The organism is Gillisella vitis, from assembly GCF_001541345.2.
Lineage (GTDB): Bacteria > Pseudomonadota > Alphaproteobacteria > Rhizobiales > Rhizobiaceae > Allorhizobium > Allorhizobium vitis.
Map to the genome: position 1 here is coordinate 57,672 of NZ_LMVL02000007.1, position 55,751 is coordinate 113,422.

The following is a 55,751-nucleotide window of genomic DNA, read 5'->3' on the forward strand; positions in this document are numbered from 1 at the left end:
AGTAACCTACATAGAATTGAAGATCTCGCTGGTCGAACGGTGACTTCGCCGGTGGCCACAAACAATATCGGTTATCTCAATAGCATCAACCGCAGCCGAAATCTCCACATCGCGGTTGTGCCAAGTAGCGACCAGCCGACCGCTTTTGCGATGGTGACCGAGGGGAGGGCATCGGCCTATGTCATGGATAGCATTCTGCTGGCAGTAACCATAGCAAACTCCGGAGCTCCGGAGAAATATAACCTTTCAGACGACTCTCTCATGGCTCCGGAACCCTACGGCCTGATGTTCAGGAAGGGCGACAATACTTTCAGGGAAGATGTCAACGCGGCATTGCGTCAGATTTTCCAAGGAGATGAAATCAAGGACACGTACGATCGCTGGTTCATGTCACCAATTCCACCCAACGGAATCAATCTCAATTTCCCGATGTCGTCGGCCCTGCGAACGATCCTGCATAACCCCGCCGATCAACAGTAATACCGGATTTCGCTGATCGCCACCTGGGGTCAGGACGTATTAATCTTTGAGTTGACTTCAAGGAGATGATTCAAGGTTGCAGGAGGATACTGCCTTGTCTCACTTGCTGATGATGACTTCGGAACAGATGCGCCGGATTGAGCCTTATTTCCCGTTGTCGCACGGGGTGCCGCGAGTAGCGATCGACGGGTTTTGAGCGGCACCCTGTTCGTGATCCGCAATGGCCTTCGATGGGGGGATGCCCCTGCAGACTATGGCCCGCACAAAACCATCTACAATCGCTTCATCCGGTGGATCCGGCCTGGTGTGTTCAATCGCATCCTTGCATAACTGGCAGCTCAAGGCGGGGAACCAGACAATCTGATGATCGATGCAACCCATCTTAAAGCGAATCGCACCGCTGCCAGTCTGCTTAAAAGGGGCTCTACCCCGATGTATCGGACGCAGCCGTGGCGGACTGATCACCAAGCTGCAAGTAGTCTGCGGCGGCCATGGCCGCCACGTCTGTTACATCTAAGCGAACGGCAGGCAAACAATCACAAAACCGCTGCAGCCGTAGTCCATGACTTTCCAAAAAACCCACACCTTGCTCGCCGATAGGGGGCCCAAAGTCATAAGGGATTTTAAGAGCGTCTTCTGGCCATGGAGTGTTATCTTCCAGCTGCTCAGACTTATCGCTCCGGGGTTTATGGCAGGTGATCGCGCGTGGCGGTCTTTTCCAGTTGACACCCACAATGGCATGCTCTTCACAGGAACGATCATTTCTAATCGCTTGCTGATCCCTTCCCGCCCACCCTGAAAACGAGAATCACCTATGAAGAAAAGCGCTGCGCCCGATCCGTCACGCCGAAACCTCGGTCTCGATCCCGGCGTTGCCCTTGGCCTTTTAGGCGCGATAATCTTCTTCCTAATCAGCGGGTTTGTTGCCAATTTCAACCTGCAGGCTTTGCGCGATGGCAATGAGAAGGTTGTCCAGACGCATGTCGCCATCGTCGCGCTGGACGAGCTGCTTTCTCATCTGCAGGATGCTGAAACCGGACAGCGGGGTTTCCTGCTGACCAATAACGAAAGTTATCTGGCACCCTACAATGCGGCGCTACGAGCAATCCCGACGCAACTCGATAAAATCGCGCAGTTAAGTGGGTCCAATATCGGACAGAGCCCGCGACTGACTGCGCTCCGGCAACATGTCGATGGCAAACTTTCCGAACTTAACGAGACGATCGAACTTCGCCGCACGGCAGGGCTGGAGGCGGCACTTGCCGTCGTCAACTCCGACCGCGGGAAGCTCGAGATGGATGCTATCCGCGCTCAAATCTCCGCCTTGGCGCAGGGACAAACAGAGGTTCGGGTGCAGCGGCTCGCCGAAATGAACGCTGCACAGCAGAGAGCACTTCTCAGTACGCTTCTAGCGGGGCTGCTCGGCATCGGACTAACAGTGGCGATTGGCTTGTTGATGCGCAGGGCCACTATGGCTCGGAGACGAGAAGAATGGCTTCAGTCCGGAGAAGTCGGCTTGTCCGGCGCTTTGTTGGGCGATCAACCGATGGAACAGCTCGGCAATAGCATCCTCGACTTCCTGACGCGCTATGTCGGCGCTGTCGCGGGAGCCGTATTCACCGGCGCCGGCGATCACTATCAGCGCGCTGCCGTCTACGGCATTCCGGATGACGCTAGCGTCCCGATGCGGTTCAAAGCCAGAGAAGGTCTTTTGGGGCAAGCTGCTGCTGAAGGTAGAGCAATGATGGTGGGCGAGGTGCCAGATGGCTATCTCGCCTTCGGCTCCGCTCTTGGACGGGATAAGCCGAAGCATCTGGTCATCCTGCCGGGACGCGTCGACGGCACTGTCAATTCCGTCATCGAGCTGGGCTTTCTGCGTCCGATCGACGAACGCATCGTCACGCTCCTGGAACGCGCTTCGGAAGCCGTCGCCATCGCCGTGCGGTCCGGAATTTATCGCAGTGAGCTTCAGAATCTGCTCGAAGAAACGCAACGTCAGTCGGAGGAGCTGCAGACCCAGAGCGAGGAGCTGCGCGTATCGAATGAAGAGCTGGAGGAGCAGGGCCGGGCGCTGAAGGAGTCGCAGGCGCGCCTTGAACAGCAACAGGTTGAACTTGAGCAGACAAATTCACAGCTCGAAGAGCAAGCCCAAGCGCTGGAGGTTCATAAGGATGATCTTGAACGGTCAAACGCTTCTGTTCAGCTCAAGGCGCGGGAGCTTGAGCAAGCAAGCCGATACAAGTCTGACTTCCTCGCCAACATGTCGCACGAACTGCGCACGCCGCTCAATTCCTCGCTGATCCTTGCGAAGCTGCTCGCCGACAACCCGAACGAAAATCTCACCGCCGAGCAGGTCAAGTTCGCACAGACGATCCAGTCTTCAGGCAACGATCTTCTGAACCTGATCAACGATATTCTCGATCTGTCCAAGATCGAAGCTGGCCATGTCGACATACGGCCCGAAGTGGTAACGGTCGAGCAACTGGCCGGCAACCTGCGGCAAGTCTTTCAACCCTTGGCAGCCGACAAGAAGCTTGATTTTTCGGTCGAGATTGGCCCCGATTGCCCCGCGACCATCGAGACCGATCAGCAGCGCCTCGAACAGGTGCTGAAGAACCTCCTTTCCAACGCCATCAAATTCACGGAAGCCGGCCGGGTAAGACTGTCGATCCGATCGGTTTCCGACGGTCAGGTTGCCTTCTCCGTGTCAGACACTGGCATTGGCATCGCCAAGGAGCAGCAGCGAAGCGTTTTCGAGGCGTTCCACCAGGCTGACGGCACGATCAGTCGAAAGTATGGGGGCACCGGTCTGGGACTGTCGATTTCCCGTGAGCTCGTGCGCCTCCTGGGCGGCTCTCTCGGACTGGAAAGCCAGCCGGGCGAGGGCAGTACCTTCACGCTCGCCATTCCGCCAGCCTACGATCCAGCCAAAGTCGCACCGCGCGACGCGCCCCCAAGCGCTGCCGTTGAGTCGGAGCGGCCGTCGTCGGAACTGGCCCGACCGGTAACCCCAAGACCAGCGTCGAAGGTCGAGGATGATCGTGATACATTGACCGACGCGAAACGCGTGCTTTTGGTCATCGAAGACGACGCATCATTTGCTGGCATCGTCCGTGATCTGTCTCGTGAGATGGGATTCCGCTCTCTGGTCGCTGGAACGGCCGAGGAAGCCTTGAACCTCGCCAAGGAATATATGCCGAGCGCGATCATCCTCGATGTCGGTCTACCGGATCAGTCCGGGCTTGCCGTCCTCGACCGGCTCAAGCACGATGTGCAGACGCGCCATATCCCAATTCACATTGTCTCGGGCAGCGATCATGCGGAGACCGCTCTGTCGCTTGGCGCAGTCGGATACGCCGTCAAGCCCGTCATGCGCGAGCAACTGGTCGAAGTGCTGGAGAAGCTCGAGTTCAAGCTGTCCCAGGGCGTACATCGGATCCTCATCGTCGAGGACGACCCGGTGCAGCGCGATGCCGTTGCAAGGTTGCTGAGTTCTGGCGATGTCGAGACTGTCACCGCCAGCACCGCCGCCGAATGCCTGGAACTGCTCAAGCAGCAGACCTTCGACTGCATGGTGCTGGATCTATCCTTGCCGGACGCCTCCGGCTATTCCCTGCTTGAAACGCTGAGCCGCGAGAGCGCCTACGCGTTTCCACCCGTTATCGTCTACACTGGACGCGACCTTTCGGCCGACGACGAACAACGTCTTCGCCGCTATTCAAAATCGATCATCATCAAGGGAGCAAAGTCGCCCGAGCGCCTGCTCGACGAGGTGAGCCTGTTCCTTCACAAGGTGATTTCCGAACTGCCGGACGAACAGCAGAAAATGATCCGCAAGGCCCAGAACAGGGATTCGCTTCTTGAAGGCCGCCGCGTTCTCGTCGTGGAAGATGACGTCCGCAATGTCTATGCCCTCACCAACATCCTTGAGCCCCGCGGTGTTGTCATTCAGATTGCGCGTAACGGCCAAGAGGCACTTGATGCTCTCCAGACCGCATCGTCGGCGGCAAGCGCGGCGATCGATCTTGTGCTCATGGACGTCATGATGCCCGTCATGGACGGCCTCACCGCCACGCGAGAGATTCGTAAAAATCCGGCATGGAAGAAGCTGCCAATCATCACGCTGACTGCCAAGGCCATGCCCGATGATCAACAGCGTTGCATCGATGCCGGCGCCAACGACTATATGGCAAAACCATTGGATGTCGAAAAACTATTGTCGCTCGTCCGTGTGTGGATGCCGAAATGAGCGAGACGCCCGCGCCGGAAAAGATCGAAGACATCGAGATCCGCCTCCTGCTGGAGGCCTTGTTCCTCAAATACCACTACGACTTCCGCAACTACGCGATGGCCTCGATAAAGCGACGCCTCAAGCAGGCTCGCCAACAGCTTGGGTTCGAGACCTTTTCGGCAATGCAGGAAAGTCTGCTCCACGATCCCGGTATGTTGCCGAAGCTCCTACGGTATCTTACCGTCCAGGTCAGCGAGATGTTTCGCGATCCGAGCTATTTCAAGGCGATCCGGGAGAAGGTGGTGCCGCATCTGCGAACCTATCCTTCGCTCAAGGTTTGGGTTGCCGGATGCAGCGAAGGTGAGGAGTTGTACTCGCTGGTTATCCTGTTTCGCGAGGAGGGCCTGGAAGACCGCACGCTGTTTTACGCAACCGATATCAATCAGGAGGCACTGCAGTCGGCCGAGGCAGGTATCTATGCTTTGGAGCGGGTTCAACTTTTTACCGAGAACCACCGAAAGTCCGGGGGGAAATCCTCTCTGTCCGATTACTACCAAGCCGCCTATGGCAGCGTGGTCTTCGACAGCACCCTGCGCCGCAACGTCCTGTTTTCGGATCACAGCCTCGTCACCGATGCTGTGTTTGCCGAGATGCAGCTGATCTCCTGCCGGAATGTCATGATCTACTTCGATCGTCCCTTGCAGGACCGAGCGCTTGGACTGTTCAAGGATTCTCTCGCTCGCAAGGGTTTCCTCGGCCTTGGCTCCAAGGAGAGTCTCCGCTTTTCGAACCAAGGTGGTTCTTTCTCGGACTTTGTGCGAGAGGAGAAAATCTATCAGAGGCGGGGTGAATGATGTCGGTAAATCCCGAAGCGATCGTAATCGGTGCGTCAGCCGGCGCTCTTGAGGCACTATCGGCGATTTTGCCGGTTCTGCCGCGAGACTTCCGATTACCGATCATTGTTGTCGTGCACGTTCCGCCGGACAAACGTAGCGTCATGGCCGAGCTTTTCCAGGCGAAGTGCCAACTTTCGGCGCGTGAGGCCGAGGACAAGGAGCCGCTCGCCGGCGGGACGATCTATTTCGCGCCGCCGGACTATCATCTACTGCTTGAAGCCGATAGGAGCCTTGCACTGTCTAGCGACGAGCCCGTCCTCTTCTCCCGCCCCTCGATCGACGTTCTATTTGAGAGCGCCGCGGACGCTTACGGGCCGGCCTTGATCGCAATCGTGCTCACGGGCGCCAACAGCGATGGCGCCAAGGGGTTGCAGGCTGTAGTAGACGCAGGGGGAGCGGCGCTTGTCCAGGATCCAGCGGATGCGTTCGCGTCCGCAATGCCCGAAGCTGCCATTCAATTGTGTCCGAGTGCCCGTGTCTTGTCGCTCGACGCGATCGCAGAATATTTAAGAGAGGTTTAAGACGAATATGGAGCCTGTGCCGTTTCTACTGGTCGATGACCTTGAGGAAAACCTCCTGTCACTGGAAGCGCTGCTTCGTCGCAATGATCTTCTTATTCTCAAGGCAAAATCGGGCGATCAGGCTTTGGAAATTCTGCTGCACAACGACGTCGCTCTGGCGCTCGTCGACGTGCAGATGCCGGGTCTCAATGGGTTCGAGCTTGCGGAGTTGATGCGCGGCAATGAGCGAACCCGACGCATCCCGATCATCTTCGTCACCGCAGGCACCACCGACGCGCATCGCCGCTTTCGCGGTTACGAGGCAGGTGCCGTCGATTTCATTCAGAAACCGATCGAACCGGATATTCTGCGCAGCAAGGTTGACGTTTTTTTTGAGCTCTATCGCCAGCGGCAACAGCTTGCAGCGCAACGCGACGAACTCGTAAAACATGCCCAAGCGCTGAAAGATGCCGCCGGCCACAAGGATATCCTGCTCCGCGAGATCAACCACCGCATCAAAAATCTCTTCAGCCTGGCTGCCGGGCTGATATCGCTGAGTGCCCGGCCTGCCACCAGTGTTGCCGAGCTTGAAACCGATCTTCGGTCTCGTATGCATGCGCTGGCACGAGCCCATGAACTGACATTACCCGACTTTGAGACAGGCAACGATGGTGGCCAGATCGCGACCACGGTCACCGCACTGCTGAAAGCGATCGTGGCGCCGCATGATCACGCAGAGGGTTCTCGCATAACGATCACCGGTTCGGACGCGCCATTGACAGGCACCGCCCTCACATCGCTTGCACTACTTTTGCACGAACTGACCACCAATGCCGCCAAGTACGGTGCACTATCGACATCCGAGGGACGCCTGACCATCGATGTTACTGCGGCCGAAGAACTTCTGCATTTGAGGTGGGACGAGAGAGGCTCTCCGCCACCGCCCGAAGTATCGACAAGGGCAGGCTTCGGAACGACCTTGGAAAAAGCTGCCTTGCAAGGATTGAACGGCGCGATCTCCAGGGATTGGACGAGTGAAGGCCTATCGCTGACGCTCGAAATTCCGTTGGAAAGTTTGGTCAAGACCTGACGTCGTGGGAGCCGTGTGCCCTTGGAATGTCAAATTGGAACGCGAACTCATCTGCCTTATCTCTTGAACGGGAGCCGACCGCGGTGCCTCCCATGGTCGCCGAGTTTAGATTCTGGGTGGACATCTCTGCAGCCAGCCTGCCGCCAGTATGAACCATCTGTACTGCCCCTCCATTCGATCTCTCATGCTTCGCTATCTCAGTGGGCCGACAGACAGCGCCATCGCCCCCCTGTATTCAATTAGCGTGATGTCGGAGTGATTTCCTGCTGTGGCGGCAGGCTAGATCTGCAGCCTTCGACATCGGTAAGCAGCAGTCGTGCCTGCGTGCCCCAGCCGCCGATAAGAATATCTTGCTTGCCGTCGCCGTCAAGGTCACCGTGCCAGCGCTCCAGCTTCGCCAGACGGTAATCCCCGGAACCACGTCGGCCGACACGTCGATAAACTTGCCCGTTCCATCATTCTGCCACGCCCGAGGCTGCAGAGGAACAAATTTAGGGACCTGGATCGCGCCAACGAGAAGATCCGGTGCGCCATCATCGTTCCGATCGAGAATAGTTCCTGCCCAGCTTGAAAGTGTGTTCTTCGGCAATCGGGCATTGGTCTCGTCCTGAAGCGCCCGTTGCCATCGTTAATGAAAAGACGTGTCTACGGATCCTAGTCCCAACCCATGTTATTGCTGGTGATGTTGGAAAAACAGGATGTCCGGGTGACCGCCTTGTTCACGTCCGCGACTTTCACACCGCGTGTTTCCATGCGGAGATATATCGACCACTGATTGTCTCGAAAAAAGCGTCGTCACTTCCGATCGAGAAGGGCAGCATCAAGCGATGACGCCGCTGGCATTGACGTTTGAGCGCCATGCTTCAGGCAAGCGAGGGAGCCGGCCGCCGCTGCACGTCGTAGTGCTTGCGGGAATGATTTTCCCTGATCTAGACTGGCTGCCAGGTAGCCGCAGAAGGTATCGCCGGCGCCGACCGTATCGACGGGCTCTATCGTCAGGCCTTCGGCGGATAGGATCTCGTTCCGGCGAATAGCAACGACCCCAGCCGCTCCAAGCGTGACGACAATCGTCTGTCCGGAATGCCCATAGAGTGCTTTGAGTGCGGACATGGATGCGGCCCGATCCTCAATCGTTTGTCCGGTCAGCAATCCGAACTCGCTCTCATTGGCGACGACGATATCGGCCAGCATTGCGAGCCGTGCCGTCTCGGCCGTGAAGGGGGCGATGTTCAGCATGGTGACGATGCCCTTTTCCCGGCTTGCCATGAGCGCTGTTTCAGCGCTGTCCGCCGATATTTCCATCTGGAGAAGGAGAATGTCCCCAGACTTCATCGAAGCGACCAATGAGCGCGCCATGTCCGGCGTTACCAGCGCGTTGGCGCCCGGCACTACCGTGATCATGTTCTGCCCCGACGCGTCGACGAGGATGATCGCCGTGCCGGTCGCAGCCGGCTGGGTCTGGACCCCGGAAAGGTCGACCGATGCAGCATTCAATTCGGCAAGTGCTGCGGCCGCGAATACATCGTCGCCGACCGCTCCGACCATCTTGACCGCACTGCCGGCAAGTCGGGCTGCAAGCGCCTGATTGGCGCCTTTGCCCCCTGACGTTGTCGCGAATGACTGTCCCGCCACGGTTTCGCCGGGGCCGGGTATGCGCTCTGTCCTGGCAACCAAATCCATGTTGATGGACCCCAATACGCATATCATCGTCTTCTCTCCTTCCTTCCTCGGTTGCCGCTACGACGCCGACCTTCCGAGCTTGATTTCGGAGCCACGCCAAGACACCGCTTGACGGAGGCGTTGCTGTGGCTATATGAGTGGTCATACCACGGTATGGACAATTAAATGACCGACAGCAAGACTATTCGTCGTGAACCGCAAGAGGCAGGGGCCCACAATCGAGTGGCAGCGTTTCTGCGAGACCAGTTGTTGTCGGGTGAACTGAAGGCGGGGGACTGTCTTTTGCCCGAGCGAGAGCTGGCAGCTCACCTGAATGTCAGTCGCCCCGTTCTTCGCGAGGCGTTGCGAGCCTTGTCAATGATTGGTGCCGTCGAGATCAGGCACGGGGTCGGCACGATCGTCCGGCGTCCCGATGCCACCGCGCTAGGTGATGTCTTCAGCTTCATGCTCGCCCACGGCTCGAACGTGACTGGCGACATCATGGAGGCGAGAAAGGCGATCGAGCATCACGCCGTGCGGCTTGCCTGCCAGCGAGCCACCGAGCAGGATTTCGCCAATGTCACAAATGCACTTCGACATATCGTCGCTACGATCGATAATCCGGAAGCTGGCGGCATCGCCGACTTCCAGTTTCACGAGGCGATCGTCAGCGCGTCCCATTCACCGACGCTCGTCACGATCTATGCGTCGATTTCCCAGCTGATGATGCGCTCCCACCTGGAGCGCCGCGAGAAGATCATCCGGGTCGAAGGAATAGAAGAGTTCCTGATCGATCACCATCGCCTGATCCTGGAGGCGCTTGCGGCCCGCGATCGCGTCCGGGCCGATGATCTGCTCCACCAGCATTTCGAAATCGGCGCCGATTTCCGGCGCCGTGCCAACCTGCACGACATTTCCATAGGAACCGGCGTTTCGGCCTAGTTTCCATTCAATCAAACGGGAGGATAATCATGAATATTGTCATCGGCAGCGATCACGCGGGTTTTCCGCTGAAGGCGGATGTCATCGCGGTGCTCGAAGAACTCGGCCATGTCGTAGAAGACATCGGCAGCTTCACGCAGGAGCCCGTCGATTTCCCGGATATTGCAGGCCTTCTCTGCAAGAAGGTCCGCGACGGAGCAGCCGAACGTGGCATCCTGGTTTGCGGCACCGGCGTTGGCGCCGCGATTGCGGCCAACAAGGTCAACGGCATTCGCGCGGCCGTCTGCCACGACGTGCATTCGGCCCATCAGAGCGTCGAGCATGACGATGTCAACGTCATGTGCATTGGCGCCAAGATCGTCGGCCCCTGGCTCGCTCGTGATCTCGTCGTCGCCTATCTCGAGGCGGAATTCGACCGCAACGAGGATTTTGTCCGTCGCGTCGAAAAGCTCACTGCCATGGAGCAGGCCAACTGACCGACACTGGCTCGTGACGCAGGGAGAGAGCGACATGACGAATCAAGATCTACCCAAACTGGCATTTATCGGACTGGGCGTGATGGGCCGCGAAATGGCGCTTCATCTTGCCGGCGCTGGTTATCCGCTGAGCGTGTTCGATATATCGTCCGCTGCGGCCGATGCTGTCGTGGCAAAGGGCGCGACACGCTGCGAGAGCGTGGCTGTGGCCGTCAAGGATGCCGAGATCGCCATCTCGATGTTGCCCAACACACCGCAGGTCGATGATGTCGTCAACCGCGACGGCGTGCTGGCCAACATGAAGAGCGGCAGCATCTTCATTGACATGAGCACGATCTCGCCGGAAGCCACCCGGGCGATGGGGGCGGCCCTTGCTGGACAGGGCATCACAATGCTTGATGCACCGGTGTCCGGCGGCCCGATTGGTGCCAAGAATGCGGCGCTTTCGATCATGGTGGGCGGCGACCGCGCGGCATTCGACCGTGCCGAGCCCGTGCTGCGGGTGATGGGAACGACGATCAGCCATGTCGGTGCGCCGGGTGCAGGTCAAACGGTCAAGCTGTGCAACCAGCTTGTCTGCGCGATCAACATTCAGGCCGTCTGCGAGGCGCTTGCCCTCGGCCGGGCAAGCGGCGTCGACCTGTCGCAGATGCGGGACGTGCTGCTCGGCGGCTCGGCCTCGTCGTGGATGCTCGAAAAGCTCGGCCCCGCGATGATCGCAGGCGATGCCGGCGCCGGCTTCCGCATCGACCTGATGCTCAAGGACCTTCGCCTCGTGCTCGAAATGGCCGGACAGAACGATGTCGCGCTGCCTGGCACTTCACTCGTCACCGCACAATATGTGGAGGCCCGTGCTCACGGTGAGGGCTCGAATGGCAACCAGGCGCTGTTCCGGGTCTATGACCGGATGACGGGGCAGGACGCATCGCGCCTTCCGGTCATGGAAAATCAGTCATGACCCTCGATTTTTCTGTCGTCCTTCTCCGGTGGCAGATGCTGATCGACGGGATGGCGCTGACGGCTCAGCTCGCTCTGATCACGACGATCACCGGGTTCCTGATCGGCACGGCCTGCGCTATCGCGCGCCGGTCGGGCGGACCCGTGCTCCAGTGGGTCGCGGCAACCTATGTCGAGAGCTTCCGAAACACGCCGTTTCTGGTTCAGATCTTCGTGATCTACTTTGGCCTTTCGAGCCTGGGCTTCTCGTTCAGCGCGCTTGTGGTCGCGGTGATCGCGCTGACCGTCAATGTCGGCGCCTATACGGCCGAGATCATGCGGGCGGGTTTCGATTCGATCCAGAAGGGACAGTGGGAAGCCGGCGAATGCCTCGGGCTTTCGCCGGTGCAACTCTACTGGCATGTGGGACTGCGTCCCGCCATGGAGCGGGTCTATCCGGCTCTCACCAGCCAGTTCATCCTGCTGATGCTTGCCTCGTCGGTCACCTCGCAGATCTCAGCCGAGGAACTGACGGCGGCGGCGAATTTCATCCAGTCAGAAACGTACCGGCCTTTCGAAGCCTATATCGTTGTGGCGGTTCTCTATCTTTTTCTGTCGCTGGTCATGCGGGCCGTCTTCTGGGCGCTTGGCATGCTCATGTTCCCGCGCCGTCGCCGGCTCGGCACGCCGCTGTGAGGAGGGAACGATGACCACGGCATTCAATATCAACCATCTGCAGTTTCTGGTGACCGGAGCCTTCTGGACGCTTGTGCTGAGCGTCATGGCCTTCGTCGGTGGCGGACTGTTCGGCTTTCTTGTGGCTTTGGGCAGAATTACGCCGTCACGCACGGTTCGCATCTTCACTGGCGCCTATGTCCAACTGATCCAGGGCACGCCACTACTCGTGATCATGTTCATCATCTACTTCGGCCTGCCGACGCTCGGTTTCTCCATCACGCCGCTATTTGCCGCTGGCCTGTCTCTGACGATCTATGTCAGCGCCTATCTGGGCGAGATCTGGCGAGGTTGTCTGGAATCCGTGCCCAAGGCGCAGTGGGAAGCGGCGGAATGCCTGGCGCTGTCGAAGATGCAACGCATGTTCAAGGTCATCCTGCCACAGGCGGTAAGGATCGCGACCCCACCGACGGTCGGTTTCAGCGTCCAGATCGTCAAGAATACATCGCTCGCGTCAGTCGTCGGTTTTGTCGAGCTGACGCGCGCCGGGCAGCTCATCAACAATTCCATCTTCGAGCCCTTCCTCATCTATCTCGTCGTTGCAGCCCTCTACTTTTGCCTCTGCTTTCCGCTGTCGGCATTCAGTCAGAAGCTCGAGCGGCGGGGTCCGAGAATGCGGACGACGGTTAAGCCAGCGACACAAAGCTGAAGAGTTTGAGGGAGGCAGAGCATGCCAATGATTGCACTGAATGACGTGAGGAAGAGCTTTGGCGCGATCACCGTGCTCAAGGGTGTAACATTTTCCGTGGACAAGGGGCAGGTTGCAGCACTCATCGGTGCCAGCGGCTCAGGTAAGAGCACGGCTCTGCGCTGCATCGATCGGCTGGAGGTGATCGACAGCGGTGAGATCACGGTGGCGGACCACAGGGTTCACGATCCGAACCTCAATCTGAGAAAGCTCAGGCTCGACGTCGGCATCGTGTTCCAGAGCTACAATCTGTTTCCGCACCTCACGATCGAGGAGAACATCTTGCTCGCGCCGTGCTCGGTCAAGAAATTGCCGAAGACACAGGCCCATGAGCTGGCTCTTGCTGCACTTGAGAGGGTGGGCCTATCCGACAAGGCCGACAATTATCCCGAACAGCTGTCCGGTGGACAGCAGCAGCGAGCCGCTATCGCCAGATCGCTGGCGATGGAACCGAAGGTCATGCTGTTCGACGAGGTGACGTCGGCGCTCGATCCCAAGCTGACCGGCGAGGTGTTGCGCGTCATCGAGAAGCTCGCCGAAAGCGGCATGACCATGATCATGGTCACCCATGAAATGAACTTCGCACGCAAGGTGGCGGACCGCGTCATCTTCATGCATCGCGGCCTTGTCCACGAGGAAGGCGATGCCGGGATGCTAAGTGCTCCGCAAACATCGGAGCTGCAGGAGTTCCTGAGCCACGATCTGTAATTTTCATCAAACCGGAGGAATAAAGATGAAATTTCTGAAAACGCTTGCACTGGTTGGTACAGTAGGTGCTGTTCTAGCAAGCCAGTCGCTGCCGGCATCCGCCGACACCTTTGCCGACATCCTGGCCGCAAAGAAGATCCGCATCGCAACCGATCTTGCCATCCCGCCGTCTGGCATGCTGGACGCGAACCTCAAGCCCGTCGGTTCCGACGTGGAGACGGCCCAGCAGCTGGCCAAGGATTGGGGTGTCGAGGTCGAGTTCGTCCAGACGACGGGCGCGACCCGTATTCCGAACCTGCAGACCAACAAGGCGGATATCGTCATCTCCACCCTGTCTGTCACCCCGGAACGCGCCCAGGTGATCGATTTCTCGAAGCCCTATGCTGGCCTCCAGTCCGTCATCGCCGCGCCGGCGGCCTCGCCGATCAAGGATTGGGCCGATCTCAAGGGGCAGGCCATCACTGTGACCCGCGGCACGACCCAGGATACCGAGCTGACCAAGATGGCGGCCGAGCATGGCTTCACGGTGACGCGTTACGACGACGATGCGACGATGGTGACAGCCGCCGTATCCGGCCAGGCCAAGTTGATCGCGACCTCCGCCACGCTGGTCAAGCAGGTTCATGACAAGAACCCGACGCTGGCCTTTGAGCCGAAGATCACCATTCGCGTGCTGAACCTCGCGATTGGCGTTCGCAAGAACGAACCAGAACTGTTGGCGAAATTGAACGAATGGGTAGCTTCAAACCTTCAGAACGGGAAGCTCAACGAGATCTATCAGAAGTATCACGGCACGCCAATCCCGGCGGAGATCGTCAACCCAAAGTGACAGCGACCAAGTCGCTAGCGACTGCGGTGGTTGGGTCTGGAGGAGTGATTTTGCCACCGTGAATTCCGAATGGACCCGGAAGCCTTGCCATTGCGCAAGGCTTCCGAGGTTAAATTCCTAAAGCCGTCAACAAGAGAAAAAGTGGAGGAGAACGCATGGCAATCCGAAAGACTTTGGCCATAATTGGCATTTTAGGAGCAATGGCTGTGACAGTCGCGGCCAAAGCGGCAGCAGACAGTTTCAGCGACATCAAAACGGCTGGCAAGATCCGCGTGGCGATTGATCTTGCCAGCCCACCGAACGGGATGCTCGATGCAGGTCTCAAACCTGTCGGCTCGGATGTCGAAACTGCCGAACTGCTTGCGAGAGACTGGGGTGTTCAGCTGGAACTTATCCAGACGACCGGCGCGACACGCATCCCGAACCTGCAGACCAACAAGGCAGATGTCGTCATCTCGACCCTGGCAGTGACTCCGGAGCGTAAGCAGGTCATCGCGTTTTCGAAGCCCTATTCCGGCCAGTTGTCTATGGTCGCTGCACCCGCTTCGCTGCAGATCAGGGATTGGACGGATCTGAGAGGCAAGGTCGTTACCGTGTGCCGTGGAACGACGCAGGATACGGACATGACGAAGCGGGCAACGGAGTTCGGTTACACGATCGCCCGCTATGATGATGAAGGCGCGATGGTGACAGCAGCTGTGTCGGGGCAGGCGACGATTGTCGCCTCCTCAGAAGCGCTGATCAAACAGATTGCGGTAAAGAGCAAAGGAAATCCGTTCGAGCCGAAATTTACGATCCGCGTCTTCGACCTTGCCATCGGTGTCCGGAAAAACGAGCCTGAGTTGCTCGCAGCACTCGATCAATGGGTTGCCGACAATCTGAAGAACGGTAAACTCAACGATATATACCAGCGCCACCATGGCCATGCTCTGCCGAAGGAAGTCGTGGAGCGAAAGTAAGATCTCTTGATGCGCCAACCGCCAATACGGTGGAGACAGAAATAGCCGGTCGACTAATTTTCAAAGCCGCCGCCGATATTGCGGCGGTAGTCAGATCATCGCACTTTCCTTACCTTGAACTCGGTTCTTATCCATGAAAGTCGAGCCACTCTGGCATACTTATGGCCGAAGTGAACTCAATCCATCGGTATGGCTGACTGCCCACCTTGCCGTCGCCTATGTGCGATTTTGCACGAGCGCGGCGTGGTTGCGACACCCAAACATTGTTGGCAATGAAGGGGAAATAGAGCGGACCTCACTCATTTCAGAGATCCTCTAGGTTGCTGTGCGCGACAATGCCGACTGGTTAACTTCTGTCGTCGCCGGCGCAATAAATTGGAAGTCATTCGTGTATCAGATCTTTGCGATGCCTTTCCGGCGGGTCATTCAACCTTCCCCCTACAGCTCTAGTAGCTAGAAGTCGTTCAACGGCGTCCATTGTCCCAAGGGATCCATCATTAAAAATTTTGAGAGCGGAGAAAGGCGCTTTAATCTCGCTCCCCCACAACGGTAAACCGGCTTCCATGCTTTGGCGCTAGAGCGCGTCCGTTGAACGGAATCGTGTTGAGGATTCCCCTGACCCCCGAATTCTGGTTCAATCGCTCCGAATGGTGATTTGGTCGGAGGCAATATGCCCGAGCTTTCAGCGATGATCTGAGTAGTCGCGTTCTGGCTGCGTCACGGGATGGCATGTCGGCGCGCTCAGCAGCGACCGATTTGAGATTGGCATTTCGACAGCGATCGCTTGGATTGCGAGTGCGCGCGCTGGTCGGTTGAAGCCTGCGAAACAGGGCCGACGCGGCGGTTCGCGCCTCGATGCCCACGAGGACCTCATCGTCGGCATGATCAAAGAGGCGAAAGACATTACCCTCAACGAGATGGTCCTGCCATTGCGTGAGGGGAGAGCCGTCTCCATTGGCCGCAGCGCACTCGATGTCTGGCTGCGAAGGCGCGGCTGGACATTCAAAAAAGACCGCACATGCAGTGGAGCAGGAGTGTCCCGACCTCCTGAAGCGTCTCCGCGACTGGTTCGACGGCCAGTTCGATCTCGATCCGGCGCGGCTTGTCTTCATTGATGAAACCGGCCTGAGCACGAAGATGTCTCGGCTTCGCGGATGGGCCCGTTGCGACGATCGATGCCGCTCCCCGATCCCACACGGGCACTGGAAGACGACGACATTCACCGGGGCGCTCAGGCTCTCGGGCATTACAGCGCCTATGGTCCTCGACGGTGCGATGAACGGAGGCGCGTTCCAGGCCTTTGTCGAATAGGTTCTCGTTCGCATCTTGGCACCAGGCGACATCGTCATCATGGACAATCTGCCTGCACACAAGGCGGAAGGAGTGCGTCACGCAATCGAAGGTGCGGGATGCCGGTTACTCTACCTTCCTCCCTACAGTCCATACTTCAATCGAGAAGGCCTTCGCCAAGTTGAAGGCTGTCTTGCGCGCCAAAGCCGAGCGAACGGTCAAGGGCTTATGGAATACGGTCGGCCAGATCGTCACATTGTTCGAACCGCAAGAATGCGCCAACTTCTTCAAATCATGCGGATATGACCCCGAGTAAAACGGACACGCTCTAGATCCGCAGCACCGGTAATATCCCCTTCCAACATCACTAAGTCCAAACATCATCCGCCATTATAAAGTGCGAGCATGCCTGTCTTGGGCGCGTTGATGCCATCAGCTCAAACGAACCTTTGACGCTGAGACGTCATGCGGGCCTCAATACTGGCGTCACCTCATTGCTGTGCAGTGGGCCGTTCGAGCTCGATAACCTGAGCGCAAATCATCAGGTTCTGCGCAATTTCCCGGCACTGATCCGGCGTCATCGAAAACTGGACGGCCTGGGCGCATTTCCCCGGCTCACCGATCACCAGTTTTACGATGCAGGACATGCCTTGCTCGATGTAGCGACTGAACTCTTGTAGCGGCGGTCCAATAAGACGTCCGGCTTGATCGAGATCTGGAGGAGGCATGGTTGTGTTTCCAGGAGGCGTGACGATTCTGTTCCGTATTTGACCAGACGAACGTTAAATTTATAATTAAATGTCGATTAATGGAGATTGTGCGTATCGTGAAGTTTGCGATCGACGTGAATGGTCGCGTCGAAAACGTCGGTCAACTCGCCGGTGCCTGAAATAGTCTCGCCGATGGGGACCTGTCTCAGAAGATCGACAAGCCGTTTATTCCCTCGCACGAACAGCTGCGCACCGACTTTTATGCTGCATCTGACAAGCTGAAACGCGCCATGGCGAGGGTTGGCGACAATGCTCGGGGCTTCGGCCAGGTCGACAGAGACCCGCACCGCGGCGGATGATCTTGCAAAGCGGACCGAGCAGCAGGCAGCCTCGGTTGAGCAGACGGCCTCTGCGCTTGAGGAGATCACGACGACGGTAAAGGATTCCAGCCGCCGTGCCGAAGAAGGGGGCCAGTTAGTGACCCGAACCCGTGATCACGCCGAACATTCCGGCCAGGTGGTGGGCGTTTGACATCGGCGCCATGGACCAGATCGAAAAGTCATCGGGCGAGATTTTCAACCCATCGGCGTCATCGATGAGATCGCTTTCCAGACAACTGCTGGCGCTGAATGCAGGTCTAGAGGCTGCCCGTGCCGTCGATGCCGGCAAGGGCTTCGCGGTCGTCGCCCAGAAAGTGCGCGATGCGCGCGAATATTTCTCGTATCGCCATGTGCGGCAATGAGAGCCGGTTGTAGAGAATACTACCACGGAATATTCTCTACACCGCGCATCGTAACCTGCATATTTCACTGAACTGAATGGAGAGAGCCTTGGGATTTCCGAAAATACCACATGAAACCGACTTCGACGTTGGACAAAAAATCAAAGCCCGCAGACGTGCGATCGGGATGAGCCAGGAAACCTTGGGCAAAGCCCTCGGCATCACGTTTCAGCAAATCCAGAAGTATGAAAAGGGCACCAACAGGGTTGGCGCAAGCCGCTTGTCGAACATTGCCGATTTCCTCGCGGTGCCTATCTCATATTTCTTTCGCGACAATGATGAAAATTCTGAACGGTCATCCGAAAGCATGTCGCTCCCGGATGACGAAATCACGCGGTTTTTAGCCACCAGCGAAGGACAGGCGCTGAACAAGGCATTTGCCAAGATAAAAGTGAAAATTGTTAAACGCAGTGTCGTTGCTTTGACCAAGACGCTGGCGAAGGTCAACGATGAGCCGACAGAAGTGACTTAGCCCCGTTCCCGCATGATCGCGTTAGATCTGCTGGAAAGCTTTTGTTATTGCTACTGAATGAAATCTCGCTCTCACAAACAAAGTTCGTGCCAACCATTGGCAATTTAACTCGGACTTAAAACGCGGGGCACAAGAATAAAAACAGCGCGTACTTTCTTCAACCGATCCACGAGGGTCCTTTAGACGATTGTTTTCAGATGACGGGAACGGAACAGACCAGACTGCAGTATCTAAACAAAAGCGGTACCATGTATACGCCGCCGGCAGAGGGATTCGACGCCGTCGTTGGCCTTGTCTCGTCCATTCTCAGCATGCCCATCGCGCTGATTTGCCTTTTGGATGCGGAACAGGTCTGGTTCAAAGCCAAGCATGGGCTCGATTTCGACCGCGCGGCTCGCAAGCATTCGTTCTGCGACTATGTCGTCACCTATCAAGAGCCACTCATTTTGTCCGACACCCTCCAGGACCGGCGGTTCAGAAACAATGCCATCATGAAGGGGGCTCTCGGAATTCGCTTTTATGCCGGCGTTCCCTTGATCGAAAACGGCATTTGTCTCGGCAGTCTTTGCGTCATGGACCGGGAAGTGCGCGGATTTGAGGATGAGGATTTGAGGCGACTTGAGGGCTTTGCCACCATCGTTCTCGGGCTCCTGCGGGAACACCGTCAGGCATCGATCCTAAGGGAACAACAGCGCGAACTGCGTATCCGTCAAGCCCGGTTCGAGCAGACGGAACGATCGGCCAAAGTCGGAGGCTTCGAAATGGATTTGCTGACAGGCAAGTTCATCTGGTCCGATCAGATCTATCGAACCGTTGGGCTTCCCATTGGCATGCCTTTGACACGGAAAAAGGTGCTTGGCTGTTATGCGCCGGAAGAACGCGAGCACGTCGAGCGCCGGATCAAGGCTGCGATGGACGGAAACGGCGATGGCACCGATCGGGACTACCGAATCCTGACACCTGAGGGAGAGGAGCGTTGGGTTCATATCGTTAGCGACGTCGAGATGATCGATGGCGCGCCACGCCGCCTCTTTGGCATTTTGCAGGATGTCACCGAAAGATATCGGCAGGAACGCGGTCTCGTCCAAGCGGCGAACAGCGATGCCTTGACCGGCCTTGCCAATCGCGCCTGCTTTAAGGCGGCAATCGATCGTCAGATTAGTCAGGATCGTGCTGAGTTCGGGCTGTTACTGATTGATGTCGATCATCTCAAGGTCACCAACGACACGCTTGGCCATGGGGCAGGAGACGTTCTTCTCAAGGAGATCGCCAACCGTCTGGTTTCGCAAATGGGCAAAAAGGGAACTGTGTTTCGGGTTGGAGGAGATGAATTCGCGGCGGTGATCGAAAAGCCTGTCAGCAACCGCGGCATGACCATGATCGCGCGCGGATTGATTCGGGCCGTCTCCGAACCGATGACCTTCAACGGTGTGACCATCAATCCCAAAATCACTTTGGGAGGAGCGATCTGCGACGGTTGTACCGATGCGGAGGTTCTCTGCCAGAATGCCGATTTCGCGCTCTATCACGCAAAGCAGACAGCCAAAGGCACATATGTTCATTTCGAACTCGGTCTGAGAACGAAGATTTCCCGCCGACTCGCTGTCACCAATGAAGTTGAGGAAGCACTGGCAGAAAATCGCCTGTTTCCTTACTACCAGCCCATCGTCCGAATTCAGACCGGCGAGATCGTCGGTGTCGAAGCGCTGGTGCGCATGCGTCTTGCCGACGGTAGTGTGAGGGCTGCGGGCGATTTCCACGAAGCCCTGAAAGACGCCAGCATTTCGCATCGAGTCACCAGCCTGATGCTGGAAAAAGTCGCAAATGATCTGCGCAATTGGTATGATAGCGGCCTCAAACCTCTCCGCGTCGGCATCAATATCAGCTCATCCGACTTCTCACGGGGCGATCTCGAAAGCCGTATCGCATCGGCATTCGCGCGCTATGCTTTGTCGCTCGACAGCTTGCGGCTCGAGGTGACCGAAAGCGTGTTCATGGAAGGAACAGAAGAGGCTGTCGCCGCTACGCTTCAGCGCCTGCGCAAGAAGGGGGCTTCGGTCGCACTTGATGATTTCGGCACGGGCTACGCCTCGCTGACGCATCTACAGCGCCTGCCAGTCGATGTTATCAAGATCGACAAGAGCTTTATAGACACCATGCTGACAGATGCGTCTAGCGATGCAATCGTCGAACTCATGCTTGAACTGTCGAGGAAAATGGACTTGCGGGTTACGGCCGAAGGCGTCGAAACGATCGAACAGGCTATCCGGCTCGATGAACTGGGCTGTGCTTCCGGACAGGGATATCTTTATGCCCGACCAATGGATGCGTCTGCCATATACACTCTGGTTGCGACGACCGCCGGCAAGGAACATCAAGAGAGGCCGGCACTGCAAAAAGTTCGATGCTCGGTCTTTTAAAACAATAATTGGGTATTTCCGGACAAAGGGGTCGCCTCAACCTTTTGAAGGAGCCTTCAGATGGGTGAAAGCTGGAAAGGTGTGGCCATTCCGAAACGACTGCAGATGCTGAGGTTTGTGTCGCAGAGTGAAACGAGTGCAGGCGATCTCACCAAGAATGTGCCGCTGGATCAATCAGCGTCATCGCAGCATCTCGAAGCTGCACGCGGCCAACCTCATCGAAACGCGACGTGAGGCCCAGCAAATGTTCTACATATCCGCTAGGACAAGGTAAGGCGGCGACTGGCTACGATCAGCAATTTGCGTGACCCCTTCATACCCGAGACCAACGGAGTCTGCAGAGCCGCCATCTGCCTGTCACTTGCTGACGGCGCGCCATTTCACAGCCTCGTTTCCTATGTTTCCAACGGAAAGATGACTGAGCAAAGCGACATCTGATCGAGCAGCCGTTATTTTCGGCTGTGTAAGGCCATCGGATTGCTCGGCTTCCGATAACTGATCCAGTAATTCAGGGAATGAAACGTGTAAGGCGTTGTAGACTCTCGTATTGGATGACAGCGAATCTCATGCGCAATGCACTCCGCGTGCTCCTATCGGCGGCTAAAATTCCTCCCAGCTGGCTTCGACGGCGAGTGCGCCGCCTCCGCGGCTTGACACCCGCACGACCGACGGCCGCGTCGCAGGTTTGATGACAGCTGGAGCGCTTTTTTTCTTAGGTGGCGAGTCAACGCCGTCGAAACGGAACTGCTCAAGCAGGTCGAACAGCGCTTGCGCCTCTCCAGCCAACCCATGACTTGCCGCCGTCTGTTGCTCGACCATCGCAGCATTCTGCTGCGTCCCTTGATCCACGGTATTGACGGCCTGGTTGATTTCACCAAGGGCAATCGCCTGTTCTTTTGAGGCATCGACGATGGCGGAGATATCGGTATTGATATCGGCCACGTGCGATGCAATCTCCTGTAAGGCGGATCCTGCTTTAGTAACAAGCGAAACACCATTTGCGACATGTGCGCTGGATGCGGTGATCAGGACTTTGATCTCCTTGGCCGCCTTAGCCGAGCGTTGTGCAAGCTCCCGCACTTCCTGCGCAACAACGGCAAAGCCTTTGCCGGCGTCGCCGGCACGAGCGGCCTCGACGCCAGCATTCAGCGCCAGAAGATTGGTCTGAAAGGCAATTTCATCGATAACGCCGATGATGTTTGAAATTGCACGAGACGATTCCTCGATCTGGTCCATCGCCTGGATGGCTTCGGTTACCACCTGTCCGGAACGCTGGGCGTGAGTTTTTGTCCGATCGACCAGACGGCCAGCTTCTTCGGCGCGGCGACTGGAATCCTTCACCGTTGTTGTGATTTCTTCGAGGGCTGCGGCGGTCTCTTCAACCGAGGCAGCCTGCTGCTCGGTACGCTTGGCAAGGTCGTCCGCAGAGGTCTTGATCTCATTCGATCCGGCCGTTATGGCACGAGCGTTGTCGGCCACACTCGCCATTGCCATACGCAGTTTGCGCGAGGCACTGTTGAAGTCTAGCCGCAACCGATCCAGAGCCGGGATGAACGGTGAGGGCAGTTCGCGGGAAAGATCGCCCTCCGACAGCGCATTGAGATTGGCAGCTAAATCCTCGACATTGTTCACGCGGCCTGTGACGTCAGTCGCAAACTTGACCACCTTGAAGATTTTACCATCGGGATCGAAGATAGGATTGTAGGATGCCTGAATGAAGACACTTTGACCAGACTTGCCGATGCGCCTGAATTCGTCAGTGACAAATTCTCCGGTAGACAGCCTTTTCCAAAAGTCGACGTAGTCGGCCGAGGCGGCGTAGCTCTTTTCGACGAATATCCTGTGGTGCCGGCCGACAATCTCCGAAAGCGCATATCCGAGCGTCTGCAAAAAAATTCTCGTTCGCGGTAAGGATGGTTCCGTCAGGTGCGAATTCAATGGTGGCCTGGGCACGGGAGATGGCATCGAGTTTTGCGGCACTTTCAATCGCATTCAGTTTGCTCTGTGTAATATCACTGGCGACCTTGACGATGCGCACCACTTTACCGCTTCGGTCTTTGATCGGATTATAGTTTCCGCGGATGTAGATCTCTTTGCCGGATTTGCTGATCCGTTTGAAATCGCTGATCTGGAAGTCGCCACCGCGCAACGTTTCCCAGAATGCGACGTAAGCTGAGGATTTGGCATATCCCGCATCGACAAAGATCTGATGATGTTTGCCGATGAGCTCCGCTTCCGAATACCCCATCAAATCGCAGAAGTTTTTGTTGGCTTTGAGGACACTTCCAGTGGGGTCGAATTCAATAATCGCCATCGAACTATCAAGCGCGCGTACGAGCTGGCCAGCTTTGCCTGAGAGAAACGACAGCATAACGACACTCCCCAATCCAGCACAAACCGCGCCTTAATCCGAATCTAGGGGAGAAAGATTAATTTTATCGAAACTCTTAGAGAATGAACAATATCACGCAATCCAACGGTGGGGCGAAACGGTTCTCGCGCGAGATCGACGGGCACGGGTGGGCAAGGCACATAAACCTACCGAATCGTTTTGAGAAGACATATCTAAGAGAACGCGCCGATTCCGGCAGCTATAATTGGATCAGTCGTCTCATGCGTTCTAGTCGAAGTAATAACCGGGACAATGCCGATGACATCATCGACTTGCGCTCGCTGCCGCAGTTTCGGCCAATCCGCGACAACGCGTTCGTGGATCGACTGCGCAATGCAGTGCCCTTTGACCATGTCAGCGTCAGCGGGCTCGATCTCGACGGGTACCGTCTGGGAGAAACCACCTTTCACCTCGAGTCGGACGTGCCGCCCGCACTGGCTGAGACGTATCTTTCCGACAAGCTCTACGAAGCTGATCCGCTTTTGCGCTATGTTATAGAAACTCAATGCGTCGCGTTAGAGAGCCTCGTTTACCCAAAGCGGAAAGTGCCCGTGCGATTCAGACAATTGGCCGAAAACTTTTCGATCCGAAACCGGACAGTGTTTCCAGTCAAACGAAACGGTTTGGTGTGCGCGTCAGTTGGGTTCATGCGCCGCGAGCCTTTCACAGAAGACGAAATCGAGTTTCTTCGGCAGATTGCGCGTCCTCTGTACACGTCGGTCGTTGGCCCCCTGGTGGAACGGTTCGCAGCCGAGAGTTCAAAGTTAACGGAAGGGGAGATCATCTGCTTGCGCTTGGCCGCCGAAGGAATGACGACAGCAGAAATTGCTGAGGGCAGTAAATTCCAGGCGGCGACTGTCGATAGCTACCTGAAGTTAGCTACAAAAAAACTTGGTTGCAAAAATCGGGCTCATGCTCTTGTAGAAGCTGTCCGGCGCGAACTCATAGATTGAGCATGGGAAAGTCGTTCGATAAGAGCGAATTTTGCTGAGGTGCATGCTCCATGGCGGCTCTTCGATGGTTCGGCGTTCTGAAATCGCTTTCGTCACCGCTGAAGTCCTTCCGACCCCGCCGACACTGGTTCGCTCCTGTTAAGTTGGATCGCTTCGGTGAAGCTCGAAAGCTGACGCTGAAAAAAGCCTCGCTCCGGACGCACTTACGTTGCCGACGCCTTGACCGCGATAGTAAGGAGCCTTGCTCCAGAAATGGTGCAAAAGTGGATGCCGATGTTGCCGGTCACCCAGCGCAGGACGAGCGGCAGATTGTAGTACGAGGCGCCGTGCACGGGGGCTTTTAAGTGCGGACCATTTGTCCCTGCTTTTAACCGCTGCGGACAGATCGAGCTCGACAGAGGGTTGGCCCACCTCTTGCTTTCGCATGACAGCCATGCCTCTTTCCAATAAGACTTTCTGCAAATATTTTAGGGCAACTGGGCCGCTGCTGACGAGGAAAACGCAATTGAATGAGGGTTCAGACTATCCCGACGACTTGAAGTTTCTTGGAGTGGATAGCCTCCGGTTTCTCGACCGGCTTGGGACAGAGACATCGTCGCTGTCCGATGCCGACGCGATCCTGGCCACCACGACGCGTCTGGTCGGGAAATATCTCAGCCTTTCGGTGTGCGCGTATGCCGACATGGACGAGGACGCGGATGGTTTCACGATCCGCGGGGACTGGGCCGCTCCGGGATCGACTAGCATAGTAGGCTTCACGACACGAAAGTGGCGAATCTGTCCGACTTTTAAGAACGTATCCGGAACTCAGGTTGGTTTGACCGTGGATGTCGTTGCTTTTTCGGCCTTGAGAGCTTCGTAGAGGGCGGTTTTCCCGATTTTCACGCGGGCCGCGGCTTCCCGGACGTTCAAACCGACCGCCAGATGCTGGCGGGCTTTGGCAAGTTTGTCCGGGGTTACGACGACTTGTCGGCCACCGCGTCGGCCGCGTTCCTCTGCGGCTTGCAGACCGGCACGTGTTCGTTCCCGGATCAGATCGCGCTCGAACTGTGCCAGCGCGCCGAACAGGTGGAAGACCAGGCGACCGCCGGATGTCGTGGTGTCGATGTTTTCGGTGATGGATCGGAAGCCGACGCCTTTGGCCTCCAGTTCGGTGATGATCTCGATGAGGTGCTTCATCAACCGGCCGAGGCGGTCGAGCTTCCAGACTGTGAGCGTGTCGCCGTCGCGAACGTAGCGGATCGCCTCCGCCAATCCGAGTCGGTCAGTCTTCGTGCCGGATGCCTTATCCTCGAACAGCCTTTCACAACCTGCTTTGCGCAAAGCGTCGAGTTGCAGGGCGGTGTCCTGGTCGCCGGTGGAGACCCTTGCATAGCCGATAGCGGTCATGAGACGTGGTTTGTCCGATTTGCCGTTTCATGACAAGGTTTGCGGACAAGAACTGTGGATGCCGCGAAACGTTCGTTTGTCGGACACGCATTTTCCGTTTCGCTGCACTCTCCGCGGCGAAACGGGAAGATCAGAGAATGGTGCGAAGAGCATTACTGAGCGAGGCATGGTGGCAACAGGCGACGATCATCCCGGATAACGAAAGGGAGATCGCCAAACATTACACGCTGGATCGATCGGATCTCGACCTGATCATGCGACAGAACAAGGCCTCGAACAGACTGGGCCTCGCCTGTGTTCTGGCCACGCTACGATACCCTGGCCGACCGCTTGCGGATGGCGAGGTCCTGCCGGCTGGCGTCTTACGATTTCTGGCGCGGCAGATCGGCGTCGATCACCATGAGATCGAACGTTATTTCGAGCGCCCACAGACGCGGCGCGAGCATCTGGCCCTGCTTTTCGACAGAATGCAGATGCGTCCGTTTGTGCCTTCGGACGTGCGGGCACTCACAGGCTGGCTGACACCTGCCGCACAAACCCTGCGCCACGCCGATGTATTGGCGGATATGGTCGTGGAAGAACTGCGACGCAGGAGAATTCTCTTGCCAGCGCGGCCAGCGCTCGAAGCCATCATTCATGTGGCGATCAGGCGCGGCATTCGTATTGCTCATCGGGCCTTGGCCGGCGGGATCTCAGAAGGCCAAAAGCTCGATCTGGACAAGCTTCTCGATCCGCGTGAGGGGACAAGCGTGACTATTCTTGCCTGGGCGAGAACGCCAGCATTGTCGCCAGCCGCCGTCAACCTCGACAGAATTGCCGAGCGCATTCGCTTTCTCCGGTCTCTGAACCTGCCGACGACGTTGATGGATCGCATTCCGGCCAAGGTCTTTGACGAATTTGCTGCAGAGGGGACGCGAATGAGCGCGCAGCATCTGCGCGACCTTAACACCGAACGCCGACATGCTGTCCTGGCTGCAACAGTGCTCCACCTTTCCCGCCATCTCACCGATTGCGCGATCGACATGTTCAAGAAACTCATGGGCATCCTGACGCGGCGAGCCAATAACCAGGCGGCTGCTCGCGTCACCCGATCCGTTCGGGAAGTGCAGACGCCGTTGAAGGACGTTTCAAAAGTCTGCCATGCGATCATCAAGGCCAGAGAGAAGGGTGAGGACATGGCCAAAGCGCTTGATCTGGTCATCCAATGGCCAGCTTTTACAACCAGTGTCCAGGCGGTCGATACGCTGATCGCGCCGGATGTTATCGACGGTAAAATCGAAATGCTCCAGCGCTATCCGACGATCAGGAAACTGGCGCCACAGTTTCTCTCCACTCTCGTGTTCCGCGGTCACGCAGTGGCGGCGAACCTCTTGCGGGCGCTATCCGTGGTCGCGGGTCTATATCGTACGGGCAAAAGGACCATACCCGACAAGGCACCGATCTCCTTTGCGCCGAAGGGCTGGATGCCTCTCATACTCAAAGATGGAAAGATTGATCGCAGGGCTTATGAGCTTTGCCTGTTCAGCGAATTGAAGCGCCGGCTCGATGCGGGCGATGTCTGGGTGGAAGGAGCCAAACGCTTCCAGTCTTTCGAAAGCTTTCTCATTCCCACGCCGACATTCGAGCTGATGCGTGAGGAAGGACCGCTTCCAATCGCCGTTGATACCGATGTCGAGACGTATCTTCGCCAACAGCGCCAGCTGCTGAACGATGGACTGGCTGACCTCTCGCGTCTGGCCGCAGCCGGCGAGCTCGACGATGTAGAACTGACCGGGGCGGGGTTTAGCGTCACGCCGCACAAGGCTATGTTTCCGGACATCGCCAAGTCGCTGAAGCTAAAGGTGGAAAGCCGTCTGCCTGCGATCCGCATCACTGACCTTTTGCTCGAGGTTGACGCCCGAACGGAATTTTCGAACGCCTTTACCCATTTGCGCAGCGGTCGGACGGCCGACAACAAGCTTGCGCTCCTCACCGCCATCCTGGCGGACGGGATCAATCTCGGTCTCACGAGAATGGCGGACGTTTCCCCCGGCATTACGATGCGCCAACTCGCCTGGGCGCACGACTGGCATATTCGCGAGGAAGGTTACACGGCCGCGCACGCCATTCTCGTCAACGCCCAGAGGCAATTGCCTCTGGCAAGCTTGTGGGGCGATGGAACAACGTCATCCTCCGATGGCCAGTATTTTCCGGCGGGCGGACACGCCGAGGCGATCGGCGACCTCAACGGCCGCTATGGTCCCAACCCCGGCGCCAAATTCTACCGGTTCACCTCTGACCAGTACGGCGCTTTCTACATCATCGCCATGAATGCCAATGCGAGCGAAGCCATCTATGTCCTCGATGGACTGCTCTATCATGGCAGCGATCTCGCCATCGGAACCCACTATGTCGATACCGGCGGGGTAAGCGATATGAGCTTCGCCCTTTGCCATCTCGTTGGTTTCCAGATTGTGCCTCGGCTGCGCGGTCTCAAGGATCGCAAGCTCTATCTTTTCCCGCGCGACGCGCCTCCCGAAAACCTGGCGCCGCTCGTTGGCGAGCACATCAACGTCGAGCGGATCAAGGCAAACTGGAACGACATCCTGCGGCTGGTCACGACGATCCGTTCCGGGCAGGTTCGGCCTTCGACCCTGTTGGCAAAGCTGTCCGCATTCCCACGCCAGAACGGACTGGCGTTGGCGCTACGCGATCTCGGTCGCATCAATCGGTCCATCTTTCTGCCCCAGTGGTGGCAGAACCCCGAAATGCGCAGGAACGCGACGGCCGGCCTCAACAAGAGCGAATCCCAGAACACCTTGGCCCGCGCACTGTTCTTCAATCGCCTCGGAGAATTGCGCGACCGGACTTTCGAGAGCCAGTTCTACCGAGCATCTGGACTGAACCTGCTAATCAACGCCATCGTCTACTGGAACACACTCTATCTTGAACCGGCGTTCGCCGAGCTCAACCGAGATGGCATTCCCACGCCGCTTGACATCATCAAACACATTACCCCACTCGGCTGGCAGCACATCAGTCTCACCGGCGATTACATCTGGACCCCAACAGACGGCGTTGATCTCAGGCCATTGCGGCGCGAAACATCTATCCTCGCAGCGTGATCACCATACGTTCTCAAAAGTCGGACAGATCCAACACTTTCGTGTCGTGACGCCAGATCACCGCCGCAGCTACGCTTGCCAGTGGACTTGGTGCGGAGACATTAAGCGTTGAGGCGTTCTGTAATCGATACGGATTTACCGAGGGTGCAAAGGCCGCCGTGGTGAAGCAGCTCGAACGAGCTGACCTGGCCAATGATAATTTCCAGTTCGATGCAGCCGAGTTCACAAAGCGATTGCCCTATCGGACGGTGGAGCTGGACAACGGAGCCATGCTCACTGCCGACGCTGCGTCCTTCGATAAGGTCTTCGAACACACGCCCGTTGAAGAAGGGGCCGACAGGATACGCTTCAGCACAGTCGGCTCGGTTGTTAGCGAAAAACTGGAGAAAGGTAGATGACGGTAGAAGCTCAATATCGAGCGCGATACGAAACCGTGCTCTTTCCCATCGCCGATAAGCTTTCCACCTTATTGCACGAGATCTTCGCAGGTCAGCCGCGGATCGATCGCATCTCGACGCGCCCGAAGTCCGTGGAGCGCTTCGTAGGGAAAGCCACTGCGGAGAAGGATGGCAAAGCGAAGTACGATGCTCCGCTTCATCAGATACAGGATCAGATCGGCGCGCGGATCATCACCTTCTACAAGGATGATGTGCATAGGATTTCGGAGGAAGTTCAGCGCTACTTCCACGCGATCGAGTCGAAAGACATGTTGCCGGAGAACGAGTGGGAATTTGGATATTTTGGAAATCACCATATTCTTATGCTGCAGCAAGATCTGATCGACCCGAATTTCAACAAGGACCTTGTGCCCTATTGCTTCGAGCTGCAGATTAAGACGCTCTTTCAGCATGCGTGGTCCGAGGCGAACCACGATCTCGGCTATAAGCCCGGGCAGCAGCCACTCGAAAGCGATGAGTTGCGACAGCTTGCCTTCACTTCCGCTCAGGCGTGGGGAGCGGATCGGGTGTTCAACGACCTGTTCGTAAAGCGGAGCTCGCAGCATTGAGAACAACTGCTGCAGGCCTTTATATCGTGTTCGCTTAGATGGTCACTCCGCGTTGGCTTTCTGAAGTCAGGCCGGCTCGACCTCGGCCGCTTCCGAATGATCCTTAGGGCCTGGGCTTCCTCCAAAGAGATTTTGCTGGCCACATATTCCTCCAGCTCGGCAGCGTGGTTTTCACAGCCCTTCGCCTGCTTGCGAAGAAGTAACATATGGTCAGAGAGTTCTCGCGGCGTGCAAAGGCTTATGGGAACCAGTGCCCTCTCACCGTTTCTGATCACGGGATATGATTTAACCAAACGGGTATGGCCCGGAAACACCATCTGAGGAGAGGCGGGGTCGTCGCTCATGCCGATGCGCTTCAGCATTCGCGTCACTACCTTTACCAGTTCCTTTTTGGCAAACGCCCTGTAGAAGTCGGCATGAGGACTTGTCAGAGGCTTGTTCTTGAAAACTTCTTCAACAATCTGGCTCGGCTGTGCAATCTGGCCAGCATCCATCCGCTGTCCGATCAGCTTATGCAGCTCAGACAATAGTGCAGCGTCTTTGGCCATGAGCTTCGTCCTATAAATCTTGAGCAGAGAAAAGGCACGGCCGCGCAGGCGCTTCCGTTCCCGACGGCTCCCAGCGCTCGGGGAGCTTGTCTGGAAGGCATGCATTGCCCAGTGATAATCCACGGATTCTAAGGATTGTCAAAGCAGATGTTCTGATTTTGTTCGTGGAAGCGATAACGCTAGTCGATAGGGTGCTTTGCGGAGTCGGTCCGACCATTATCCATTGTGGTGCATCTTTCCTCACGCTTGAACTAGCAGCACGTCCTGCCTAACGGGCAATACATCTTCCATAGCAAGGGACTCTACTGGTCGCTCGGTACGATTTTCGACAGTCAGCGTTCAAACCGCAGGTTCAAAGAGGGGGCTATATCGCATAGAAAATCGACGCCCGTACCTCAGAGCTTGGACTAGACGAGCTATGACCGCTTTGCGCCGTCACATCAGACATTGAGAGTGCGTCAGTAGATACCTGAAAGCTGACATTGCTGACCAAATGGCAATGACCTACACACAAAATTGCTCGGCATGAGGCGTCGCAAACGTGCCTTTGCGCCGTTGTAAAATCAGAAAATTAGCGACGTTACCTAACAGCTTGGCAGGGTTGGAAGCAGCAATCTGCCAACAGTGGGCCATTTACCGACGAAACCGTGGTGTCCAACTTTCTTCCAAGGCTTCGATCTCTTCCGCATCTTCAATTTCATCAGGCGCAATAAAAAGCAGCGTGAGCTGGTAACCCTCCCGTTGAAGCAGCGTCTGCTCCAGAACTTTTGGGCAATGAGAACGGCCTTCACCGTTTAGCCAGACACTTCCCTGAATTTCAGCCCATTCTGACGGACGGGATTGTGTGCGGTTAGAGGATCGCCCGGATAGGCTTCGCTCTGGAAGATGATGTTTCGAGCGAACCGACAGAGGTGGAAAATCCTTGGTCGCCCTGGTGTATCGAATAATCCCGTCTTTCGAGAATACGAACGCACAGCAATCATCGGTCAGCTCGACATACCGGGCAACAGTCGCCTCGACGCTTGTCCCGTATTGTCTAGCAAGCGTTTTGACGTGCTCTACGTCGGCATCGCCCAGTTTGCGCATATCGGAAACGAACCATGGCCTCGGCATGAGTATGCCGGCCGCAAACCGGTTGGCTTCTGTTTCCTGTTTCTGAACAAGCGTTTCAATCCGCCGCTCGATCATGTCCTTTTTCGTACAGCGCTGATCCCCCTTATGCCACGGGATCAAGAAATGTCCGATCTCGTGAGCGATGGTGAAGCGTCGACGCCCACCCTTTGTCCCGGCCTTGTAGAGAATGACACCCTTCCGTTTGTCTGGATCGGTGGTGAGGCCGCCCTCGAACTCCTCTGTTTCCATCTCCAAAATGTCGATAATGTTGATGGAGCTTGCCAGATCTTCGATTGGGACCGGCGCCGCCCAGTCCGGGTGATGGCGAAGGATGCAAGCGATGATAGACTCTGGAGCGGCACAGTCCGCGAGATCCATCATCAGCTCGTCGTTCATTTCGCGTCCTTATCCTTCAGGCGGTCGGCGACAACGCGCAGCGTTTCCCAATCCTTATCAGATAGTTTGCCGCCGAACTCGCGAAAAAATTGTAATGAGGATCGGTCAAGCTCTTCCTGATCGTCCTCAGCAAGGTACTGGACGGTAACGTTGAAATGTGCGGCGAGCTTCTTAAGAAGCTCAAGGCCCGGATTGGTGCTGGTTCCCTTCTCCAGTTCCCAAATATGAGCCTTCGAAACTGACACCGCGTCGCCAACCTGTTGGAGCGACTCTCCGCGCTTCAACCGAAGCTCCTTGAGCTTCGAAGCTAATGACATTTTCGATCTCCATACATGCTCTTCGGACGCAGCCAGTATTTGGAAAACGCCGTTCTGTCAAATGAACGATGCGTTCGCAGTTGACAACGCCCTATTCGTTCACCATATCTTACGGCATGTCCATATTGGGACGGAAAGGAGGTGAGAAAATGTCAGGAAAGAACCAACACGTTGTGCCGCATGCTAATGGTTGGGCAGTGCAGGGTGCCGGGAACAGCCGCGCCACTGCGGTTCACTCTACCCAAGCTGAAGCAACGGCTCATGCTCGTTCGATCGCGCAGAACCAACAGTCTGAACTGTTGATCCACGGCCGAAACGGTCAGATTCGTGAACGAGACAGTTATGGCAATGATCCCTACCCACCAAAGGGCTGATCCACCAAGACCGCGTTCATCCAGAGCGCGGTCTTTTTTGTGAGGGGATTCGCAGATTGGCGGATCGACAAAGGAGAAGAAAGATATGGCTAGATGCACCGCTCCAGTAAAGGGCCATCGATCAGCCGCTGCGGCAGCCGACTGTCCTGCTTGTGGAAGCCGCTATGGTCGCTATAGCAGTTCTAGAGGATACGGCGGCGCGTACAGCTCGTCCCCGAGTTCTTCATACTTCCAGTCAGGAAGCAGCAGCGGCCGAAGCAGCAGTAGTGGCGGGTCGGGGCGCCGCACTGCAAAGCCGCGATGGTCCGGAGCCGGTTCGACTGTGTTGTATACGCCCGAACAAGTGCAATCACTCACGCCTGTTCGCGAAAATGTCGAGAATTTAGCAGCGTCGCAGCCTGACCTTCGAGACGTTTTTCTTTGTCATGCGTGGGATGACAGGCAGGGATCTGCCAAGGAACTGCATGACCTGCTCGAAGCGCGAGGTGTACGTGTGTGGTTCAGCGAGAAGGATCTTGGCCTTGGCGTGCCGATGATGCGGGCGATCGATAAGGGTTTGATTAATTCCCGAGTTGGTATCGTTCTGGTGACCCCGGCTATGCTACGCCGTTTGCCGGCAGAAGGCATTGCAGACAAAGAGCTGTCAGCGCTTCTAAGGCGCGAGCGGCTCGTTCCGGTTGTTCACGGGACAACCTATGAAGAGCTTGAGCAGGTCAGCCTACTGTTAGCCTCCCGAGCTGGGTTGAGCACTGCCGAAGAGTCGATGGCGGAAGTCGCCGCTAAGATCGCCGAACTAGTTGTCACTCAGTCTTGATGTTCCGGGAGGTCGAGATGTCGATGCGCCGCGTACACCTTCGCAAACTCCTCAAAATTATGTTCCTGGAGGAAGGTCCTCGCCGATCGGCGCTCCGGACCGACATTCGAGAGGATCGTGCAAGAGCAGCGGATGACGGTGGCGAGGGCGGCGGGGATTTCTACGGGCCCTTCTGGAGTGACGCGAAGCGGCATGTTTTCGGCATGCACGATCTGCACGCCGCGACTGATGGGCGGATCGCCGGAAATGGCCGCCGGCAAAATCTCTATCCGCAGCTACGGGATGGCTTCCTACTTTGGTGGGACGAGAGGCGCCGCTGGACGAACGCGCCCTTTGCGCCCGGACGACAGCTCGGGACGCAGTTTCCGTTTCCGGGGCTCGATGCCGTCGTGAAGGTCGACAATATTTTGTCCGCCCGCGATGGTCGTGGCGTTGAGCATTACGTCTACCCCTATTTCTCAGAGACCCCTGTTCTGGACGAGCAGGCTGCGCGGCTCGGGCTTTGGCTGTTGGGCCAAGCGCTCCTCGGTGTACCTCACGAGGAGATCCGGGTTTTGGACGTTATCCGTGGCGAACCCTTCTCAATTGATCGCTATCCGCTTGCAGGAAACGAGGAAGATAGCTTCCGAGACCTATACGCTGCCCTCCTTGAAGAATGGGAAGCGCTTCGAGCAGAATACGACTGACGGTCCTGCCAGCAGATGTGAGAAGTATGCTCGCGGGACACCGATGCATATGCGGTTGTCGCAAAAGTGAAACTTAGTAGATCAGGGGGAAACGACTGTTCTCAGCCACAAACTGGCTGTCCTTGTCAGGCTAACGTGCTGAATCGTCAGTGAGAATGACACCTTAGACATGATTTGGTAAACGGGCCGTAGGTTCGCATCCCTTCAAGGCGCACCTTGAATTTAGCCAACTCATTTCTTCGGGAAGGCTTTGGGCTTCGGTTGATACAATCGCCTTTTGGCATTCGAGCGCAGAGCATTTCGAACATCCTTGTCCACGATCGACAGGTCGAACCATTCCGGATCAAAGTAGCCGCCGCACCACCGACTGGTTTCGGCGTGTTCAGGATCTTCCCCGTCGGCGATGGTCTTCAGGAACCGCTCATATCCTGCCCCCCCCCAACATCTTCGTAACTATCCGGTGAAGGCCGCTACGGTTTCGCCTGATGGAATACCCACGTTTAGCGAACGCGCTGTTTAGCCGGATCGGGAGGTTCGGGTTGAAAGCTGCTTGTCCGCCGCCGTGGACAGAAACGGACAAGCCGCCACAGAGGTTCGCTACTTCAGGGGCAGGAAGAGCTCTGCCACCGCCGCATGTTCAGGTGCTTCGGGAAAGAAGGTGAGACGCTGGCAATACAGGGGGAAATCCCTCGCTTCCTCGCCACTGGCCGGCAGCCAATCGCGATAGAGGTAAAGCGCGGCAGGCTCCAGATCATCAGTGTTGCCGACGACTTTCAGCACGGCGCAACGGCCACCGGGGATCATGCCCGCCTCGATATGCTCTCCATTCGTCTTGATCGGCTGATCAGTGCTGACACAAAGGTCCAGTCGATACTCGTCCGGAGACGTCACCCGCGGATCGGAATGGAAGATGTTGAAAGTCAAATTGGTCTTCGGATTCAGGCCAGTGGCTTTGCGCCATGCTATAAAGCGTTTGATCGTGTCGCCGATCCTTGCCGGATCACCTCGGTGTTTCATGATCGCGACAGGGGTCGGAGACACCTCGCGGATTTCGATGTCATTTGCTGCAAATGTCCGTTGCATAAGCTTACTCCTTGCTTGGTTGAGAGGCCCGAGGGCCGCAAGCCACAGTTCCCAATCGGGGGATTTCCTGAACTGCGAAGGCGACTGGCTGAACCGTTGCCGAAATGCGCGGGCAAAGGCGTCAGGAGCTTCGTAGCCGGCATCCATCGCTATCTCGGTCACGCTGTCTACGTCTCTGTAGGCAAGCCTGTAGGATGCCCGCTTCATGCGGAGGAGCTGGATATAGCGATGCACAGACAGCCCAAAGGCCGCCGCGAACTGCCGATGGAAATGAAACTTGGAAAAGGCGGCCACGCAGCTCAACTCGTCCAGGTCCAGATTGCGGTCGAGATGCTGATCAATGTGATCTAGGACCCGTTGCATCCGGGCATGGTAGTTTCGAAGCGTCGTCGTCATTATCCTGTCCTTGCCGTGGCAGGACCAAATAGCCCCGCACAAGTGCTGTGCGCTCGACCGATCTTGCGGACTATCAGTTTTGGCTGCTCAGAAATAGCGTCGGCCTATGAGGTAGCCGTCCGGCAGGGGGTGTCGGCATCCACTGTGGAGCGCAGATTATGTCGCCTGAGCGTTCAGCGTCTTCGGTATCCAATTCCACGGCAGCAATTGCTCCAGCCTGCTGATCGGCGTGTCCGCAATGTGGCTGTGGATGTTCACCTTGGTTCTAGTGCTGTTCATGCGTCAACGGACAGAAACAACATAGCTATAGCCGCTTGATCGGGATTGCTCGGACGACAATTTCACTCTGATGGAAGCGTTTCTCGAGTTCGCTCTTGTAAGCGGACCACCAGTCTTCATCTAGATCAGCTGCCATAATTTCGGCGAGGACGATCTCATCATGTTCGGTGTTAGAGCTTGCCTGCCATGTCCCCTCGGCTGGAGCGTGTCGATAGAAGGTCATTCCCCCAAACTCCTGGGTCAGGCGTTGGCGAACTTGTTCATAGACATTGGCCTCGAACGGCGTCCCAGCATCATCTCGTTGGGGCAGCAAGATCTGGATAAGCCAGCGGTCGCTGCGAGTGTCAGAGAACCCACCCTGTGGGTTGTCATTGATGAATGTCATTGGGCTTCCTATGCACCAAGTGGTTGAGACAGCCATCCAGGCCGGAGTGCTCGACGTCACAAGACTATTATCCTTTGGCTTGGTCGGACCTTACTGCAGGCTCAGGAGATAGATCTGTTATGCCGCACACTAAGGTGTTGACGGTGGCCGCCGACCCAGTGGCCGCCGGCCAGGTGCGTATCAGATCATGATCTCGCCTCCGGTTACCGGAATGACGGCTCCCGTCATGTAGCTTCCCAGATCGGAGGCGAGCAGGACGTAGGCACCCGCCAGTTCTGCTGGCTGTCCGGCCCGGCCGATAAGGGTGTTTTCCCCAAACTTGGCAGCCTTTTCCGCTGGCATCGTCGAAGGGATGAGCGGCGTCCAGATCGGCCCCGGCGCGACCGCATTTACGCGAATGCCTTTTTCCGCAAGCATCTCGGCGAGACCCGCCGTGAAGTTCGAAATCGCGCCTTTCGTGGACGCGTATGCAAGAAGCTGAGGCGACGGCTGCCGCGACTGGATCGAGGTCGTGTTAATGATCGAGCTACCTGGCTTCATGTGAGGAGCAGCGGCCTTCGAGAGGAAGTATGGTGCGTAGATATTGGTGCGGAAGGTTTCGTCCCATTCCTCGGCCGTGATGTCGGCGATGTCGCCATAGGTCCGCTGGAACGCTGCATTGTTGACGAGGATGTCGATGCCACCAAGTTCGTTAACGGCGCGCTGTACGAGATCCTTGCAATGTTCCTCGGACTTGATGTCGCCCGGAACGACAAGAGCCTTGCGTCCCGCTTCCTCGATCCACTTTGCGGTATCGCGGGCGTCGTCATCCTCGTTCAGGTAGGAAATGACGATGTCGGCGCCTTCGCGGGCAAACGCGATAGCGACGGCCTTGCCAATCCCGGAGTCGGCTCCGGTGATGAGGGCGACTTTACCGGTCAGCTTGCCGTCACCCTTGTAGGACTTCTCACCATGATCGGGGACAGGTGCCATTTCCGCAGTCTTGCCTGGCGGCTCCTGCTGCTGTTCAGGATATGGCGGCGTAGGGTTTCGAGTGTCTTCCATCATACAATCTCCTTTTTGGGGACTGCGCGATAAACCCTGAAGGGCGTTCTGGGTTCCGCAAGTACGATTTTCACCGCAGCTTGGAACGTGCTTTCTCCCGACAAATCCAAACACTTTGGCCGCTCGTTCTTGCGAGGGCAGTTCGAATTGGCTGTCAATGCTTCATCATCTCGTCCCCGAACGCACGCATGGTTTTCTCGAACACTATGCGGCTATCGGAGATGGACGCACCGTCGCTCTCGTCGGTGCGGACGGTTCCATCGATTGGTGGTGTGCGCCGGAGATGGATTCGCCGCCGCTCTTCAACCGGATGCACGACTGCGATAGTGGACGCTCCTCGGTCACGCCGGTGGAGAAATTCAAGATCGAGCGCCGGCACCTGGAAAAAAGCATGTTCTCGAGTCGATAGCTCGGGCTAAGGCACCGCAGTTCGGTGCGATTTCAAATGCCAATATCACCGGACAGGAACAGATTTAACCTGTTGATCCTCACGGCGCGCCGTCCTGGAACCCTGCTTCCGGTTATGACGTTTTCACGACGTCAAGCGTATTGGGAGGGACAATGAATGCGGGTACTGAAAGACAATGGGCTGACTATCGTTCTGTTGGTGCTGACCATCGCGACCATAACCGGAATGCTCTTGACGGGATGGCAGGTCAACAACGAGAACATCATCCAGCATGGTGGCACGGCGCTGTCGCTCGCAACCTATGCCGCGTCAGGACACTTCCTGTCCGCCATCTTCGAGAACTGGGAAAGCGAGTTCCTGCAAATGTCGGCATATGTGATGCTGACGGCTATGCTGTTCCAGCGCGGCTCAGCGGAATCGAAAGATCCGGACAAAAGCGCATCTCAGGACGAAGATCCAGCAAGCCATGCGAGACAACCGGGCGCTTCCTGGGCCGTGAGGGCGAGTGGATGGTTGCGAACCCTCTACTCATATTCGCTGGGCATAGCGCTCGCGCTGCTGTTCGCCGCCAGTTTCATTCTTCACCTCCGCTACAGCGCTATTGCTGAGAACGCAGAAGCCGCCATGCATGGCCACCCGGCTCAGTCGATCATGCAGCATCTTGCCAGCACGCAGTTCTGGTTCGAATCCTTTCAGAACTGGCAATCCGAATTTCTGTCGACGGCAGTGATCGTGGTGCTTTCGATTTTCCTGCGCTTCCGGGGATCACCAGAATCAAAGCCCGTTGCGGCGCCGCATTCCGAAACAGGCAGTTGATTGGATTTCCTTCATCGTGGTGGTTTGCGTTGTGAGAGCGAAGGCGTGTGTTTCTTTGCCACGGCTGTGACGAGCCAGCCTCGTCGCAGGTGTATTTGTCGCGACGGTTGTCACCCTCAGCAACGGGGTCGGTTGATCAAGCCAACTTTACAGGTTGACCATGTCTCAAGTGCTAGCTTTAAAACGCGTCTCTACGAGCCTCCTGAATGGTGCTTATTACCGGTCAGGTCCCGCGGACATGGCTGACCTGGCTTCTGTTGCGAGACGCCGAGTTCTGAGAAGTAGGGGCGCTGCGGCGGGAATCTGTTGGCGACCTCGGCCAGTGGCAGACTTCGCCAGGTCGTATCGACCACGTGTTTAACCCTGATCGTCGGAGGAGTGTTCATGGATCGCCTGTTTGCAAAATTCGCTAATGCAACGGCCCGGGCAACCGGTAGTCCGATCGCCTTTATTCTCTGTGTTGCCGCTGTGGTTATCTGGGCAGTATCTGGGCCATTTTTCGGGTTTTCGGAAACGTGGCAGCTGGTGATCAATACCGGCACAACCATTATCACATTTCTAATGGTGTTCTTAATCCAGAACACCCAAAATCGGGATGGGACTGCCCTTCAGACCAAGCTCGACGAGATCATACTCTCCTCTGACGCCGAGAATGAATTCATCGGGATTGAGAAGTTGACCGACGCTGAACTCGAAGCACTTCATCTTCGTTGTGAAAAATCGGCCAAGCGTTCACAAGCCATCCTGAAGAGGACGCACGCCGAGCGAAAAGCCCGCAAGACCAGCTCATAGGAACGGGCGCGCGCATCGTACTAGGCTGGCGGGCGAACGCCGAGCGGAACTTTCACTCGTGCCCTCAGTTAGTTTCCGTCAAGAATTGGGTTTCAATTCCCCAAGAACGGGCCTGCTGGCGTGAAGAACCAATCGCTGCGCTGGATGCCCGTAGCTACCGCGTCAGGCGGTTGTCGGAAGGTGGCGCACGCGTTCTGCATAAGGGCGCAACAACTTGGGACGCCGCACCGGGTCATATCAGGCAGTATTTACTTGAACAGGAGTTATCCATGCCTCTCAAAGTTCTCGCTCTCAACGGCACGCTCAAAACTTCGGATTCGTCGGAAGCCTCGTCTACCGGAAAGTTGCTTGAGCTGATCGCCGAGGAATTCAAGAAGTACGGCGTTGAAACCGAAACGATCCGGCTGGCTGACCACAATATCAAGCCGGGCGTGACGTCGGATGAAGGCGAGGGAGACGGATGGCCTGCGATCCGTGCAAAGGTTCTCGAAGCCGATATCTTGCTGATGGGAACACCGATCTGGCTCGGTCAGCCTGCAAGTGTGTGCAAGCGGGCGCTCGAACGGATGGACGCTTTCCTGGAAGAGACCGACGATCAAGGCCGGATGGTTTCTTATGGCAAGGTCGCGGCCGTCGCAGTGGTCGGAAACGAGGATGGTGCTCATCATGTCTCAGCGGAGTTGTTCCAGGCGCTTAACGACGTCGGCTTCACCATCCCAGCGAACGCGGTGGCCTATTGGGTCGGTGAGGCGATGGGGTCAACGAACTTTGTCGATCTGAAAGAGACGCCCGAAGCCGTTCAGACGATGGTATCGATGCTTGCGCGAAACGCTGCACACCTCGCCGGTTTGCTGCAGCAATCGCAGTATCCGGGCGAAGAGGAATAGTTGGTGGTTGCAGGGTCCGCAAAGCCGGTAGCCCGCCTGCCGCCGGCGTTCGTCGCGCCGTTTGGACAAGCGAAGGACTTGGCGGCATTGCGTCGGCAGGCCGAGACGTGCGAACGCTGCGACCTCTATAAGAATGCAACGCAGACCGTCTTCGGCGAAGGAAACGCTCAAGCCAAGATCATTCTTGTCGGCGAGCAGCCCGGAGACAAAGAGGATATTGCGGGGCGGCCGTTCGTCGGCCCGGCGGGCAGATTACTTGATGAATGTCTGAACGAGGCTGGCATCGACCGGTCGCTTTGCTATGTCACCAATGCGGTCAAGCATTTCAAGTTCGAACAACGCGGCAAGCGGCGCATCCACTCCAAGCCCAATGCTGGCGAGATACAACCCTGTGCGTGGTGGCTCGGCGGCGAACTTGACTTGTTGCGTCCTCGTCTCATTGTCGCGCTCGGCGCCACAGCCCTCTACAGCTTGATGGGACGGTCAGTCGGGCTGACCAAGGAACGCGCTCACATCTTGAAGACAGCGAGCGCCACACCGCTGCTTGTAACGATCCATCCGTCATATATTCTCCGGATCCGAGACTATGACGATCGTGTCGAGGAAAGACGCCGGTTTGTCGATGATCTGCTCTTGGCCAAGGACTATCTTGCTGCAGATAAAGATTGATCCCGCGTTCGGGTCCGCCTCATCGCGTGCTTGAGGTGCTTCGGGATAACGGACGAAGCGACCTAACCCCGAAACTCGCCTTCGTTCATGTCACGTTCGTGGTAATTGAGGTCCCAATCCTTGGCGCCTTTGTCGTTGCCCGGTGACTTGTTGTTGACGGTCGCGTCATCGGAATGCGTGATGACCCGTGGCTTGGCGCTGCTCACGCCGTTGTTGGATCCCCCGGCATGATTGCTTTCGGACTGCCCTCTGGCGTCGCGCTCGATTTCTGCCTTCGACGACTTTTTACCTTTTTCCATGTTGCTGGCACTCCTCAGTTGTCGGTGTGTCACTGTCTGATGTCCGGTCCGTTTCTTTCATGGCCCGCTGCAAGCCTTTCCCGGCCGCCTTGGCCAGATCGTTACGGTGATTGTCGGCGGCGGGGCTGTCTATCGAACGAGCATCATCTGTCTCGGCCGGGATCGCTTCCGGCGTCGTTTCGCGTGTTGTCATTGTCGATTTCATTTTGCGGTTATCCCAATCGACCCCAGTCGGGATTCCATTCAACGCCTTCGACAAGCTCGACGAAGACGGGTTCGTTTCTGTCGGCCCTATGAGAAGCTGCCAGTTTGAAGGCCGCATCCGGCTCCATTTCCTCGCCCGGAAAGATCGTATCGTCCGCAGCTGTATCCGCGACCTTGCGCACATATCCGCGAATCTGATCGCCGGAGTGATAGAACTTGATCACCAGCGACCCAACAGGCGCGACCTCGGAAGAGTACCGTCGATAGTCAGGACGTTCCGCTGTTGCGCCGGCATCACCGGCTCTATACCAATGCGCGAGGTCCTGACCCTCCGGACGACCTTCGTCTTCCCAGATTTGGTATGCCCGCAATCTCCGTGCGTTGTCGTCGATCACGGTTCTTGCCTGCTGCTCGACGACCTTCAGGACGACTTTGCCGCGGATGTGCTTTTCCCCAAGGGCAGACTGTGCTTCTGCGGCTTCACGAAGCTCGAACGTGCTGGCAACGACGACCTTCACCTTGCCCTGATCGATCAACGCCGCGATCTCCTGCAGTTGGGCGCCATTCGGCTGAGCGGTGTATCGTCCCGCCCGAATCTTCAGTTTTTTGGCGCGTGCCTTGTCCGGCTCCTGGAGTGTCGAGATCAGCGCTCCTCCCGGTTTGACGACGCTGAAGCTACGTTCCTGCGTCTCACCGCCGATCAGGTCGAACACCAGGTCTACGGGCTCGACAAGCTCTTCAAATTTCTCAGTTTTGTAATCGATCACCTGGTCTGCGCCGAGATCGGTCACGAAGTCCTTGTCAGACGAGGACACGGTCGTTGCCACCCATGCGCCCTTCGTCTTTGCGAACTGAATAGCGAAATGGCCGACACCGCCCGCGCCACCATGAATAAGGACACGCTGGCCAGATTGAAGCCCGCCATGATCGAACAGGCCTTGCCATGCAGTGATGCCGGCCAATGGTACGGCGGCGGCGCCGATGGTATCGAGCGATTGCGGCTTTGCAGCCACTTCGTCAGCCCGTGCCGTTACAAATTCCTCGTAGCCGCCATGTTCTGGTGACAGGAATGCAAAGACCTCGTCGCCGATCCCGAAGCCGGCGACCTCAGAGCCGGCGGCAGCGATCTCGCCGCTGACATCGCGGCCGAGCACATAGGGAAGATCCTTTTCGGTGACGACAGGATATTTCCCCTCGCGCATCTTCGCATCGACCGGATTGACGCTTGCAGCAAAGACTTTGATGAGAACTTCATTGGCGGCAGGCGTTGGCCGATCGATTTCCTCGATTGCCATGACTTCCGGACCGCCGAAGCGATGGATACGGACAGCTTGCATAATCGGTCTCCTTAAGCTCAAGAGTAAGTTTTGAAACGAACCGCCAGGCAATGCTCATTCATCTCCCGGGGGATCGCTTGGCGGTGAGCGGGCTATTGGCTATGCCGCCCGATGATCAGTGTTTCGGCTGCTTGCCGAAATCCTTGCGCAGCTCGTCCTTGGCCCTTTCGAGCGTTGCCAACCTAGACTTCGACAGCTGCTTGCCGGCGCGATTGATGTAGAAATTCAGCATCGACATGGCGGACTGGAAAGGGCTGGCCTTGCGGCGGTCGCTCCGTTCAGCCGAGGCCTTCAGCGAGTCGGCGATCTTCTTGGCGCTGCGCTGTTTGAAGACGCCGCCTTTCAGATCCATCGCGTCGCTGTTGTCAGTGACATCCTGCGACCATTTCTGTGTGGATTTCTTCTTATGCATGAACGTTCCTCCATAGAAGAAACGGCGCCACTGTCGTGACGCCGTTTCCTATCAATGATGCGCATGCTGCTCGTTGCGCTTGCGCGTGGCTGCAGCTTTCTTAGCGGATGCTGAGCGCTCTTCCTTGGTGCGCGACGCAGCAGCGGCACCGCCCTTATGTCCGCCCTTTTCGGAGGAAGCATGGTTTTCGGTATGGCCGCGGCCGGAGCCGGACTTCTTGCCACCGCCGCTTTCTTTGTTAACGGTGGCCCAGGCGCGGCGTTCGGCCTCCTTCTCGGAAACACCACGGACCTCGTAGCCTTCCTCGATATGCTCGGCCTTGCGCTTCTGCTTGTCTGTATATGCGGATTTGTCACCCTGAGGCATGGAACATCTCCTCTTGCTTCGATGAAGCAAAGAAAACGACCTCTCGACCGTCAAAGTTCCTTCCGTCATGCCCGCAGGTCGGTCTTTTGCGAGAATTGTGGTCTTCCGTGCGCTTCGGTACATGCCACATCGTCAAGGAACAAATTTTATGACCTGTCGTTTGCAGCCAAGACGCTCGTACAATGAAGACACGACCTTGGAGCAAATAGATGAAAGCACTGACCTGGCATGGCAAGCATGACATCCGCTGCGAAAGCGTCCCCGACCCCCAAATTGAGTACGGTCGCGATGCCATCATCAAGGTCACGGCCTGCGCGATCTGCGGATCGGACCTTCATCTCTACAATGGCGTCATGCCCGACATGCACAGTGGTGACATCATGGGTCACGAAACCATGGGCGAAGTGGTCGAAGTCGGCAAGGACAACAAGAAACTGAAGGTTGGTGACCGGGTGGTCGTGCCTTTTACGATCGCCTGTGGCGAATGCTTTTTCTGCAAACGCGGGTTTTTCTCAGGCTGCGAACGCTCGAACCCAAAACCGGAAAAGGTCACCAAGATGTGGGGCAACTCGCCCGCTGGCCTGTTCGGTTACACCCATCTGTTGGGCGGGTTCAGCGGCGGCCAGGCCGAATATCTAAGGGTTCCTTACGCCGATGTCGGTCCGATCAAGGTGCCGGAAGGCCTAAGCGACGAGCAGGTCCTTTTCCTCTCGGACATTTTTCCAACGGGCTATATGGCCGCCGATTTCTGCAATATCCAGCCGGGCGACACGATCGCTATCTGGGGCTGTGGCCCCGTTGGCCAGATGGCGATCAAGTCCGCATTCATTCTGGGGGCGGAGCGGGTTATTGCGATCGACACAGTCCGGGAGAGGCTGGCGCTTGCTGAAAAGTCAGGAGCCATCACCCTCGATTATATGGACAAGGATATTTATGATCGGATCATGGAACTGACCAATGGCCGCGGGGCAGATGGCTGCATCGATGCCGTTGGAACCGAATCTGATCCATCCGCAAGCTGGGATGCCCGGATCGACCGCATCAAAGTCGCAACCTTCATGGGCACGGACCGCCCGCACGTCCTGCGCCAAGCGATCCATTGCTGCCGAAATTTCGGCACAGTCTCGATCGTCGGCGTCTACGGCGGGTTCCTGGACAAGATCCCGATGGGATCGGCGATCAATCGCGGCCTGACGTTCAAAATGGCCCAGACACCGGTCCAGCACTATCTGCCGATCCTGATGGAGCGAATTCAGAACGGCGAAATCGACCCCTCATTCATCATCACCCATACCGGAAGCCTGGAAGACGGACCGGACCTCTACAAGACCTTCCTCGAAAAGAAGGACGGTTGCGTCAAAGTCGTTCTCAAACCGTAAGGAGATACAGCATGGCGATTGAAATGGGAAAAGGCCTTGCCGTCGTCACGGGTGCATCGACGGGCATTGGGTACGAACTGGCCAAATGTGCCGCCCAGGATGGCTATGATCTGATCATTGCAGCCGATGAGCCCCGCATCAAACAGGCTGCAGCCAGCCTCAGGGAATTCGGCACTTCGGTCGATGCCATCGAGGCCGACCTGTCAACGGAGGAAGGCGTCGACCACCTTCTCGAAAACATCGAGGCATCTGGCCGCTCCGTTGACCTGCTGATGGCCAACGCCGGCAGGGGGCTTGGTAAGGGCTTCCTCGATCAGGACTTCGGTGAGGCCCGCAAGGTCGTAGACACAAACATCGTCGGCACCATCTACCTCGTGCAGCAGGTCGGAAATCTGATGCGCAGTCGCGGCGAGGGCCGGATCCTGCTGACGGGCTCGATTGCCGGCTTCATGCCCGGATCTTATCAAGCCGTCTATAATGGCACCAAGGCCTTCATCAACAGCTTCTCCTTCGCTTTGCGGGAAGAGCTGAAAGACAGCGGCATTACGGTCAGCTGCCTGATGCCGGGTCCGACGGAGACTGAGTTCTTCCAGCGCGCTGACCTGATGGATACGTCCGTCGGGCAGGCAAAGAAGGACGATCCGGCCGACGTCGCACGGGTTGGTTATGATGCGATGATGGATGGCGAAGGCGATGTTGTCAGCGGCTGGAAAAACAAGCTGCAGGCTGCGGTCGCCAACGTCACGCCGGCGAACATGCTGGCCCATCAACATGCAAAGATGGCCGAGCCGGGCTCCGGCAACAACTAAATCAGGCGCCGGACCCATGGACCCAACGTCGTTGGACTAGCAGGCACCCGCTGGTGCCCATAGTAACCTTTGAAGGCGAGAGCTTTGCGGTAGCAGGATTAACCGTTCGATTCTTTTCAAGGCGCACCTTGAATTTAGCCAACTCATTTCTTCGGGAAGGCTTTGGGCTTCGGTTGATACAACCGCCTTTTGGCATTCGAGCGCAGAGCATTGCGAACATCCTTGTCCACGATCGACAGGTCGAACCATTCCGGATCAAAGCAGCCGCCGCACCACTGAATGGTTTCGGCGTATTCAGGATCTTCCCGGTCGGCGATGGTCTCCAGGAACCGCTCATATCCTGAAACCCCGCCAACATCTTCGGGCGGTCGCGCTCTTTCGCCGGCAACGCAGCTCCCGTGTTTGGGCGTAGAAGAGAGCGACAGGAACTCCTCAACCGAGACGGTGTGCCGCCATCCGTCCCCGAAATCATAATTGTAGCTGAATACGGCACCTTGCTCGAAGTCCTGCAAGCGAACCTCGCTCTGCTCGAAGACCCGGGGATCGTCATCGGTCGCATCCTCTGTCAGGATCTCGACTTCCCCGTACCGCAGGCCACCAATCCGGAACTCATAGAGATGATAGTTCCACCAGTTGAATGCGGCCTGAATTCCGAGATGCAGCTGCTCCAGGTTCCAATGGACTGGCAGGACCAGTCGACGCCAGACGTCTGGCTTAATCTCATTGATAGAAACTCTGATCTGCACAGCGTTTGCGGCTTTAAACATTGCCCAAATGAACAAGGTTGGCGGCGATCGTCAAGATGATTGCTCGCGCCGCATGCCCGGATATTTTGCCGTGCCGCGCGTGCGACTCCCACCAAGACAACAGTCTTTGGCAGCAGTCCGGCAAACTTTCGTGTTTGAGATAACGGTATTGAAAGGACCGCCGGCTATCAAGTTCTTAGCTCTTGCGTGAGCGATCCCTTATCGATCGGCTTGGTATGCGTTTCGTTCGTTTTAAACTGGTTGGCCCAACTATTATCGGCGTGGCGGTCCTCATAGTCGGCATGGCCGCCACTTCCTATTTCGGTGTTGCACAGCTAGATGCGGAAACCCGGCGGCGGCAGGAAATGTTGGTCGAGCGGAACGTCTCCATCTGGATCAGCGAGGTTGAATTTTCGCTGACCGCCTGGACGGTCTGGGACGAAGCGATCGCCAACCTCGACAACGAGTTCGATCAAGCATGGACTGATCGTAATATCGGCGCATCCTTGATCGGTACGTCGCGCACGCGCGGCGCAATCGTGCTCGACGCCGCTGATAAGATCATCTATTCCAAGACGGATGAGACCGTGCAAGGTCTGCCGTATTTCGTCAGGGGTCCGTCGGCGATCGCGAAGGATGCGGCGGAACTGGTGAAAGGCGTTCGCATAAGAGAGCAGGAGCCCAAGCAGGCCGGCATTCCTCACCCGATTGCGGTGAGCCGGATCATGGTTATCGGCGAGGAATCTGTTCTGCTTTCTGCCAGCCTGTTTCAATCGGACTTCGGAACATCGAAGCGCAAGGGACCGCGTGGACCCATTCTGATCACGGCCATGCCGATCGCCGGCACGCTGCAGGGCGTTTTCGGGGAGCGGTTCGATCTGGACGACGCGCGCATCGAGCCTCTGCGCGAGGTTTCGCCCGAACGCGCCAGGGCGGCAATTGCGGTAGGACCGCAAGGCGAGGTCGAAGTCCTATCCTGGCGTCCGCCAACTCCGGCAACCGATATATTGTGGCAATCGTTTCCCCTGATCGTCACGGTAAGCCTGGTCCTGATCATAGGATCGTATCTGATGATCAGAACGTCACATTCCGCCGCTCAGTCCCTTCTGGGGCGCGAACGTCAAATGCGCCATGCCGCCACCCACGACTTTCTTACAGGTCTTCCAAATCGATTTTTGCTGGATCTGGAGTTTGCTGCTTGCACGAGCGCTGGCGTGACACAGGTCATATGTCTCGATCTGGATGGCTTCAAAGGGGTAAACGATAGTCATGGTCACGCGGTTGGCGACGAGTTGCTGCAAGTGGTGGCCGAGCGACTCCGATCCGGGACACGCGGTTCGGATCGGGTTTTCCGTCTTGGTGGCGACGAGTTCGCGATATTCATGCCCGGTATTTCGAGCGAGGAAGCAAGAGAGGCTTGTCAAAGATTGTCGGCCTCGCTGGCAGCGAAATTTAAGTTGCCGACCTGTGAGGTTTCGATCGGCGCGTCATTTGGCATAAGCCAGGCTGACGGTACTTCCACGAGCTGTGATGCGGCGTTGAAAGCCGCCGATGCCGCCCTTTATCATGCGAAGTCGGTGAAACGCGGCAGTGTGGTGGTTAACGACGATCTTGTTAGTTAGAGCCGCGCAGGATGACGGTTTTCCGGGTGGTCTCGCAACCGTGTCGGTGGCTTCAGGAAAACCTGCCTCCGTTTCAATGGCTTCAAATCGTGCCGCTGGTCTATTTGCAGGACTTTCCTTCAGCCAATGCATGCGACTGATGCGGAAAACTCCGCAACGCATATAATAAGTTTCTGAAAAATAATCCAAATTCCCGGATCATTATGCCATCGAGAGCGTTATCAAAGTCCTGGCTACGTCTCTGTATACCAGTGAACCACGGTGGAGCTACGGCGATGGGCTACAACGGCATAACGGTTCTGGTTGTGGAGGACGAGGTTCTTATCCGGATGGGCATCGTGGAGTCGCTGCAAGAAGAGGGTTTCGAGGTGCTCGAAGCATCGAACGCGGATGACGCCATTGCCGTTCTCAACAGCCATTCAGAAATTCGTCTGATGTTCACCGATATAAATATGCCGGGTAGCATGGATGGTTTGAAGCTTGCGACTGCGGTTCGCGATCGATGGCCGCCAGTCAAGATCATCGTTACGTCGGGTCATCTTCACATACGCGAGGATGCTCTTCCGGTCGTGGGGCGATTCTTTAGCAAACCGTACGATTCAACTCTCGTCGTCCGCGCGATACGCGATATGCTATAGGCAGTGACATCCTTAGACATTTGTCAGCCTCATTGCACGCTATGCCACGAACTCACAGTTTGTGGCATCGTGGTGTCAAATTGGGGACTGACTGTGGTCATGGTCGCTCCATCCGGTGTCGAGCGGCGCGTTGATCATGCAGCGTACACCGTAAACATCATAGCTAAGGTCTACCTTTCCACCAAGCTGGCCAGACGACAGCGCTTCGATCAAGCGCGACCCAAACCCCCTTCGGGTCGGCGGAGTGACTTGAGGCCCGCCGCTCTCTTGCCATGACAGATCGAGTTGAGCGTTGGAAGGTGAAACGTCCCATGACAGTGTCACCTTTCCGGAACTCACTCCCAAGGCGCCATATTTCGCAGCGTTGGTTGCTAGTTCATGCAAGATGAGCGCGAGGCCCACCACAGCCTTTGGCGAGACCTCGACATCGGGCCCGCTGATGTTGAACTGCTCGGGTGGATAGGGAGATAACGCTTCCGAAACAGCGGTACGAAGGCTGGCAGCCTTCCAGCTTCCTCGCGTGAGCAGGTCATGTGCTCTGGCCAGGCTCTGCAACCTGGCGTCGAAGGCTGTCCTCGCGATATCGATGTCTTGTGCGCCGGCGAACGTCTGACGGGCGATTGCGGCGACCGTCGCAAGGACGTTCTTGACGCGATGGTTCAACTCCCCAATGAGGAGATGCTGAGCTCGCTCCGCTTCTTTTCGTGCCGTGATGTCACGAGCAATCTTCGCGGCGCCGATGATCGTGCCATCCGAGCCGTAGATTGGGGAGACAGCCAGCGAAACGTCCAGGAGACGTCCACTCTTATGCCGCCGGACGGTCTCATGGGTCTCTACCCGTTCGCCTGCCCTGATGCGGGAGAGGATGTGCTCTTCCTCATCAGGGAGGCCGTCCGGAACTAGAAGCGTGACGGACCGGCCCACAATCTCGTCGGCCGAAAACCCATACAGTTTTTCGGCTCCGGTGTTCCAGTCTGTAACCGTCATGTCGAGGTCGATGCCGAGAATTGCGTCTTCCGAGGAGGAGATGATCGACGCCATTCTTTTGAGCGTTGACTCGTAGCCGACCCGTTCCGTCGTTTCATTGACGATACAAAGGGCGGCCAACACATGGCCCTGTTCGTCGGAAACGGGTGAATACGAGATGTCGAAGTAAACTGTTTCTGGAGTGCCGCTGCGTTCGATATAAAAGGGCCTGTCTTTGGCAACGACCGTCTCGCCGCGGTCGCGAACCCTACGCAGAAGCGGCTCCAGATCGTCCCAAAGTTCGGCCCAGTTTTCTTTCGCTGGTTTCCCTAAAGCCTTCGGGTGCTTGGCACCGATCGTCGGAGCATATGCATCATTATAAATGGCGGTGAAGTCATGGCCGCAAAACAATACGATCTGCGCGCCTGAGGGAATTGCCATGTCGACCGCACACTTTAACTGGACCGGCCAGGAGGACATCGGTCCGAGGCTGGTGTTTTCCCAGTCATAGTTGCGAATGATGTCAGCCAAGGACCGCTGATCGGAGGTGTCCGGCTTGTGATCGTGCATTTGAACCTCCTCCCGCCTTGCATTTATTTGAAAGCTTCCTTTTAGAAAGTCAACGCAAATCACGGCTGAAGCCGTACCGCTTTGAGCATAAAGCTATTTGGTACATGGTGTTAGCGTAACCCCGTGCGGTTGGTGAGGCTCCGCGCGTTCGAGCCCATTCAAGGTCAATTAAGGTACTGACGGCCTCTATCCAGGTGCTCGTGTTTCGGCGTGACGCCTGGCTGGGATCAGCAGCGTTTCACGTCAACATGCACGGTGTCAGCAGGATATAAAGCCAGGCGGAACCTATTCGTTTTTCGGCTTACCGAGTTCCTCGGCAAGACCGATGAGAAGACCGTCGGGTCCGCGAATGTAGCAGAGCTTATAGGCGTCCTGATATCGAACGACATCGCCGACGAGCCTTGCGCCGTGCCCGCGCAATCTTTCAACGGTCTCTTCGACGTCATCGACTGTGAACATGGCGCGCAGATAACCAAGGGCGTTCACCGGAGCGTTCCGATGATCAGCCACGACTTCCGGCGTGAGGAAGCGCGAAAGTTCAAGCCGGCTATGCCCATCCGGTGTGCGCATCATGGCGATTTCGACATGCTGGTCGCCCAGTCCAGTGACACGGCCGGCCCATTCGCCCTCGATCGTCGCGCGGCCCTCAAGTTCCAAGCCCAGCTCCTGAAAAAAGCCTATCGCCACTCCAAGGTCTTCGACGACGATCCCGATGTTGTCCATCCGCTTGAGCGCCATACTTCGCCTCCTCCGGTTTTCGGTCTCATTTACAGCTAGGACGTTGATGAACCACCAGATCCGACATCGCTATCGAAATCTCTAGGGGACCTGAAAATAGCAGATCGGCGGTTCATTTCCTTTCAAGGCGATGACATCCTTTCAGCAACGGAAAAGAAAAACTATAAAAGGATTTCCTGTCGAGCCTCGATGCCAATGCCCGACGCGTTCAATATGCTTCGGGTAAAGGTCTAGGGCGCTTCAAACGTCGACGTGCTTTACGACGTGACGCGCCCAGAAAGATCGCAAGATTTCGTCTTCGGCAGGGTTCACCGTTTCATACTCCTCCAACAGCGTTAGGAACGCTCGATGTGGGTGCATGACATCTTCAGGATTGCGGAAGCCCCACTCACATTCCTCGCAATGCGCATAGATCGTCTGCCGTGTCACGTCCTTCTGGAGATAGAGGCGGCCCTGATTGTTACACTGTGGGCAGGTCCCGACATAATACAGTCTCACCATTAGCAATCGCCGCTTCCGCCATCCCCGCCGGTGTCGTTGCAGCCGCCGGTATGCGGAGGATAGTCGTTGCTGCCAGCGCTACCCATCACGCCGCTGCCAAACACTCGCCGCAGTCCCTCTCTCCGTTGCCAAATGAAGACCAGCAGCACGAGTAGTACCAAGGCGAAGCTTACAGCTATCATGAATTGTAACAACAATCCGAAGTCTCCGCTCTACGTGATTGCCCTGCTAGAAAAGTCCCGTCAGCCTGAGACTGGGAAAGCCGCCAAATTTCATAGATATCCCCGCGTATCTATAGCTGATAAACACTCCTACATCTAACTCAATATGGAAGCGGGGAGCGATACGCTGGCGACATGCGCATATTTGGCGCGTAGACGCCGGGTGCCTCTGCCGCTGTCGTTGGATGGACGGCCTAAGTCGCAACGTAAGCGCGAATTTCTCAGCACCTTCAGTATTTGAGCGAGCTTTGGCATGAGGTGTCCACCTAAAAGAGGCGGACACCAAGTTATGGATGAAGGTCAAAAACTTACAGTGCGACTGGTCGGTCGGAATGGAAGACGCCGTTTCGATCAAAGTTCGAAAGATCGCCTTGTCGCGGCCTGCCTTGAACCTGGCGCATCAGTATCGAAACTTGCGCGAGAACACGGGGTCAATGCGAATCTCGTTTGGAAATGGATCAGGAAACATACCCAGGCACATCCATTATCGCCGTCTTCGACATCTGCGTTTATTCCGGTTCAGATCGCCGCCCCGAGCAGCGAGTTCGACATTGAGATGCCAGCCACGGATCGCGAAGAGCGATTGCCGACGGCGAAGAGGAGCGACCCGCTGACCTCTCCAGCGAAGGTGAGAGCGTCATTGCCGAATGGTGTGAGATTGACGCTGGAGTGCCGCGATCTCAGCGCATTGACGGCAATAATCGGAGCTCTGGGTCATGTTTAAGCTTGGCGCTGATCTTCAAGTCTATCTGCATCGCGAACCGATCGACTTCCGGGCCGGCATCAACAGCCTTGCGGTCCTGGTCCAGGAGACGATGGCGCTGGACCCGTTTGCTCCTGCAGTGTTTGCCTTCTGCAACCGCCGGCGTGACCGGGTGAAGCTGCTATTCTTCGATCGCTCGGGCTTTGTGCTAATCCTGAAGCGGTTGACCGAAGACAAGTTCCGATGGCCGCGCCGAGAGGTGACGGTGGTCACACTGACGACCGAGCAACTGCATTGGATTCTCGACGGGATCGATATCGATGCGATGATCCGCCATCCCGTGCGGCAGTATCAGATCGCCGGCTGAAGGTGGCGAATTGAGCTGTTGACGCGGCGACGCGGCTCAGATTCAAAACTGGGATGACCCGAGCCGGCGAACTGAGCGTTGCAGAACTGATGGCGCAGTTGGCGGCCAACGCCGCCGAAATTGCTGCGCTCAAAGCCGAGAAGGAGGCCCTCTCGCAGCGGATCGTCAAACTTGAAGAAGAACTGGCGCTCGCAAGGCTCCATCGTTTTGCACCCCGCAGCGAAAAGCACATCGATCGCATCTTCAACGAGGCCGAGGAGGCCGCGGATGAGGATGACAGTAACGACGGCGACGGCGTCGATCTTCCGGATACAGGCCTGCCGCCTGTCGAGAGCGCGGCGGGAAAGAAGCGTGGCCGCAGGCCTTTACCGGAAGACCTGCCGCGCGAGCGTGTCGAATACGACCTTGCCGACGATCAGAAGGCCTGCCCTTGCTGCGACAGTCAAATGCATCGCATGGGCGAGGCCGTTACCGAGCAACTCCATATCGAGGTCAAGGCAAAGGTCCTGCAGAATGTGCGGTTCAAACATACCTGCCGCCATTGCGACCGCACCGGGATCAACACGCCTGTCGTGATCGCGCCTATGCCGAGCCAACCTCTGCCGGGCAGCATCGCAACCGCCTCGACGCTGGCCTTCGCGCTCGTCCACAAATACGTCGATGGCACGCCGCTCTACCGCGTGGCTCAGACGTTCGAGCGAGCCGGCGTTCCGATCAGCCGAGGCGCTCTCGCTCACTGGGTGATCGGCTCGAGCGAGAAGCATCTTCACCGCATCTATGATGCGCTGAGACTGAGGCTCAGGTCGCAGCCCCTCATTCACGGTGATGAGACGACCGTTCAGGTTCTCAAGGAAAAGGACAAGGAAGCCACCAGCACATCGTATATGTGGGCCTACCGGAGCGGCGAGGACAGTAGCGAGCCGATCGTGCTGCTCGATTATCAGCCCGGCCGCGGTCAGATTCACCCACAGGCCTTCCTCGGCGACTACCGCGGCATACTCATGAGCGATGGCTATACAGCCTGGCGCACATTGGATGGTGCCACGCATGTCGGATGCATGGCTCATTCCCGACGGCGCTTCGTTGAAGCACTCAAAACCAGAAAGAACGGAGGCGGACCGCCGGAACAGGCGCTCCGGTTCTTCGAGCAGCTTTATCGGATCGAAAAGCAGGCAAGAGACAAAGCCCCAGATGCCGGCGAGACGAAGGCCGACTGCATTCGCCGCTTTCGCCAACAGCACAGCTTGCCTGTCCTGAACGCCCTCAAGTCCTGGCTCGATAATATCGCGCCAAAAGTCGTGCCGGACACCAGGCTCGGTGATGCCGTGTCCTACACTCTGAACCAATGGGATTATCTGACCCGCTATATCTCCGATGGCAGAATGCCGATCGATAACAACATTCTGGAACGCGACATCAGAGTTTTTGCCACCGGCAGAAAGAGTTGGCTGTTCAGCGACACCGCTGATGGAGCCAAGGCCAGCGCCGTAATCTACAGTCTGATGCTGACCTGCCGTGCCTGTGGCGTCGACCCACTCACCTGGCTGCGCCACGTGCTTGCAGAGTTGCCGCAGCGCAATGAAGATGCCGACATCAGCGACTTGCTACCGTTCAACGCCTCCAACGCCGTCACAGCCTAGCCAAGCAAGTCAACGTGCAGGGAAAATCGCGCTTACGTCGCAACGTATGAGTGCGGCGTTCATCCTAATTCGCCGTTAGACGCTGAACAGCTTTCGGGAAAGCGAGATGTAGGCGAGCGGTTCGAGATATTACCGAAGCCGATCCCGATCCATGTTCGAGATCCTGCCACGGAGAACACAGGATAACGGGCAGCTCGTCGCGGCATCCAGAATATAGCTTGGCTTCGGTTGATGGTTCGATTCTCAATGAACTTGGATGAAGACTGTCCTCCCGAACGACCTTCAGCAGAGCTACCATTCGCTCGTGCAATGTGACTTCATTTTTGCCGCTATCTGTACCAATCCGAGCGGCGGCCTGGCCAAGGTGGGCCCGCATCTCGCCCACCCCTTAGAGATCGCTCGCCTAGATTAGTATTTTTTTTAAAGCCATACACCGCCGTCGTCGATAGGATCTTCAGACCGTCTTCAAAACTCCTCCCAGCTTTCAGCGGCTGTATTGCCGCCATAGGCTTTAGCGACCTGTGCCGTCAGCCTGCGAGCCGGCGACGCCACAGCGCGGTTTGGCGCTCCGGCAGCTGTCACAGGCGCCATTTGCCGTTTTCCTTCGCCAAACTGGAACCGGCCGATGAGCTCGCGCAGAGTTCCTGCCTCGCCGGCGAGAGTCGCACTCGCCGCGTTGCTTTCCTCGACCATCGCGGCGTTCTGCTGGGTGACCTGGTCCATCTGGTTAACGGCGGTGTTCACCTCTGCAAGCCCGACCGACTGTTCTCTGGCCGACGTGGCAATGGCGTCCATATGCTGGTTGACGGCGACGATATAGCCTTCGATGGTCTTCAATGCCTCGCCGGTCTCGCTGACCAGCTTGACGCCGCTTTGAACCTCGACAGAGGAGTTGCGGATCAGTTCTTTGATTTCTTTCGCAGCTTTGGCAGAGCGCTGTGCAAGTTCACGAACTTCCTGAGCGACCACGGCAAAGCCCTTGCCTGCCTCGCCGGCCCGGGCGGCTTCGACGCCCGCATTCAAGGCCAGAAGATTGGTTTGGAAAGCGATCTCGTCGATGACGCCGATAATGTTTGACACCTGATTGGATGATTGCTCGATTTTCTGCATGGCATCGACGGTGCTTGCGACGACCTTGCCGGAATGAGCCGCACTGGCATTGGCCTGGACAGCAACAGAGCGTGCTTCATCGGCGCGCTTCGACGAATTGGAGACATTCGCCGTGATCTGATCGAGGGCTGCGGCTGTTTGTTCGAGCGAGGCTGCCTGTTGTTCTGTCCGCTTCGACAGGTCATCGGTGCTTTGACTGATCTCGCGGGTGCCGCTGTCGATCTGTGTCGTAGCTTGTGCAACGGCGCGCAGGGTGTCAGCAAGTTGACTGACGGCGCCGTTCAGATCATGACGCAGCGCTTCAAAGTCCGGCGCAAATGGCTCGTTGAGCTGGAAGCCCAGATCGCCGGCGGCAAGACGGCGAAGGCCCGTGGCAAGACCAGAGGTTGCTTCCTGGAGCCGTTTTTGTGCAGCCGCTTCCGCTTCGGCGGTCAATCGAACACGATCTGCCTCGCCTTGTATACGTGCC

Annotated in this window: 55 protein-coding genes and 6 pseudogenes (2 of these 61 cut by a window edge); 40 read left to right on the forward strand and 21 right to left on the reverse strand. The window is 56.9% G+C overall.

The window, feature by feature from the left end; genetic code table 11:
- The 6 genes and pseudogenes from ASB66_RS21250 to ASB66_RS21275 form a co-directional block, all read left to right on the forward strand.
- Positions 1-480: the 3' portion of an amino acid ABC transporter substrate-binding protein gene (locus ASB66_RS21250; RefSeq protein WP_234823941.1), read on the forward strand. 390 nt of this gene lie to the left of the window's left edge; only the last 480 of its 870 coding nucleotides appear in the window; its start codon lies beyond the left edge, outside the window; the stop codon is at positions 478-480.
- Positions 481-657: 177 nt separating this feature from the next.
- A pseudogene (locus ASB66_RS27190) lies at positions 658-810 on the forward strand (transposase); the annotation flags it as partial.
- Between the two features lie 484 nt (positions 811-1,294).
- Positions 1,295-4,729, forward strand: a complete 3,435-nt coding sequence (locus ASB66_RS21260) for a response regulator (RefSeq protein WP_060716665.1) — start codon at positions 1,295-1,297, stop codon at positions 4,727-4,729.
- Positions 4,726-5,565, forward strand: a complete 840-nt coding sequence (locus ASB66_RS21265) for a CheR family methyltransferase (protein WP_060716664.1) — start codon at positions 4,726-4,728, stop codon at positions 5,563-5,565. Before ASB66_RS21260 ends, ASB66_RS21265 begins: the two co-directional genes overlap by 4 nt.
- Positions 5,562-6,128 (forward strand): chemotaxis protein CheB, encoded by a 567-nt coding sequence (locus ASB66_RS21270; protein WP_234625147.1) that lies wholly within the window; start codon positions 5,562-5,564, stop codon positions 6,126-6,128. The genes ASB66_RS21265 and ASB66_RS21270 overlap by 4 nt, the downstream gene beginning before the upstream one ends.
- A gap of 7 nt (positions 6,129-6,135) precedes the next feature.
- On the forward strand, positions 6,136-7,197 hold the full coding sequence (locus ASB66_RS21275) for a response regulator (protein ID WP_060716663.1): 1,062 nt from the start codon (positions 6,136-6,138) through the stop codon (positions 7,195-7,197).
- A 795-nt stretch (positions 7,198-7,992) separates the two neighbouring features.
- Here ASB66_RS21275 and ASB66_RS21280 read toward each other — a convergent pair.
- Positions 7,993-8,904 carry a ribokinase gene (locus ASB66_RS21280; protein WP_060716662.1) on the reverse strand — a complete coding sequence of 304 codons (912 nt, stop codon included), beginning with the start codon at positions 8,902-8,904 and terminating at the stop codon, positions 7,993-7,995.
- A gap of 138 nt (positions 8,905-9,042) precedes the next feature.
- Here ASB66_RS21280 and ASB66_RS21285 point away from each other — a divergent pair, with 138 nt between their 5' ends.
- From ASB66_RS21285 to ASB66_RS21325, 9 genes and pseudogenes are all read left to right on the forward strand, one after another.
- Positions 9,043-9,798, forward strand: a complete 756-nt coding sequence (locus ASB66_RS21285) for a FadR/GntR family transcriptional regulator (RefSeq protein WP_060716661.1) — start codon at positions 9,043-9,045, stop codon at positions 9,796-9,798.
- A gap of 29 nt (positions 9,799-9,827) precedes the next feature.
- Complete coding sequence (gene rpiB / locus ASB66_RS21290; RefSeq protein ID WP_060716660.1) at positions 9,828-10,274, forward strand: ribose 5-phosphate isomerase B; 447 nt, start codon at positions 9,828-9,830, stop codon at positions 10,272-10,274.
- Between the two features lie 13 nt (positions 10,275-10,287).
- Positions 10,288-11,232 (forward strand): NAD(P)-dependent oxidoreductase, encoded by a 945-nt coding sequence (locus ASB66_RS21295; RefSeq protein ID WP_420094381.1) that lies wholly within the window; start codon positions 10,288-10,290, stop codon positions 11,230-11,232.
- Positions 11,229-11,906 (forward strand): amino acid ABC transporter permease, encoded by a 678-nt coding sequence (locus ASB66_RS21300; protein ID WP_060716658.1) that lies wholly within the window; start codon positions 11,229-11,231, stop codon positions 11,904-11,906. The genes ASB66_RS21295 and ASB66_RS21300 overlap by 4 nt, the downstream gene beginning before the upstream one ends.
- A 10-nt stretch (positions 11,907-11,916) precedes the next feature.
- The gene (locus ASB66_RS21305) at positions 11,917-12,594 is read left to right on the forward strand and encodes an amino acid ABC transporter permease (protein ID WP_060716657.1); all 678 of its coding nucleotides are present in this window, start codon (positions 11,917-11,919) and stop codon (positions 12,592-12,594) included.
- A 21-nt stretch (positions 12,595-12,615) separates the two neighbouring features.
- Entirely contained in the window at positions 12,616-13,341 is a 726-nt protein-coding gene (locus ASB66_RS21310) for an amino acid ABC transporter ATP-binding protein (RefSeq protein WP_060716656.1), read from the forward strand.
- Positions 13,342-13,366: 25 nt separating this feature from the next.
- Positions 13,367-14,170: a transporter substrate-binding domain-containing protein gene (locus ASB66_RS21315; RefSeq protein ID WP_060716655.1), complete on the forward strand. Its 804-nt coding sequence runs from the start codon at positions 13,367-13,369 to the stop codon at positions 14,168-14,170.
- A 200-nt stretch (positions 14,171-14,370) separates the two neighbouring features.
- Complete coding sequence (locus tag ASB66_RS21320) at positions 14,371-15,129, forward strand: transporter substrate-binding domain-containing protein (protein WP_060716707.1); 759 nt, start codon at positions 14,371-14,373, stop codon at positions 15,127-15,129.
- A gap of 729 nt (positions 15,130-15,858) precedes the next feature.
- Positions 15,859-16,735: pseudogene (locus tag ASB66_RS21325) on the forward strand (IS630 family transposase).
- A 175-nt stretch (positions 16,736-16,910) separates the two neighbouring features.
- Here ASB66_RS21325 and ASB66_RS21330 read toward each other — a convergent pair.
- A complete protein-coding gene (locus tag ASB66_RS21330) occupies positions 16,911-17,147 on the reverse strand; it encodes a hypothetical protein (RefSeq protein WP_060716654.1) in 237 nt (78 codons plus the stop codon).
- A 291-nt stretch (positions 17,148-17,438) separates the two neighbouring features.
- On the opposite strand from ASB66_RS21330, the gene ASB66_RS21335 reads away from it, so the two are divergent.
- From ASB66_RS21335 to ASB66_RS21355, 5 genes are all read left to right on the forward strand, one after another.
- The gene (locus ASB66_RS21335) at positions 17,439-17,660 is read left to right on the forward strand and encodes a hypothetical protein (RefSeq protein WP_060716653.1); all 222 of its coding nucleotides are present in this window, start codon (positions 17,439-17,441) and stop codon (positions 17,658-17,660) included.
- A 10-nt stretch (positions 17,661-17,670) separates the two neighbouring features.
- Positions 17,671-17,871: a methyl-accepting chemotaxis protein gene (locus tag ASB66_RS27040; protein ID WP_060716652.1), complete on the forward strand. Its 201-nt coding sequence runs from the start codon at positions 17,671-17,673 to the stop codon at positions 17,869-17,871.
- 88 nt (positions 17,872-17,959) lie between these two features.
- Positions 17,960-18,382, forward strand: coding sequence for a helix-turn-helix domain-containing protein (locus tag ASB66_RS21345; protein ID WP_234823942.1), 423 nt, complete (start codon positions 17,960-17,962; stop codon positions 18,380-18,382).
- Positions 18,383-18,630: 248 nt separating this feature from the next.
- On the forward strand, positions 18,631-20,802 hold the full coding sequence (locus tag ASB66_RS21350; RefSeq protein WP_060716650.1) for a putative bifunctional diguanylate cyclase/phosphodiesterase: 2,172 nt from the start codon (positions 18,631-18,633) through the stop codon (positions 20,800-20,802).
- Between the two features lie 60 nt (positions 20,803-20,862).
- Complete coding sequence (locus ASB66_RS21355; RefSeq protein ID WP_081088925.1) at positions 20,863-21,036, forward strand: ArsR family transcriptional regulator; 174 nt, start codon at positions 20,863-20,865, stop codon at positions 21,034-21,036.
- Positions 21,037-21,402: 366 nt separating this feature from the next.
- Here the strand turns inward: ASB66_RS21355 and ASB66_RS27045 are convergent.
- Positions 21,403-23,173 (reverse strand): annotated as a pseudogene (locus tag ASB66_RS27045) (methyl-accepting chemotaxis protein).
- A gap of 83 nt (positions 23,174-23,256) precedes the next feature.
- Between ASB66_RS27045 and ASB66_RS21365 the strand changes: the two are divergent.
- A complete protein-coding gene (locus ASB66_RS21365; RefSeq protein ID WP_060716649.1) occupies positions 23,257-24,147 on the forward strand; it encodes a LuxR C-terminal-related transcriptional regulator in 891 nt (296 codons plus the stop codon).
- A gap of 225 nt (positions 24,148-24,372) precedes the next feature.
- On the opposite strand, the pseudogene ASB66_RS26885 reads toward ASB66_RS21365, so the two are convergent.
- A pseudogene (locus ASB66_RS26885) lies at positions 24,373-24,485 on the reverse strand (fatty acid desaturase); the annotation flags it as partial.
- A 221-nt stretch (positions 24,486-24,706) separates the two neighbouring features.
- On the opposite strand from ASB66_RS26885, the pseudogene ASB66_RS26890 reads away from it, so the two are divergent.
- Positions 24,707-24,901: pseudogene (locus tag ASB66_RS26890) on the forward strand (hypothetical protein); the annotation flags it as partial.
- Between the two features lie 53 nt (positions 24,902-24,954).
- Here ASB66_RS26890 and ASB66_RS21380 read toward each other — a convergent pair.
- Positions 24,955-25,536 carry a recombinase family protein gene (locus tag ASB66_RS21380; protein ID WP_060716648.1) on the reverse strand — a complete coding sequence of 194 codons (582 nt, stop codon included), beginning with the start codon at positions 25,534-25,536 and terminating at the stop codon, positions 24,955-24,957.
- 137 nt (positions 25,537-25,673) lie between these two features.
- Between ASB66_RS21380 and ASB66_RS21385 the strand changes: the two genes are divergently transcribed.
- The 3 genes from ASB66_RS21385 (at position 25,674) to ASB66_RS21395 (ending at position 29,646) form a co-directional block, all read left to right on the forward strand.
- Positions 25,674-28,640: a Tn3 family transposase gene (locus tag ASB66_RS21385; RefSeq protein WP_070167330.1), complete on the forward strand. Its 2,967-nt coding sequence runs from the start codon at positions 25,674-25,676 to the stop codon at positions 28,638-28,640.
- 161 nt (positions 28,641-28,801) lie between these two features.
- On the forward strand, positions 28,802-29,038 hold the full coding sequence (locus ASB66_RS21390) for a hypothetical protein (protein ID WP_147274064.1): 237 nt from the start codon (positions 28,802-28,804) through the stop codon (positions 29,036-29,038).
- Positions 29,035-29,646, forward strand: a complete 612-nt coding sequence (locus ASB66_RS21395; RefSeq protein ID WP_060716645.1) for a GTP pyrophosphokinase — start codon at positions 29,035-29,037, stop codon at positions 29,644-29,646. Before ASB66_RS21390 ends, ASB66_RS21395 begins: the two co-directional genes overlap by 4 nt.
- A 1,181-nt stretch (positions 29,647-30,827) precedes the next feature.
- Here ASB66_RS21395 and ASB66_RS21405 read toward each other — a convergent pair.
- A complete protein-coding gene (locus tag ASB66_RS21405; RefSeq protein WP_060716643.1) occupies positions 30,828-31,703 on the reverse strand; it encodes an ImmA/IrrE family metallo-endopeptidase in 876 nt (291 codons plus the stop codon).
- Positions 31,700-32,020, reverse strand: coding sequence for a helix-turn-helix domain-containing protein (locus tag ASB66_RS21410; protein WP_060716642.1), 321 nt, complete (start codon positions 32,018-32,020; stop codon positions 31,700-31,702). Before ASB66_RS21410 ends, ASB66_RS21405 begins: the two co-directional genes overlap by 4 nt.
- Before the next feature lie 149 nt (positions 32,021-32,169).
- Here ASB66_RS21410 and ASB66_RS21415 point away from each other — a divergent pair, with 149 nt between their 5' ends.
- The 3 genes from ASB66_RS21415 to ASB66_RS21425 all read left to right on the forward strand — a co-directional run bounded on the left by ASB66_RS21415 (position 32,170) and on the right by ASB66_RS21425 (position 33,894).
- Positions 32,170-32,394 carry a DUF2188 domain-containing protein gene (locus tag ASB66_RS21415; protein ID WP_003571562.1) on the forward strand — a complete coding sequence of 75 codons (225 nt, stop codon included), beginning with the start codon at positions 32,170-32,172 and terminating at the stop codon, positions 32,392-32,394.
- Between the two features lie 322 nt (positions 32,395-32,716).
- A complete protein-coding gene (locus ASB66_RS21420; RefSeq protein WP_337442303.1) occupies positions 32,717-33,208 on the forward strand; it encodes a toll/interleukin-1 receptor domain-containing protein in 492 nt (163 codons plus the stop codon).
- 17 nt (positions 33,209-33,225) lie between these two features.
- A complete protein-coding gene (locus ASB66_RS21425) occupies positions 33,226-33,894 on the forward strand; it encodes a hypothetical protein (RefSeq protein WP_060716706.1) in 669 nt (222 codons plus the stop codon).
- A gap of 231 nt (positions 33,895-34,125) precedes the next feature.
- Here ASB66_RS21425 and ASB66_RS21430 read toward each other — a convergent pair whose 3' ends face one another.
- The 4 genes from ASB66_RS21430 to ASB66_RS21445 all read right to left on the reverse strand — a co-directional run bounded on the left by ASB66_RS21430 (position 34,126) and on the right by ASB66_RS21445 (position 37,084).
- Positions 34,126-34,308 carry a hypothetical protein gene (locus tag ASB66_RS21430; RefSeq protein WP_081088923.1) on the reverse strand — a complete coding sequence of 61 codons (183 nt, stop codon included), beginning with the start codon at positions 34,306-34,308 and terminating at the stop codon, positions 34,126-34,128.
- A 183-nt stretch (positions 34,309-34,491) separates the two neighbouring features.
- Complete coding sequence (locus ASB66_RS21435) at positions 34,492-35,373, reverse strand: AraC family transcriptional regulator (protein ID WP_060716640.1); 882 nt, start codon at positions 35,371-35,373, stop codon at positions 34,492-34,494.
- A gap of 304 nt (positions 35,374-35,677) precedes the next feature.
- On the reverse strand, positions 35,678-36,037 hold the full coding sequence (locus ASB66_RS21440; protein WP_060716639.1) for a hypothetical protein: 360 nt from the start codon (positions 36,035-36,037) through the stop codon (positions 35,678-35,680).
- Positions 36,038-36,217: 180 nt separating this feature from the next.
- Entirely contained in the window at positions 36,218-37,084 is an 867-nt protein-coding gene (locus ASB66_RS21445) for an SDR family oxidoreductase (protein ID WP_171431162.1), read from the reverse strand.
- A gap of 154 nt (positions 37,085-37,238) precedes the next feature.
- On the opposite strand from ASB66_RS21445, the pseudogene ASB66_RS27050 reads away from it, so the two are divergent.
- The 5 genes and pseudogenes from ASB66_RS27050 to ASB66_RS21470 form a co-directional block, all read left to right on the forward strand.
- Positions 37,239-37,472 (forward strand): annotated as a pseudogene (locus ASB66_RS27050) (trehalase-like domain-containing protein); the annotation flags it as partial.
- A 174-nt stretch (positions 37,473-37,646) separates the two neighbouring features.
- Positions 37,647-38,306 (forward strand): DUF6766 family protein, encoded by a 660-nt coding sequence (locus tag ASB66_RS21455; RefSeq protein WP_060716636.1) that lies wholly within the window; start codon positions 37,647-37,649, stop codon positions 38,304-38,306.
- A gap of 384 nt (positions 38,307-38,690) precedes the next feature.
- The gene (locus tag ASB66_RS21460) at positions 38,691-39,098 is read left to right on the forward strand and encodes a low affinity iron permease family protein (RefSeq protein ID WP_013637201.1); all 408 of its coding nucleotides are present in this window, start codon (positions 38,691-38,693) and stop codon (positions 39,096-39,098) included.
- Positions 39,099-39,367: 269 nt separating this feature from the next.
- Entirely contained in the window at positions 39,368-39,985 is a 618-nt protein-coding gene (locus ASB66_RS21465) for a flavodoxin family protein (RefSeq protein ID WP_060716635.1), read from the forward strand.
- Positions 39,986-40,654, forward strand: a complete 669-nt coding sequence (locus ASB66_RS21470) for a UdgX family uracil-DNA binding protein (protein ID WP_411910131.1) — start codon at positions 39,986-39,988, stop codon at positions 40,652-40,654.
- A gap of 62 nt (positions 40,655-40,716) precedes the next feature.
- Here the strand turns inward: ASB66_RS21470 and ASB66_RS21475 are convergent, their stop codons facing one another.
- The 5 genes from ASB66_RS21475 to ASB66_RS21495 form a co-directional block, all read right to left on the reverse strand.
- Complete coding sequence (locus tag ASB66_RS21475) at positions 40,717-40,953, reverse strand: hypothetical protein (RefSeq protein ID WP_060716634.1); 237 nt, start codon at positions 40,951-40,953, stop codon at positions 40,717-40,719.
- Complete coding sequence (locus ASB66_RS21480) at positions 40,940-41,146, reverse strand: hypothetical protein (protein WP_060716633.1); 207 nt, start codon at positions 41,144-41,146, stop codon at positions 40,940-40,942. Before ASB66_RS21480 ends, ASB66_RS21475 begins: the two co-directional genes overlap by 14 nt.
- Before the next feature lie 19 nt (positions 41,147-41,165).
- Positions 41,166-42,494, reverse strand: coding sequence for a zinc-binding dehydrogenase (locus tag ASB66_RS21485; RefSeq protein WP_060716632.1), 1,329 nt, complete (start codon positions 42,492-42,494; stop codon positions 41,166-41,168).
- A gap of 115 nt (positions 42,495-42,609) precedes the next feature.
- Positions 42,610-42,906, reverse strand: coding sequence for a DUF3175 domain-containing protein (locus tag ASB66_RS21490; RefSeq protein WP_060716631.1), 297 nt, complete (start codon positions 42,904-42,906; stop codon positions 42,610-42,612).
- 51 nt (positions 42,907-42,957) lie between these two features.
- Positions 42,958-43,272, reverse strand: coding sequence for a hypothetical protein (locus ASB66_RS21495; protein WP_060716630.1), 315 nt, complete (start codon positions 43,270-43,272; stop codon positions 42,958-42,960).
- Positions 43,273-43,481: 209 nt separating this feature from the next.
- On the opposite strand from ASB66_RS21495, the gene ASB66_RS21500 reads away from it, so the two are divergent.
- Both ASB66_RS21500 and ASB66_RS21505 read left to right on the forward strand, forming a co-directional pair.
- Entirely contained in the window at positions 43,482-44,651 is a 1,170-nt protein-coding gene (locus tag ASB66_RS21500) for a zinc-dependent alcohol dehydrogenase (protein ID WP_060716629.1), read from the forward strand.
- An 11-nt stretch (positions 44,652-44,662) separates the two neighbouring features.
- Positions 44,663-45,460 carry an SDR family NAD(P)-dependent oxidoreductase gene (locus ASB66_RS21505; protein ID WP_060716628.1) on the forward strand — a complete coding sequence of 266 codons (798 nt, stop codon included), beginning with the start codon at positions 44,663-44,665 and terminating at the stop codon, positions 45,458-45,460.
- Between the two features lie 143 nt (positions 45,461-45,603).
- On the opposite strand, the gene ASB66_RS21510 is transcribed toward ASB66_RS21505, so the two are convergent.
- Positions 45,604-46,227, reverse strand: coding sequence for a plasmid pRiA4b ORF-3 family protein (locus tag ASB66_RS21510; RefSeq protein WP_060716627.1), 624 nt, complete (start codon positions 46,225-46,227; stop codon positions 45,604-45,606).
- Between the two features lie 215 nt (positions 46,228-46,442).
- Here ASB66_RS21510 and ASB66_RS21515 point away from each other — a divergent pair, with 215 nt between their 5' ends.
- Together ASB66_RS21515 and ASB66_RS21520 are read left to right on the forward strand one after the other, a co-directional pair.
- Entirely contained in the window at positions 46,443-47,828 is a 1,386-nt protein-coding gene (locus tag ASB66_RS21515) for a sensor domain-containing diguanylate cyclase (RefSeq protein ID WP_060716626.1), read from the forward strand.
- Between the two features lie 275 nt (positions 47,829-48,103).
- A complete protein-coding gene (locus ASB66_RS21520; protein ID WP_060716625.1) occupies positions 48,104-48,466 on the forward strand; it encodes a response regulator in 363 nt (120 codons plus the stop codon).
- 75 nt (positions 48,467-48,541) lie between these two features.
- On the opposite strand, the gene ASB66_RS21525 is transcribed toward ASB66_RS21520, so the two are convergent.
- The 3 genes from ASB66_RS21525 to ASB66_RS21535 all read right to left on the reverse strand — a co-directional run bounded on the left by ASB66_RS21525 (position 48,542) and on the right by ASB66_RS21535 (position 51,241).
- Positions 48,542-50,002, reverse strand: a complete 1,461-nt coding sequence (locus ASB66_RS21525; RefSeq protein WP_060716624.1) for a sensor histidine kinase — start codon at positions 50,000-50,002, stop codon at positions 48,542-48,544.
- Positions 50,003-50,287: 285 nt separating this feature from the next.
- Positions 50,288-50,740 carry a VOC family protein gene (locus ASB66_RS21530; RefSeq protein ID WP_060716623.1) on the reverse strand — a complete coding sequence of 151 codons (453 nt, stop codon included), beginning with the start codon at positions 50,738-50,740 and terminating at the stop codon, positions 50,288-50,290.
- Between the two features lie 240 nt (positions 50,741-50,980).
- Entirely contained in the window at positions 50,981-51,241 is a 261-nt protein-coding gene (locus ASB66_RS21535; protein WP_060716622.1) for a hypothetical protein, read from the reverse strand.
- Between the two features lie 474 nt (positions 51,242-51,715).
- Here ASB66_RS21535 and tnpA point away from each other — a divergent pair, with 474 nt between their 5' ends.
- The 3 genes from tnpA to tnpC are packed head-to-tail and all read left to right on the forward strand — an operon-like array spanning position 51,716 to position 54,172.
- Complete coding sequence (tnpA, locus tag ASB66_RS21540; protein WP_114386920.1) at positions 51,716-52,186, forward strand: IS66-like element accessory protein TnpA; 471 nt, start codon at positions 51,716-51,718, stop codon at positions 52,184-52,186.
- Positions 52,179-52,532, forward strand: coding sequence for an IS66 family insertion sequence element accessory protein TnpB (gene tnpB / locus ASB66_RS21545; protein WP_060716621.1), 354 nt, complete (start codon positions 52,179-52,181; stop codon positions 52,530-52,532). Before tnpA ends, tnpB begins: the two co-directional genes overlap by 8 nt.
- A gap of 53 nt (positions 52,533-52,585) precedes the next feature.
- Positions 52,586-54,172 (forward strand): IS66 family transposase, encoded by a 1,587-nt coding sequence (tnpC, locus tag ASB66_RS21550; protein ID WP_060716620.1) that lies wholly within the window; start codon positions 52,586-52,588, stop codon positions 54,170-54,172.
- Between the two features lie 465 nt (positions 54,173-54,637).
- On the opposite strand, the gene ASB66_RS21555 is transcribed toward tnpC, so the two are convergent.
- Positions 54,638-55,751: the 3' portion of a methyl-accepting chemotaxis protein gene (locus ASB66_RS21555; RefSeq protein ID WP_060716619.1), read on the reverse strand. Its footprint extends 809 nt past the window's final position; the window shows 1,114 of its 1,923 coding nt (coding positions 810-1,923); its start codon lies off the right edge, out of view; it ends in the stop codon at positions 54,638-54,640.

What these genes read in the sequence shown, in the direction of transcription:
- ASB66_RS21260 (WP_060716665.1), top strand. Translation starts at nt 1,295, where the DNA reads ATGAAGAAAAGCGCTGCGCCCGATCCGTCACGCCGAAACCTCGGTCTC.
- ASB66_RS21265 (WP_060716664.1), top strand. Translation starts at nt 4,726, where the DNA reads ATGAGCGAGACGCCCGCGCCGGAAAAGATCGAAGACATCGAGATCCGC.
- ASB66_RS21270 (WP_234625147.1), top strand. Translation starts at nt 5,562, where the DNA reads ATGATGTCGGTAAATCCCGAAGCGATCGTAATCGGTGCGTCAGCCGGC.
- ASB66_RS21275 (WP_060716663.1), top strand. Translation starts at nt 6,136, where the DNA reads ATGGAGCCTGTGCCGTTTCTACTGGTCGATGACCTTGAGGAAAACCTC.
- ASB66_RS21280 (WP_060716662.1), bottom strand. Translation starts at nt 8,904, where the DNA reads ATGATATGCGTATTGGGGTCCATCAACATGGATTTGGTTGCCAGGACA.
- ASB66_RS21285 (WP_060716661.1), top strand. Translation starts at nt 9,043, where the DNA reads ATGACCGACAGCAAGACTATTCGTCGTGAACCGCAAGAGGCAGGGGCC.
- rpiB (WP_060716660.1), top strand. Translation starts at nt 9,828, where the DNA reads ATGAATATTGTCATCGGCAGCGATCACGCGGGTTTTCCGCTGAAGGCG.
- ASB66_RS21300 (WP_060716658.1), top strand. Translation starts at nt 11,229, where the DNA reads ATGACCCTCGATTTTTCTGTCGTCCTTCTCCGGTGGCAGATGCTGATC.
- ASB66_RS21305 (WP_060716657.1), top strand. Translation starts at nt 11,917, where the DNA reads ATGACCACGGCATTCAATATCAACCATCTGCAGTTTCTGGTGACCGGA.
- ASB66_RS21310 (WP_060716656.1), top strand. Translation starts at nt 12,616, where the DNA reads ATGCCAATGATTGCACTGAATGACGTGAGGAAGAGCTTTGGCGCGATC.
- ASB66_RS21315 (WP_060716655.1), top strand. Translation starts at nt 13,367, where the DNA reads ATGAAATTTCTGAAAACGCTTGCACTGGTTGGTACAGTAGGTGCTGTT.
- ASB66_RS21320 (WP_060716707.1), top strand. Translation starts at nt 14,371, where the DNA reads ATGGCTGTGACAGTCGCGGCCAAAGCGGCAGCAGACAGTTTCAGCGAC.
- ASB66_RS21330 (WP_060716654.1), bottom strand. Translation starts at nt 17,147, where the DNA reads ATGCCTCCTCCAGATCTCGATCAAGCCGGACGTCTTATTGGACCGCCG.
- ASB66_RS21335 (WP_060716653.1), top strand. Translation starts at nt 17,439, where the DNA reads ATGCTCGGGGCTTCGGCCAGGTCGACAGAGACCCGCACCGCGGCGGAT.
- ASB66_RS27040 (WP_060716652.1), top strand. Translation starts at nt 17,671, where the DNA reads ATGGACCAGATCGAAAAGTCATCGGGCGAGATTTTCAACCCATCGGCG.
- ASB66_RS21350 (WP_060716650.1), top strand. Translation starts at nt 18,631, where the DNA reads ATGTATACGCCGCCGGCAGAGGGATTCGACGCCGTCGTTGGCCTTGTC.
- ASB66_RS21355 (WP_081088925.1), top strand. Translation starts at nt 20,863, where the DNA reads ATGGGTGAAAGCTGGAAAGGTGTGGCCATTCCGAAACGACTGCAGATG.
- ASB66_RS21365 (WP_060716649.1), top strand. Translation starts at nt 23,257, where the DNA reads ATGAACAATATCACGCAATCCAACGGTGGGGCGAAACGGTTCTCGCGC.
- ASB66_RS21380 (WP_060716648.1), bottom strand. Translation starts at nt 25,536, where the DNA reads ATGACCGCTATCGGCTATGCAAGGGTCTCCACCGGCGACCAGGACACC.
- ASB66_RS21385 (WP_070167330.1), top strand. Translation starts at nt 25,674, where the DNA reads ATGGTGCGAAGAGCATTACTGAGCGAGGCATGGTGGCAACAGGCGACG.
- ASB66_RS21395 (WP_060716645.1), top strand. Translation starts at nt 29,035, where the DNA reads ATGACGGTAGAAGCTCAATATCGAGCGCGATACGAAACCGTGCTCTTT.
- ASB66_RS21405 (WP_060716643.1), bottom strand. Translation starts at nt 31,703, where the DNA reads ATGAACGACGAGCTGATGATGGATCTCGCGGACTGTGCCGCTCCAGAG.
- ASB66_RS21410 (WP_060716642.1), bottom strand. Translation starts at nt 32,020, where the DNA reads ATGTCATTAGCTTCGAAGCTCAAGGAGCTTCGGTTGAAGCGCGGAGAG.
- ASB66_RS21415 (WP_003571562.1), top strand. Translation starts at nt 32,170, where the DNA reads ATGTCAGGAAAGAACCAACACGTTGTGCCGCATGCTAATGGTTGGGCA.
- ASB66_RS21425 (WP_060716706.1), top strand. Translation starts at nt 33,226, where the DNA reads ATGTCGATGCGCCGCGTACACCTTCGCAAACTCCTCAAAATTATGTTC.
- ASB66_RS21435 (WP_060716640.1), bottom strand. Translation starts at nt 35,373, where the DNA reads ATGACGACGACGCTTCGAAACTACCATGCCCGGATGCAACGGGTCCTA.
- ASB66_RS21440 (WP_060716639.1), bottom strand. Translation starts at nt 36,037, where the DNA reads ATGACATTCATCAATGACAACCCACAGGGTGGGTTCTCTGACACTCGC.
- ASB66_RS21445 (WP_171431162.1), bottom strand. Translation starts at nt 37,084, where the DNA reads ATGATGGAAGACACTCGAAACCCTACGCCGCCATATCCTGAACAGCAG.
- ASB66_RS21455 (WP_060716636.1), top strand. Translation starts at nt 37,647, where the DNA reads ATGCGGGTACTGAAAGACAATGGGCTGACTATCGTTCTGTTGGTGCTG.
- ASB66_RS21460 (WP_013637201.1), top strand. Translation starts at nt 38,691, where the DNA reads ATGGATCGCCTGTTTGCAAAATTCGCTAATGCAACGGCCCGGGCAACC.
- ASB66_RS21465 (WP_060716635.1), top strand. Translation starts at nt 39,368, where the DNA reads ATGCCTCTCAAAGTTCTCGCTCTCAACGGCACGCTCAAAACTTCGGAT.
- ASB66_RS21475 (WP_060716634.1), bottom strand. Translation starts at nt 40,953, where the DNA reads ATGGAAAAAGGTAAAAAGTCGTCGAAGGCAGAAATCGAGCGCGACGCC.
- ASB66_RS21480 (WP_060716633.1), bottom strand. Translation starts at nt 41,146, where the DNA reads ATGACAACACGCGAAACGACGCCGGAAGCGATCCCGGCCGAGACAGAT.
- ASB66_RS21485 (WP_060716632.1), bottom strand. Translation starts at nt 42,494, where the DNA reads ATGCAAGCTGTCCGTATCCATCGCTTCGGCGGTCCGGAAGTCATGGCA.
- ASB66_RS21490 (WP_060716631.1), bottom strand. Translation starts at nt 42,906, where the DNA reads ATGCATAAGAAGAAATCCACACAGAAATGGTCGCAGGATGTCACTGAC.
- ASB66_RS21495 (WP_060716630.1), bottom strand. Translation starts at nt 43,272, where the DNA reads ATGCCTCAGGGTGACAAATCCGCATATACAGACAAGCAGAAGCGCAAG.
- ASB66_RS21500 (WP_060716629.1), top strand. Translation starts at nt 43,482, where the DNA reads ATGAAAGCACTGACCTGGCATGGCAAGCATGACATCCGCTGCGAAAGC.
- ASB66_RS21505 (WP_060716628.1), top strand. Translation starts at nt 44,663, where the DNA reads ATGGCGATTGAAATGGGAAAAGGCCTTGCCGTCGTCACGGGTGCATCG.
- ASB66_RS21510 (WP_060716627.1), bottom strand. Translation starts at nt 46,227, where the DNA reads ATGTTTAAAGCCGCAAACGCTGTGCAGATCAGAGTTTCTATCAATGAG.
- ASB66_RS21515 (WP_060716626.1), top strand. Translation starts at nt 46,443, where the DNA reads ATGCGTTTCGTTCGTTTTAAACTGGTTGGCCCAACTATTATCGGCGTG.
- ASB66_RS21520 (WP_060716625.1), top strand. Translation starts at nt 48,104, where the DNA reads ATGGGCTACAACGGCATAACGGTTCTGGTTGTGGAGGACGAGGTTCTT.
- ASB66_RS21525 (WP_060716624.1), bottom strand. Translation starts at nt 50,002, where the DNA reads ATGCACGATCACAAGCCGGACACCTCCGATCAGCGGTCCTTGGCTGAC.
- ASB66_RS21530 (WP_060716623.1), bottom strand. Translation starts at nt 50,740, where the DNA reads ATGGCGCTCAAGCGGATGGACAACATCGGGATCGTCGTCGAAGACCTT.
- ASB66_RS21535 (WP_060716622.1), bottom strand. Translation starts at nt 51,241, where the DNA reads ATGGTGAGACTGTATTATGTCGGGACCTGCCCACAGTGTAACAATCAG.
- tnpA (WP_114386920.1), top strand. Translation starts at nt 51,716, where the DNA reads ATGAGGTGTCCACCTAAAAGAGGCGGACACCAAGTTATGGATGAAGGT.
- tnpB (WP_060716621.1), top strand. Translation starts at nt 52,179, where the DNA reads ATGTTTAAGCTTGGCGCTGATCTTCAAGTCTATCTGCATCGCGAACCG.
- tnpC (WP_060716620.1), top strand. Translation starts at nt 52,586, where the DNA reads ATGACCCGAGCCGGCGAACTGAGCGTTGCAGAACTGATGGCGCAGTTG.